Annotated in this window: 60 protein-coding genes (1 of these 60 cut by a window edge); 23 read left to right on the forward strand and 37 right to left on the reverse strand. The window is 46.7% G+C overall.

Annotation, left to right across the window (positions count from 1 at the left end; translation table 11 throughout):
* Positions 1-104 precede the first annotated feature (104 nt).
* Entirely contained in the window at positions 105-653 is a 549-nt protein-coding gene (locus tag KJB35_RS16020; RefSeq protein ID WP_005379096.1) for a gamma carbonic anhydrase family protein, read from the forward strand.
* 7 nt (positions 654-660) lie between these two features.
* Here KJB35_RS16020 and KJB35_RS16025 read toward each other — a convergent pair whose 3' ends face one another.
* The 4 genes from KJB35_RS16025 to KJB35_RS16040 form a co-directional block, all read right to left on the reverse strand.
* Positions 661-924 carry a DUF1488 domain-containing protein gene (locus KJB35_RS16025; RefSeq protein ID WP_005379090.1) on the reverse strand — a complete coding sequence of 88 codons (264 nt, stop codon included), beginning with the start codon at positions 922-924 and terminating at the stop codon, positions 661-663.
* Positions 925-927: 3 nt separating this feature from the next.
* The gene (aroE, locus tag KJB35_RS16030) at positions 928-1,761 is read right to left on the reverse strand and encodes a shikimate dehydrogenase (protein ID WP_017635616.1); all 834 of its coding nucleotides are present in this window, start codon (positions 1,759-1,761) and stop codon (positions 928-930) included.
* 101 nt (positions 1,762-1,862) lie between these two features.
* Positions 1,863-2,780, reverse strand: coding sequence for an oxygen-dependent coproporphyrinogen oxidase (gene hemF, locus KJB35_RS16035; protein ID WP_158157066.1), 918 nt, complete (start codon positions 2,778-2,780; stop codon positions 1,863-1,865).
* 47 nt (positions 2,781-2,827) lie between these two features.
* Positions 2,828-3,385 carry an L-threonylcarbamoyladenylate synthase gene (locus KJB35_RS16040; RefSeq protein ID WP_033906571.1) on the reverse strand — a complete coding sequence of 186 codons (558 nt, stop codon included), beginning with the start codon at positions 3,383-3,385 and terminating at the stop codon, positions 2,828-2,830.
* A gap of 199 nt (positions 3,386-3,584) precedes the next feature.
* On the opposite strand from KJB35_RS16040, the gene purE reads away from it, so the two are divergent.
* Positions 3,585-4,070 carry a 5-(carboxyamino)imidazole ribonucleotide mutase gene (gene purE, locus KJB35_RS16045; RefSeq protein ID WP_005379082.1) on the forward strand — a complete coding sequence of 162 codons (486 nt, stop codon included), beginning with the start codon at positions 3,585-3,587 and terminating at the stop codon, positions 4,068-4,070.
* Positions 4,071-4,074: 4 nt separating this feature from the next.
* Positions 4,075-5,208, forward strand: a complete 1,134-nt coding sequence (locus KJB35_RS16050; protein ID WP_170890927.1) for a 5-(carboxyamino)imidazole ribonucleotide synthase — start codon at positions 4,075-4,077, stop codon at positions 5,206-5,208.
* 65 nt (positions 5,209-5,273) lie between these two features.
* Here the strand turns inward: KJB35_RS16050 and KJB35_RS16055 are convergent, their stop codons facing one another.
* From KJB35_RS16055 to KJB35_RS16070, 4 genes are all read right to left on the reverse strand, one after another.
* Positions 5,274-5,843, reverse strand: a complete 570-nt coding sequence (locus KJB35_RS16055) for a type I DNA topoisomerase (protein ID WP_170890926.1) — start codon at positions 5,841-5,843, stop codon at positions 5,274-5,276.
* Between the two features lie 75 nt (positions 5,844-5,918).
* Positions 5,919-6,398: a DUF494 family protein gene (locus KJB35_RS16060; protein WP_005379074.1), complete on the reverse strand. Its 480-nt coding sequence runs from the start codon at positions 6,396-6,398 to the stop codon at positions 5,919-5,921.
* Between the two features lie 2 nt (positions 6,399-6,400).
* Entirely contained in the window at positions 6,401-7,510 is a 1,110-nt protein-coding gene (gene dprA, locus KJB35_RS16065) for a DNA-processing protein DprA (protein ID WP_053350676.1), read from the reverse strand.
* Positions 7,494-8,588 carry a LysM peptidoglycan-binding domain-containing protein gene (locus KJB35_RS16070; protein WP_017635610.1) on the reverse strand — a complete coding sequence of 365 codons (1,095 nt, stop codon included), beginning with the start codon at positions 8,586-8,588 and terminating at the stop codon, positions 7,494-7,496. Before KJB35_RS16070 ends, dprA begins: the two co-directional genes overlap by 17 nt.
* Positions 8,589-8,726: 138 nt before the next feature.
* Here KJB35_RS16070 and def point away from each other — a divergent pair, with 138 nt between their 5' ends.
* The 6 genes from def to KJB35_RS16100 all read left to right on the forward strand — a co-directional run bounded on the left by def (position 8,727) and on the right by KJB35_RS16100 (position 15,096).
* Entirely contained in the window at positions 8,727-9,245 is a 519-nt protein-coding gene (def, locus tag KJB35_RS16075; protein WP_005379068.1) for a peptide deformylase, read from the forward strand.
* 33 nt (positions 9,246-9,278) lie between these two features.
* On the forward strand, positions 9,279-10,226 hold the full coding sequence (fmt, locus tag KJB35_RS16080; RefSeq protein WP_054579447.1) for a methionyl-tRNA formyltransferase: 948 nt from the start codon (positions 9,279-9,281) through the stop codon (positions 10,224-10,226).
* Positions 10,227-10,306: 80 nt separating this feature from the next.
* A complete protein-coding gene (gene rsmB / locus KJB35_RS16085; RefSeq protein WP_206949716.1) occupies positions 10,307-11,590 on the forward strand; it encodes a 16S rRNA (cytosine(967)-C(5))-methyltransferase RsmB in 1,284 nt (427 codons plus the stop codon).
* Between the two features lie 63 nt (positions 11,591-11,653).
* Positions 11,654-13,030: a Trk system potassium transporter TrkA gene (gene trkA / locus KJB35_RS16090; protein ID WP_005379062.1), complete on the forward strand. Its 1,377-nt coding sequence runs from the start codon at positions 11,654-11,656 to the stop codon at positions 13,028-13,030.
* A gap of 9 nt (positions 13,031-13,039) precedes the next feature.
* A complete protein-coding gene (locus tag KJB35_RS16095; protein ID WP_017821575.1) occupies positions 13,040-14,485 on the forward strand; it encodes a TrkH family potassium uptake protein in 1,446 nt (481 codons plus the stop codon).
* Between the two features lie 26 nt (positions 14,486-14,511).
* Positions 14,512-15,096, forward strand: coding sequence for a DUF3157 family protein (locus tag KJB35_RS16100; RefSeq protein WP_132937259.1), 585 nt, complete (start codon positions 14,512-14,514; stop codon positions 15,094-15,096).
* Positions 15,097-15,129: 33 nt separating this feature from the next.
* On the opposite strand, the gene KJB35_RS16105 is transcribed toward KJB35_RS16100, so the two are convergent.
* Both KJB35_RS16105 and KJB35_RS16110 read right to left on the reverse strand, forming a co-directional pair.
* The gene (locus KJB35_RS16105) at positions 15,130-15,783 is read right to left on the reverse strand and encodes a hemolysin III family protein (RefSeq protein ID WP_005379047.1); all 654 of its coding nucleotides are present in this window, start codon (positions 15,781-15,783) and stop codon (positions 15,130-15,132) included.
* Between the two features lie 70 nt (positions 15,784-15,853).
* Positions 15,854-16,660, reverse strand: coding sequence for a sporulation protein (locus tag KJB35_RS16110; protein WP_005379045.1), 807 nt, complete (start codon positions 16,658-16,660; stop codon positions 15,854-15,856).
* A 296-nt stretch (positions 16,661-16,956) separates the two neighbouring features.
* Here KJB35_RS16110 and KJB35_RS16115 point away from each other — a divergent pair, with 296 nt between their 5' ends.
* From KJB35_RS16115 to KJB35_RS16135, 5 genes are all read left to right on the forward strand, one after another.
* Positions 16,957-17,124, forward strand: coding sequence for a hypothetical protein (locus tag KJB35_RS16115; protein WP_005379043.1), 168 nt, complete (start codon positions 16,957-16,959; stop codon positions 17,122-17,124).
* 166 nt (positions 17,125-17,290) lie between these two features.
* Entirely contained in the window at positions 17,291-17,557 is a 267-nt protein-coding gene (locus KJB35_RS16120) for a YihD family protein (RefSeq protein ID WP_033906580.1), read from the forward strand.
* Between the two features lie 308 nt (positions 17,558-17,865).
* A complete protein-coding gene (ccoG, locus tag KJB35_RS16125) occupies positions 17,866-19,287 on the forward strand; it encodes a cytochrome c oxidase accessory protein CcoG (RefSeq protein ID WP_033906581.1) in 1,422 nt (473 codons plus the stop codon).
* A 53-nt stretch (positions 19,288-19,340) separates the two neighbouring features.
* Positions 19,341-20,327 (forward strand): serine/threonine protein kinase, encoded by a 987-nt coding sequence (locus KJB35_RS16130; RefSeq protein WP_005379037.1) that lies wholly within the window; start codon positions 19,341-19,343, stop codon positions 20,325-20,327.
* 34 nt (positions 20,328-20,361) lie between these two features.
* Positions 20,362-20,964 (forward strand): thiol:disulfide interchange protein DsbA/DsbL, encoded by a 603-nt coding sequence (locus KJB35_RS16135; protein WP_005379036.1) that lies wholly within the window; start codon positions 20,362-20,364, stop codon positions 20,962-20,964.
* Between the two features lie 46 nt (positions 20,965-21,010).
* On the opposite strand, the gene KJB35_RS16140 is transcribed toward KJB35_RS16135, so the two are convergent.
* The gene (locus KJB35_RS16140; RefSeq protein WP_017821568.1) at positions 21,011-21,889 is read right to left on the reverse strand and encodes an acyltransferase; all 879 of its coding nucleotides are present in this window, start codon (positions 21,887-21,889) and stop codon (positions 21,011-21,013) included.
* Positions 21,890-22,038: 149 nt separating this feature from the next.
* Here KJB35_RS16140 and KJB35_RS16145 point away from each other — a divergent pair, with 149 nt between their 5' ends.
* The gene (locus KJB35_RS16145; protein WP_005379034.1) at positions 22,039-22,995 is read left to right on the forward strand and encodes a DUF2860 domain-containing protein; all 957 of its coding nucleotides are present in this window, start codon (positions 22,039-22,041) and stop codon (positions 22,993-22,995) included.
* Between the two features lie 55 nt (positions 22,996-23,050).
* On the opposite strand, the gene KJB35_RS16150 is transcribed toward KJB35_RS16145, so the two are convergent.
* On the reverse strand, positions 23,051-24,574 hold the full coding sequence (locus KJB35_RS16150) for a YifB family Mg chelatase-like AAA ATPase (RefSeq protein ID WP_005383862.1): 1,524 nt from the start codon (positions 24,572-24,574) through the stop codon (positions 23,051-23,053).
* A gap of 465 nt (positions 24,575-25,039) precedes the next feature.
* On the opposite strand from KJB35_RS16150, the gene ilvG reads away from it, so the two are divergent.
* Genes ilvG through ilvA form a run of 5 tightly spaced genes read left to right on the forward strand, consistent with a single transcriptional unit; the run spans position 25,040 to position 31,338 of the window.
* The gene (ilvG, locus tag KJB35_RS16155; RefSeq protein ID WP_005378960.1) at positions 25,040-26,686 is read left to right on the forward strand and encodes an acetolactate synthase 2 catalytic subunit; all 1,647 of its coding nucleotides are present in this window, start codon (positions 25,040-25,042) and stop codon (positions 26,684-26,686) included.
* Positions 26,687-26,697: 11 nt separating this feature from the next.
* Positions 26,698-26,982 carry an acetolactate synthase 2 small subunit gene (gene ilvM / locus KJB35_RS16160; protein ID WP_005378958.1) on the forward strand — a complete coding sequence of 95 codons (285 nt, stop codon included), beginning with the start codon at positions 26,698-26,700 and terminating at the stop codon, positions 26,980-26,982.
* A gap of 12 nt (positions 26,983-26,994) precedes the next feature.
* Positions 26,995-27,933 (forward strand): branched-chain-amino-acid transaminase, encoded by a 939-nt coding sequence (ilvE, locus tag KJB35_RS16165; protein WP_005378953.1) that lies wholly within the window; start codon positions 26,995-26,997, stop codon positions 27,931-27,933.
* Between the two features lie 13 nt (positions 27,934-27,946).
* On the forward strand, positions 27,947-29,788 hold the full coding sequence (gene ilvD / locus KJB35_RS16170; RefSeq protein ID WP_005383859.1) for a dihydroxy-acid dehydratase: 1,842 nt from the start codon (positions 27,947-27,949) through the stop codon (positions 29,786-29,788).
* Positions 29,789-29,790: 2 nt separating this feature from the next.
* A complete protein-coding gene (ilvA, locus tag KJB35_RS16175; protein WP_017635600.1) occupies positions 29,791-31,338 on the forward strand; it encodes a threonine ammonia-lyase, biosynthetic in 1,548 nt (515 codons plus the stop codon).
* 54 nt (positions 31,339-31,392) lie between these two features.
* On the opposite strand, the gene punR is transcribed toward ilvA, so the two are convergent.
* Positions 31,393-32,295, reverse strand: a complete 903-nt coding sequence (punR, locus tag KJB35_RS16180) for a DNA-binding transcriptional activator PunR (protein WP_017821565.1) — start codon at positions 32,293-32,295, stop codon at positions 31,393-31,395.
* Between the two features lie 152 nt (positions 32,296-32,447).
* Here punR and punC point away from each other — a divergent pair, with 152 nt between their 5' ends.
* Complete coding sequence (punC, locus tag KJB35_RS16185; protein WP_213908231.1) at positions 32,448-33,653, forward strand: purine nucleoside transporter PunC; 1,206 nt, start codon at positions 32,448-32,450, stop codon at positions 33,651-33,653.
* 44 nt (positions 33,654-33,697) lie between these two features.
* Here punC and KJB35_RS16190 read toward each other — a convergent pair whose 3' ends face one another.
* Positions 33,698-34,474, reverse strand: a complete 777-nt coding sequence (locus KJB35_RS16190; protein ID WP_005378944.1) for a transporter substrate-binding domain-containing protein — start codon at positions 34,472-34,474, stop codon at positions 33,698-33,700.
* 115 nt (positions 34,475-34,589) lie between these two features.
* Between KJB35_RS16190 and KJB35_RS16195 the strand changes: the two genes are divergently transcribed.
* Entirely contained in the window at positions 34,590-35,330 is a 741-nt protein-coding gene (locus tag KJB35_RS16195; RefSeq protein WP_005383852.1) for an amino acid ABC transporter permease, read from the forward strand.
* Positions 35,331-35,410: 80 nt separating this feature from the next.
* Here KJB35_RS16195 and glmU read toward each other — a convergent pair whose 3' ends face one another.
* The 23 genes from glmU to KJB35_RS16310 all read right to left on the reverse strand — a co-directional run bounded on the left by glmU (position 35,411) and on the right by KJB35_RS16310 (position 55,659).
* Positions 35,411-36,772 carry a bifunctional UDP-N-acetylglucosamine diphosphorylase/glucosamine-1-phosphate N-acetyltransferase GlmU gene (glmU, locus tag KJB35_RS16200; protein ID WP_047102566.1) on the reverse strand — a complete coding sequence of 454 codons (1,362 nt, stop codon included), beginning with the start codon at positions 36,770-36,772 and terminating at the stop codon, positions 35,411-35,413.
* Between the two features lie 149 nt (positions 36,773-36,921).
* Positions 36,922-37,344: a F0F1 ATP synthase subunit epsilon gene (locus KJB35_RS16205; RefSeq protein WP_005378937.1), complete on the reverse strand. Its 423-nt coding sequence runs from the start codon at positions 37,342-37,344 to the stop codon at positions 36,922-36,924.
* An 18-nt stretch (positions 37,345-37,362) separates the two neighbouring features.
* The gene (gene atpD, locus KJB35_RS16210) at positions 37,363-38,766 is read right to left on the reverse strand and encodes a F0F1 ATP synthase subunit beta (protein WP_005378933.1); all 1,404 of its coding nucleotides are present in this window, start codon (positions 38,764-38,766) and stop codon (positions 37,363-37,365) included.
* A gap of 35 nt (positions 38,767-38,801) precedes the next feature.
* Positions 38,802-39,668 (reverse strand): F0F1 ATP synthase subunit gamma, encoded by an 867-nt coding sequence (gene atpG / locus KJB35_RS16215; protein WP_005378932.1) that lies wholly within the window; start codon positions 39,666-39,668, stop codon positions 38,802-38,804.
* 44 nt (positions 39,669-39,712) lie between these two features.
* Positions 39,713-41,254, reverse strand: a complete 1,542-nt coding sequence (atpA, locus tag KJB35_RS16220) for a F0F1 ATP synthase subunit alpha (RefSeq protein ID WP_005378931.1) — start codon at positions 41,252-41,254, stop codon at positions 39,713-39,715.
* 13 nt (positions 41,255-41,267) lie between these two features.
* Positions 41,268-41,801: a F0F1 ATP synthase subunit delta gene (atpH, locus tag KJB35_RS16225; RefSeq protein ID WP_017635596.1), complete on the reverse strand. Its 534-nt coding sequence runs from the start codon at positions 41,799-41,801 to the stop codon at positions 41,268-41,270.
* 14 nt (positions 41,802-41,815) lie between these two features.
* Positions 41,816-42,286, reverse strand: a complete 471-nt coding sequence (gene atpF / locus KJB35_RS16230) for a F0F1 ATP synthase subunit B (RefSeq protein ID WP_005378929.1) — start codon at positions 42,284-42,286, stop codon at positions 41,816-41,818.
* Between the two features lie 74 nt (positions 42,287-42,360).
* On the reverse strand, positions 42,361-42,615 hold the full coding sequence (gene atpE / locus KJB35_RS16235; protein WP_002540812.1) for a F0F1 ATP synthase subunit C: 255 nt from the start codon (positions 42,613-42,615) through the stop codon (positions 42,361-42,363).
* Between the two features lie 56 nt (positions 42,616-42,671).
* Entirely contained in the window at positions 42,672-43,484 is an 813-nt protein-coding gene (gene atpB, locus KJB35_RS16240) for a F0F1 ATP synthase subunit A (RefSeq protein WP_005378922.1), read from the reverse strand.
* An 8-nt stretch (positions 43,485-43,492) separates the two neighbouring features.
* Positions 43,493-43,882: a F0F1 ATP synthase subunit I gene (locus tag KJB35_RS16245; protein ID WP_005378921.1), complete on the reverse strand. Its 390-nt coding sequence runs from the start codon at positions 43,880-43,882 to the stop codon at positions 43,493-43,495.
* A gap of 189 nt (positions 43,883-44,071) precedes the next feature.
* Entirely contained in the window at positions 44,072-44,953 is an 882-nt protein-coding gene (locus tag KJB35_RS16250; protein ID WP_005383840.1) for a ParB/RepB/Spo0J family partition protein, read from the reverse strand.
* A gap of 24 nt (positions 44,954-44,977) precedes the next feature.
* Positions 44,978-45,751, reverse strand: coding sequence for a ParA family protein (locus KJB35_RS16255; RefSeq protein ID WP_005383838.1), 774 nt, complete (start codon positions 45,749-45,751; stop codon positions 44,978-44,980).
* A gap of 10 nt (positions 45,752-45,761) precedes the next feature.
* Positions 45,762-46,397, reverse strand: a complete 636-nt coding sequence (rsmG, locus tag KJB35_RS16260) for a 16S rRNA (guanine(527)-N(7))-methyltransferase RsmG (protein WP_130546159.1) — start codon at positions 46,395-46,397, stop codon at positions 45,762-45,764.
* Positions 46,397-48,292, reverse strand: a complete 1,896-nt coding sequence (gene mnmG, locus KJB35_RS16265) for a tRNA uridine-5-carboxymethylaminomethyl(34) synthesis enzyme MnmG (protein WP_005378901.1) — start codon at positions 48,290-48,292, stop codon at positions 46,397-46,399. The genes rsmG and mnmG overlap by 1 nt, the downstream gene beginning before the upstream one ends.
* A gap of 477 nt (positions 48,293-48,769) precedes the next feature.
* Complete coding sequence (gene mioC / locus KJB35_RS16270; protein ID WP_005378900.1) at positions 48,770-49,204, reverse strand: FMN-binding protein MioC; 435 nt, start codon at positions 49,202-49,204, stop codon at positions 48,770-48,772.
* Positions 49,205-49,304: 100 nt separating this feature from the next.
* The gene (gene mnmE, locus KJB35_RS16275) at positions 49,305-50,666 is read right to left on the reverse strand and encodes a tRNA uridine-5-carboxymethylaminomethyl(34) synthesis GTPase MnmE (RefSeq protein ID WP_005383836.1); all 1,362 of its coding nucleotides are present in this window, start codon (positions 50,664-50,666) and stop codon (positions 49,305-49,307) included.
* Positions 50,667-50,796: 130 nt separating this feature from the next.
* Entirely contained in the window at positions 50,797-52,419 is a 1,623-nt protein-coding gene (gene yidC, locus KJB35_RS16280; RefSeq protein WP_053350669.1) for a membrane protein insertase YidC, read from the reverse strand.
* A gap of 2 nt (positions 52,420-52,421) precedes the next feature.
* The gene (gene yidD / locus KJB35_RS16285; protein WP_005378822.1) at positions 52,422-52,679 is read right to left on the reverse strand and encodes a membrane protein insertion efficiency factor YidD; all 258 of its coding nucleotides are present in this window, start codon (positions 52,677-52,679) and stop codon (positions 52,422-52,424) included.
* On the reverse strand, positions 52,646-52,969 hold the full coding sequence (gene rnpA / locus KJB35_RS16290) for a ribonuclease P protein component (protein WP_005394102.1): 324 nt from the start codon (positions 52,967-52,969) through the stop codon (positions 52,646-52,648). The genes yidD and rnpA overlap by 34 nt, the downstream gene beginning before the upstream one ends.
* Before the next feature lie 46 nt (positions 52,970-53,015).
* Positions 53,016-53,150 carry a 50S ribosomal protein L34 gene (gene rpmH / locus KJB35_RS16295; RefSeq protein WP_005378825.1) on the reverse strand — a complete coding sequence of 45 codons (135 nt, stop codon included), beginning with the start codon at positions 53,148-53,150 and terminating at the stop codon, positions 53,016-53,018.
* Between the two features lie 242 nt (positions 53,151-53,392).
* Entirely contained in the window at positions 53,393-54,130 is a 738-nt protein-coding gene (locus KJB35_RS16300; RefSeq protein WP_053350668.1) for an amino acid ABC transporter ATP-binding protein, read from the reverse strand.
* On the reverse strand, positions 54,127-54,798 hold the full coding sequence (locus KJB35_RS16305; protein WP_005378829.1) for an amino acid ABC transporter permease: 672 nt from the start codon (positions 54,796-54,798) through the stop codon (positions 54,127-54,129). Before KJB35_RS16305 ends, KJB35_RS16300 begins: the two co-directional genes overlap by 4 nt.
* A 114-nt stretch (positions 54,799-54,912) precedes the next feature.
* Positions 54,913-55,659 carry an amino acid ABC transporter substrate-binding protein gene (locus KJB35_RS16310; RefSeq protein ID WP_005378831.1) on the reverse strand — a complete coding sequence of 249 codons (747 nt, stop codon included), beginning with the start codon at positions 55,657-55,659 and terminating at the stop codon, positions 54,913-54,915.
* 412 nt (positions 55,660-56,071) lie between these two features.
* Here KJB35_RS16310 and dnaA point away from each other — a divergent pair, with 412 nt between their 5' ends.
* Positions 56,072-57,208: the 5' portion of a chromosomal replication initiator protein DnaA gene (gene dnaA / locus KJB35_RS16315; RefSeq protein ID WP_005378835.1), read on the forward strand. It continues 270 nt past the right edge of the window; 1,137 of the gene's 1,407 nt are visible here — the first part of the coding sequence; the start codon lies at positions 56,072-56,074; the stop codon falls past the right edge of the window.

The following is a 57,208-nucleotide window of genomic DNA, read 5'->3' on the forward strand; positions in this document are numbered from 1 at the left end:
TTTTTGATTTTTTTATCGTTTGGGTGTTTTTTATTCTAAAAGGCGAGTTTTCACTACTATTCTACCTCCATACACCCTGTAATCGCCCTGAATAAGGAAAAAAGATGAGCTCAATGAGAAGCTACAAAGGTATAAAGCCTGAACTTGGTGAGCGTGTTTACGTTGACCCAACCTCTGTTTTAGTCGGTGATATCCGAATTGGCGATGATTCTAGCATTTGGCCACTGGTAGCAGCGCGAGGTGATGTAAACCACATTCACATTGGTGATCGAACGAATATTCAAGATGGCAGTGTTTTGCATGTCACCCATAAGAACGCCGAAAACCCAAACGGCTACCCATTGATTATTGGTAATGACGTTACGATTGGCCACAAAGTGATGCTGCACGGTTGTGAGATCCACGATCGTGTTTTGGTTGGTATGGGAGCTATTGTTTTAGATGCTGTTGTAATTGAGTCAGAGGTGATGATCGGAGCAGGCAGTTTAGTGCCACCTGGGAAAGTATTAGAAAGTGGCTACTTATATGTTGGAAGCCCAGTAAAACAAGCTCGCCCTCTATCAGAAAAAGAACGAGCTTTCTTGCAAAAGTCTGCCAACAACTATGTGCAGAACAAAAACGACTACTTAAATGAAGTAAAAGACTTGAACTAAAACCCTGTTAACCGATGATGATATGGCCTTCTTCGTTGAAGGCTTCATCTTCTATTAGCTCTTCAGCCATTTCTTCTAGGTCGAATCGGTAATCAGTAAACACTTTAATTGCCGCTTGCTCAGTTTCAATCAGTGAACCACTGAGCTTTTCTAACTTTTGTTTCGTCACAAAGCACTCTATTAGTGCGCCTGATTGTTGCGCCGAAAAGTTTACCGATTGTGATACTTCATCCCATGATTGAATATCTGGGAATAAGATGGATTGATTCATCGCTTATTGACCTTCAAGGTTCTTTCTTAGTTCTCTGAGAATTTGTTTGGCACCAGGACGTAAGCCACGCCAGAGCATAAAGCTTTCCGCAGCCTGCCCAACTAACATTCCAAGACCGTCATACGCATGAGCGGCACCATTCTCTTTTGCCCATAAGTTAAAGCTCGTCACCCCTTTGCCATAAATCATGTCATAGCTTGTACTGTTAGCGGCAAAGATGGAGGATGAAATAGTCGGCAGTTCACCACTAAGAGAAGCGGATGTGGAGTTAATGATGACATCATACTCTTCATCAATACTTGCCATCTCTTTGGCGCGGATAGGACCGTGAGAGACAAACAGCTCTGCAAGCTCCTGTGCTTTACTAAAGGTACGGTTGGTAATGGTTAAAGAGGTCGGCTTTTGATCGAGTAGTGGCTTAATAACACCACGAGCTGCACCACCAGCGCCAATAATTAGGATTCGCGCGCCTTCCAATACAACCTGATGCTGAAGCAAATCTTGCACTAAACCTGCACCATCAGTGTTGTCACCGATGATTTCACCATCGTCTAACTTCTTGAGGGTATTTACCGCGCCTGCTAACTGAGCCCGTTCTGTCAATCGACTAGCAAATTGATAAGCATCTTCTTTAAATGGCATAGTGATGTTGCACCCCTTGCCACCTTCAGCAAAAAACACCTTCGCCGCGTCAATAAAACCATCAACAGGTGCACTTTCTGCGGTATACACCAAAGATTGATTAGTTTGACGAGCAAACAAAGTGTGAATGAATGGCGACTTACTGTGTCCGATAGGATTACCAAACACGGCATAGCGATCGATTTGCTGGGTCATTTCCTTACCTTTGTTCCTTACTTAGATATAGAGAAAACAGGGCCACCTGATTACAGATGACCCTATCACTATCTATCTATATAGAAAAGGAGATTCCGTGCTTACCACTCTCGTGGCGTTAGGTATCGCTCGTAAAGTTCAGCTTCTGGCGATCCCGCTTCTGGCTCGTAGCAGTACTCCCAGCGAGCGAGCGGCGGCATTGACATCAGAATCGACTCAGTACGCCCACCACTTTGTAAACCAAATAAGGTGCCACGGTCATACACTAAGTTGAACTCTACGTAACGGCCGCGACGATATAGTTGGAATTCACGCTCACGCTCACCATACTCGATCTCTTTACGACGAGAAACGATCGGCAAATAAGCCTGGCAATAGCCTTCACCGACTGCTTTGATGTAAGCAAAACACTTATCAAATTCCCACTGGTTTAGATCATCAAAGAACAAACCGCCAACACCGCGAGTTTCATTACGATGTGGTAGGAAGAAGTATTTGTCACACCATGCTTTATGCTCTTGGTAAACATCGTCACCAAATGGTGCACAAAGCTGTTTTGCAGTGTCGTGCCATGATTGGCAATCTTCTTCAAATGGATAGAACGGCGTTAGGTCAAAACCACCACCAAACCACCAAATTGGGTCTTCGCCATCTTTTTCTGCAATAAAGAAGCGGACATTGGCGTGTGAAGTCGGTACATAAGGGTTTTTAGGGTGAATAACCAAAGAAACACCCATCGCTTCAAAACGACGACCCGCTAGCTCTGGACGATGCGCTGTCGCAGATGCTGGCATTTCTTTCCCTTCCACATGCGAGAAGTTCACGCCTCCCTGCTCGAAAACAAGGCCATCACGCATAACACGTGAGCGCCCACCGCCACCAAGACGTTCGCCCGGTTCACGATGCCATGCATCCTCGACAAAGACGGCCTTTCCATCTTCTTGTTCTAACTGCTGACAAATGGAGTCCTGAAGTGACATCAAGAACTGCTTTACGGCGTGCTTATCGATCGCTGACATACGTTATTACCTATTACGTGAAACCTAATGATGGCTGGCTAGCAGGGTTAACCCTGTCTTAATATTTGTGAAGTTTTGGCGTCACGAATCTCGCTGGGTTTATCACGACCGCTGGTCTCGCCACGAAGAATGGCGACCAGCTTATCACCCAACTGCTCTTCGACTTCTTCCGTGGTCATACACGGTGGTAAGCTGGAGAGATTCGCGCTGGTAGAGGTTAACGGCTTTCCGAATGCATTACACATTTTTTGCACCAAAGGATGATCAGTCACACGAACCGCAATTGAATCAAACTGCCCTGAAACCCAGTTGGATACTTTATCGCTCGCTGGCATGATCCAAGTGTATGGGCCTGGCCAAGTGGCATGAACAGTCTGTAATTGTTCTTCAGTCAACTGAGATTCATCAATATAAGGCAAAAGCTGATCATAACTTGCCGCGATTAGAATCAGCCCTTTTTCTACCGGACGCTGCTTGAGCTCTAATAGCTTTTGAATTGCTTCTGGGTTATCTGGATCACATCCGACACCAAAAACCCCTTCTGTTGGATAGGCAATCACTTCGCCTTGCTTGAGTGCGTTGAGCACTTGTTCAAAGTTATCCACCGATTACTTCCTATTTGTTTGACTGTGTTGTTTTCACTAAGTGTACAAATATTCATTCTCAGACACTAAAGCAATTTTTTTATAAAATGTATCAATAGCGCCAACAACAAGACGCAAACGTTTGCTTGAGATAAAAATCCCCGTATAATGCGCACAAATTTATAGCTCACCTAATTTTTGCAGCTTAAAGGAGTTTGAGATGAAAGTCGGTATCATCATGGGTTCTAAATCCGATTGGCCAACCATGAAACTAGCAGCGGACATGCTAGATCAATTTGGCGTGCCTTACGAAACAAAAGTAGTGTCAGCACACCGAACTCCTCAATTACTGGCTGACTACGCCAGTGGCGCAAAAGAACGCGGCATCAAAGTTATCATCGCAGGCGCAGGTGGTGCAGCCCACCTACCAGGTATGGCGGCGGCGTTTACTAGTTTGCCTGTGCTTGGGGTTCCCGTTCAGTCTCGTGCACTGAAAGGTATGGATTCACTGCTTTCTATTGTACAGATGCCAAAGGGAATTGCGGTTGGTACATTGGCGATTGGCGAAGCGGGCGCAGCAAACGCCGGTATCCTAGCAGCGCAAATCCTAGGCACTCATGATGAAAACATCATGGCGAAGGTAGAAGCATTCCGTAATGAGCAAACGGAAACAGTTCTCGCAAATCCAAACCCTGCAGAGGATTAATCAGATGCATGTACTGGTTCTTGGTGCGGGTCAGTTGGCTCGTATGATGTCTCTGGCTGGTGCGCCACTGAATATTCAAATTTCAGCTTACGATGTCAGCAGCGGTGATGTCGTTCACCCTTTAACTCAACAGGTACTTGGCCATGGCTTGGAAAATGCGATTACGCAAGTTGATGTGATTACTGCCGAGTTCGAGCATATTCCACATGACGTGCTCAAAGTTTGCGAAGCGAGCGGCAAGTTCCTACCAAGTACGCAAGCCATCAAAGCAGGTGGTGATCGCCGTATTGAAAAAGCACTGCTTGATGATGCCGGCGTGCGCAACGCGAAATACTACGTCATTGAAACTCGTGAAGACTTTGACCGCGCAATTGAACACGTTGGTATGCCAATGGTTCTGAAAAGTGCATTAGGTGGTTACGATGGTAAAGGCCAATGGCGCTTAAAAGAAGCTTCTCAAGTCGACGACATTTGGACTGAGATGGCAGAGTGCATCGCGGCAACACCAACTCAAGCGATTGTTGCTGAAGAGTTTGTTCCTTTTAACCGCGAAGTATCACTGGTTGGTGCTCGAAGCAAAGATGGCAGTGTGGAAGTGTACCCTCTGGCAGAGAATGTTCACACCAACGGTGTATTGAGTCTTTCTACTGCGATTGATGCGCCAGGGTTACAGGAACAAGCAAAGCAAATGTTCACGGCAGTCGCAGATAGCCTAGATTACGTTGGCGTATTGGCGCTTGAGTTCTTTGATGTCGATGGGGCACTTTTAGTGAATGAGATTGCTCCACGCGTGCACAACTCTGGTCACTGGACACAGCAAGGTGCAGAAACGTGTCAGTTTGAAAACCATCTGCGCGCAGTGTGCGGCTTACCATTAGGCAGTACGAAATTGGTTCGTGAAACCTCAATGATCAATATTCTTGGTGAAGACACACTACCAGAAGCATTGTTATCAATGGATGGTTGCCACATTCATTGGTATGGCAAAGACAAACGTGCAGGTCGCAAGATGGGACACATTAACGTGTGTGGCGACTACCCAGGAGAATTGCACCGTAGGTTGTGCGCTCTGGCAGACATCTTAGACCCAATAGCTTTCCCAGCCGTGCAAGCGTTCGCTAAACAGCCTCAACACTAACGTTTGGCAGCAAAAAAACAAAAAAGGGTCGCACGATGCGACCCTTTTCAATTCCTTTAATTCATTTACCCTTGCTGGGTGTGCTGACACTTACGATTAGCACATTGCAATTTCACACCACTGGCGAGTTTCTTCTCCACCAACAAAGTAAAACCACATTCTTCGCATCGCCCCTTGACCGGAGCAAGGTTCACAGCAAATTTGCATTTAGGGTAGTTATCACACGCGTAGAATGTTTTGCCAAATCGGGTTTTACGCTCAACCAAATGTCCTTTGCTACATTCAGGGCAAGCGTGTTGCTCTTGTGACTGCGCCTCTGGCTCTGGTTGATTAATCGACTCAATATGATGACAAGCCGGGTAATGGCTACAACCAACGAACATACCGTAGCGCCCTTGGCGGAGTACCAACTCATTGCCACACTCAGGACAAGGCACACCCAACTCTTTCACGATGTGACCATCATTGCTGTGTAGCGGTTTAATGTAATCACAGCTTGGATAATGGTTACAGCCGAGAAATGGGCCATGTTTTCCGTGCTTGAGAGTCAGCTCACCACCACATTTTGGACACGGCTCGTGTTCCAAAGCGTGTTCATGGGCAGAGAAAAGGGTGTTGTCGATTTTACTACTCATACTTACCGTTTCGTGAAAACACACAAAAAGACAAGCTCGCGTTTATTCTAGCTAAACTCGAACTTGCCCAGATGGTTAGTGAAGAATCCCTTGTTCCTTGGTGTACAACAGCTCTTCCATTAGCGTGTAAGCGTTTTCGTTGCCAGGCACATTAAACAGCACCATCAGAATGATCCATTTGAGGTCTTCAAGCTCAAACTCACTCGTTTCTAATCCCATCACTCGGTCAATCACCATTTCGCGAGTTTCTGTGGTTAACACATTGATTTGCTCGAGAAACAATAGAAACCCTCGGCATTCCAAATCTAAACGCTGCATCTCTTTCGCTGTGTAGATACGAGTTGATGACGAAGCCATGCAAGTCGAGATTGCAGAAGAGGTGTCACTTTGCTGCAATGCGGCAAGCTCTTCTAACCAGACAAGGGCTTTGTAGATATCTTTTTGTTGGAAGCCTGCACGGAGCAATTCTTCTTCCAACTCGTCTTGTTCGACCTGTAACTCTGCATCGCTATGGATGTAGGTTTCGAATAGATACATCAGTATATCCATCATCATAGCTAGCCCCTCCCCTTTCGAATATAGCCACCTGAAACCGCAACGACATGCCCAGAGAGTTCTAACTCTAAGAGCTGCATCATGACTTCTTGGACAGGTATATTGGTCCTGTTTGCAAGAATATCAACCGGTGTAGCTTCACTTCCTACGTTAGCTAACAGCTGAGGAAATGGCAATTCTTCTTCATCATTTAACGTAGAAAATAAATCGGTACTCTGATTAATAGACCAATCAAGCAAGGACTGTATTTCATCTAAGACATCTTTCGTCTTTTCTACGAGGCAAGCGCCATGACGTATCAACTGGTTTCCACCGCAGGCATTGGGGGCATTGATTGACGCTGGCAGCGCAAATACTTCTCGACCTTGCTCAAGCGCGTAACGAGCTGTAATTAACGAGCCGCTCTTTTTCGCCGCCTCGACGACCAGTACACCAAGCGATAATCCACTAATAATACGATTACGACGCGGGAAGTTTTCTGGACGCGGCTTGGCATTAGGCCGAAACTCAGACACCAAGGCCCCATGTTCAATAACACGTTGCGCTAAACCACGATGACGTGCCGGATAAATATTTTCTAAGCCAGATCCTAGCACCGCAATCGTCTTACCACCCGCTTGCAACGCACCATCATGCGCATGACCATCAATGCCTAAAGCGAGACCACTGGTGACAATAAAATCGTGCTGAACAAACTCTGCAGCAAACTGACGTGCATGCTGTAATCCATCAATACTCGCATTTCGACTGCCAACCATCGCGATTTGTGGCTGAGAGAGACAAGTAGGGTTTCCTTGAACAAAAAGTAGAGGTGGCGGTGCAACGATTTGTTTGAGTTGAGGTGGATAACGCGGGTCAGTCAGTGTCAGGATATGATGATTTGTAGAAGCCTCAAGCCAGCTTAAACAAGCATCGACTTCTTTATCTGTTGAAGCCCAAGCTTGAATTTGCTTAGTTGTTAACCCAAGTTGTTGTAGCTGTTCAGGAGAGAAGTTTACGATGTTACGTGGCGTGTCTCTTGCCAGTAGCTTATTCATTTTGACGCCGCCAATGCCTGGTAAACAACTCAGTTTTAACCAGGCAGCGAGATCATCGTTATTTCGTCGATTCATCGATGGTTAATTCGTCCGCCAACGGTGACACCACCGAAATATCTTGGTTAATGGGTTTAGTACTGTTAGTGATCAGTGCCAAGCTAAAGTACTCATAAGGACGAATGACCAGCAACTCACCAACTTTGCTTTGAGGCAAAGTAATTTTCTTATCAAGCACGCCAAACTCTTTCTTGAACTCATCGCCGTCTTTGTAAACTGGGTGCGCGTCTTCTTTTAAATCAAACACACTGCCTTGCTTCAGATTGTCTGACGTGCCTTTATCAATCACCACGACTTGGTTAGTTGAACTAAAGCGAATACCTTCGATATTACCTAGCAACTTTGCCGAACTGCCTTGTGGCGACGGCAGCGGGTAGAACGTAGTCGTGAAGTCAGTATTCTCAACCGATTGATTTGGCAACGCGATATCGTTACGTAGAATTTCTTGCATCTGCGATGTAAGCTTCAAACCTGAATAATCACTCGAAGCTTCAACGAGCTCGCCTTTGGCAATCAAACGCAGCGCGGTAATCTCTTCGGACACATCGTCACGCGAAAAGGTAGCTACTGGTCGGTAAATAGCCCAACCTGTCGCGGTCTGATTACCATTGATATACAGCACATCTTCTGCAGTCAGATACTTACTGCCTTTGCTGCTACCCATCACTTTTGCTGCACTGTTCAACGCATCTTGATCCAGCAACCGATCCGATTTGAGGTAAGGCATCACCAAACCTTCCGCGACCGTTGGTACCGCTTTCTTTTCCGTGATACGTGCTTTCGGGCTCAGCTTCTTAACCGGTTTTAGGCTCAATACGGGCTGACCGTTAATCCACACCAAAGACAGCTTGTCACCGGGATAAATTAAATGAGGGTTGTCGATTTCCGGGTTTACTTGCCATAAACGAGGCCACAACCACGGGCTATCCAAGTACATGGCCGAAATATCCCATAGCGTATCGCCCTTCACGACTACATATGTTTGTGGCGCATCATCTTTAACAGTCAGTGGGTTTGCATCCACATTTGCTACAGCGTTGAAAGAGAAAAGTAACGGCAACGTAACACTGGCAACGTTGCGGAAAATTCGATTCATGACCCTCGTCCTTGGTCTATTAAGCAGGAACCAGAATGGAAATTGGTGCAAGGATGCTGTCATTTAGGCTATAAAATGTCTAGAATTGAGCCAACAAGGTTTGTGCTGTTTCGGCACAGTTCAATATTTCGAGTGAATATGTCTGTATTACAAGTATTAACATTCCCGGATGATCGCCTGCGCACAGTCGCAAAGCCTGTTGAAGCGGTGACACCTGAGATTCAAAAAATCGTCGATGACATGATTGAAACCATGTACGACGAAGAAGGTATTGGCCTTGCTGCAACGCAGGTTGATATCCACAAACGTATCGTAGTGATTGATATTTCAGAAACTCGCGATGAGCCGATGGTGCTAATCAACCCTGAGATTCTGGAAAAGCGTGGCGAAGATGGCATCGAAGAAGGCTGTCTGTCGGTACCAGGTGCACGCGCACTTGTGCCTCGCGCTGCAGAAGTTACCGTTAAAGCACTGGATCGTGATGGCAAAGAGTTCACCTTTGAAGCCGACGACCTGCTAGCGATTTGTGTTCAACACGAGCTTGATCACCTACAAGGTAAGCTGTTCGTGGATTACCTATCGCCACTGAAACGCAAACGCATTCAGGACAAGCTAGCAAAAATCAAACGCTTTAACGAGAAGCAGCAAAACGCTTAATCTCGAACCATACCAATTAGAAGGAAGTCTACCTTGAGTCAGTCTTTACGAATTGTCTTTGCAGGTACTCCGGATTTCGCCGCCCGTCACTTGGCGGCGTTGTTGTCTTCGGAGCATGAAGTCATCGCGGTTTACACAAACCCAGATCGTCCAGCGGGTCGTGGCAAAAAAATGGCTGCGCCACCGGTAAAACAACTGGCGCTAGAACACAATATCCCGGTTTACCAACCTGAAAGCTTTAAGTCCGACGAAGCCAAACAAGAACTTGCCGATCTGAACGCCGACCTCATGGTTGTCGTGGCGTACGGTATGCTGCTGCCACAAGCGGTTCTTGATACCCCTAAACTGGGTTGTATCAACGTACATGGTTCTATCCTACCTCGTTGGCGTGGTGCGGCTCCAATCCAACGCTCTATTTGGGCGGGCGATGCAGAAACTGGCGTGACCATCATGCAGATGGACATCGGTCTCGACACTGGTGATATGCTGAAGATTGCAACTCTGCCAATCGAAGCGACAGATACCAGCGCTTCAATGTACGAAAAATTGGCTGAGCTTGGCCCAGAAGCCCTGATTGACTGCCTAGCAGACATTGCTGCGGGTAAAGCAGTGCCAGTGAAGCAAGACGATGAGCTCGCGAACTACGCGAAAAAGCTCAGCAAAGAAGAAGCACGCATCAACTGGAACGACGATGCGGCGCACATTGAGCGCTGCGTTCGTGCATTTAACCCATGGCCAATGAGCCACTTTGAGGCGGCAGAAAACAGCATCAAAGTATGGCAAAGCCGTGTGGCAGAGCAAACCAGTGACAAGCCAGCCGGCACCATCGTACAAGCAGATAAAACCGGTATTTATGTTGCGACAGGCAACGGCGTACTGGTGCTAGAGCAACTGCAAGTTCCTGGCAAAAAAGCCATGTCAGTTCAGGATATTCTGAATTCGCGTGCGGCTTGGTTTGAAGTTGGCACTCTGCTGGTTTAAGCCATACTAGGGGTTATTATCCCCAATTATACGAACTTTTAGAGGGCAGAGATGCCCTCCTTTACTTTAAGGTACTCATCATGAATGTTCGCGCTGCGGCTGCTAACGTCCTGTATCTTGTCGTCGACAAGGGCCACTCACTTTCAAGCGCTCTTCCAGCGGCTCAACAAACGGTACGACCTCGTGACCACGCTCTGTTACAAGAGATCTGTTACGGTGCGCTACGTTACCTACCTCGCCTAGAAATGATCGCAAACCAATTGATGGATAAGCCGCTAAAAGGCAAACAACGTGTATTCCATCACCTAATTCTGGTTGGTATTTACCAACTGAGCTTCATGCGCATTCCTGCGCACGCAGCTGTCGGTGAAACGGTTGAAGGCACTAAAGAGCTGAAAGGTCCTCGTCTGCGTGGTTTGATTAACGCTGTATTGCGTAACTACCAGCGCAACCAAGAAGAACTCGACCAAATGGCCGTCAGCAACAACGCTGGCAAGTACGGTCACCCAAGCTGGTTACTAAAACTGCTGCAAGAGGCCTACCCACAGCAATGGGAAAGCATAGTTGAAGCGAACAACCAAAAAGCACCAATGTGGCTCCGTGTAAATCACCAACACCACACTCGAAATGAATACCTTGCGCTGCTCAAAAATGAAAACATTGATAGCACGCCACACACAGAAGCAATGGACGCCATAAAATTGGCCGCGCCATGTGACGTGATGAAGCTACCTGGTTTTGAAAAAGGTTGGGTTTCGGTCCAAGATGCGGCGGCGCAGCTCTCGATCAACTACCTAAAACCACAAGACGGCGAACTGATTTTAGATTGCTGTGCAGCGCCAGGTGGCAAGACGGCGCACATTCTAGAGCGCACGTCAGGCAGTGAAGTGGTCGCGATTGACTGCGACGACACACGCTTGAAACGTGTGCATGAAAACCTGAAGCGTCTCAACCTTCAGGCAAAAGTGGTTTGCGGTGATGCGCGTAATCCACAAGAATGGTGGCAAGGCGAGCAATTTGATCGCATTTTGCTGGATGCCCCATGTTCTGCGACTGGCGTGATTCGTCGTCACCCAGACATCAAATGGCTACGTCGTGCAGACGACATCGCCGCATTAGCAGAGCTGCAAAGTGAAATTTTTGATGCCATGTGGACGCAACTGAAGCCCGGCGGCACAATGGTTTACGCGACTTGTTCAATCACACCGCAAGAAAACGTGGAGCAAGTAAAAGCGTTTTTAGCACGTACCGCGGATGCGCAACTGCTGGATTCTGATCCCGACCAGCCTGGTCGTCAAATTCTACCAGGCGAAGAAGATATGGATGGTTTCTACTACGCAGTGCTAACTAAAACACACGCGTAACAGCATGCTAAATAGGGCGATTGAAGCGATTTCAATCGCCTTTTTCAGATACGAGAAAAGAGTATGAAGATCATTATTCTTGGTGCAGGTCAGGTTGGCGGCACACTGGCAGAAAACCTAGTGGGTGAAAACAACGACATCACCATCGTCGACAATAATGCCGACCGACTGCGTGAATTGCAGGACAAATACGACCTACGTGTGGTCAATGGCCATGCGAGCCATCCAGACGTGCTACACGAAGCTGGCGCGCAAGACGCCGATATGCTCGTCGCAGTAACCAACACTGATGAAACCAACATGGCCGCCTGTCAGGTCGCGTTCACTCTATTCAATACCCCAAACCGCGTTGCGCGTATTCGCTCTCCAGAATACTTGGCAGAAAAAGAAGCCCTGTTTAAATCTGGCGCCATTCCTGTTGATCACCTTATCGCACCAGAAGAACTCGTCACGAGCTACATCGAACGTCTGATCCAATACCCAGGCGCGCTGCAAGTGGTGAGCTTTGCTGAACAGAAAGTCAGCCTAGTGGCGGTGAAAGCCTACTATGGTGGCCCGCTGGTGGGTAATGCGTTGTCTGCTTTGCGTGAGCACATGCCGCACATTGATACCCGTGTGGCGGCGATTTTCCGTCAAGGCCGTCCGATTCGCCCACAAGGTACCACCATCATTGAAGCCGACGATGAAGTGTTCTTCGTCGCCGCAAGCAACCACATTCGCTCAGTGATGAGTGAGCTTCAGCGCCTAGAAAAACCGTACCGCCGCATCATGATTGTTGGCGGGGGTAACATCGGCGCAAGCTTGGCAAAACGCCTAGAGCAAACTTACAGCGTGAAGCTGATTGAGCGTAACTACCAGCGTGCAGAAAAGCTCTCTGAGCAACTAGAAAACACCATCGTGTTCTGCGGTGATGCGGCAGACCAAGAGCTTCTCTCGGAAGAGAACATCGACCAAGTCGACGTCTTCATCGCGCTGACCAACGAAGATGAAACCAACATCATGTCTGCAATGTTGGCAAAACGCATGGGCGCTAAAAAAGTGATGGTGCTGATCCAACGTGGCGCTTATGTAGACCTGGTACAAGGCGGCGTAATTGATGTAGCAATCTCACCTCAGCAAGCCACTATTTCAGCCTTGCTAACGCACGTTCGTCGCGCTGATATCGTAAACGTGTCCTCACTTCGCCGCGGCGCTGCGGAAGCGATTGAAGCCGTCGCTCACGGTGATGAAAGTACATCTAAAGTGGTTGGACGTGCGATTGGAGATATAAAGCTTCCACCTGGGACCACCATTGGTGCTATCGTTCGTGGCGAAGAAGTTCTTATTGCCCACGACCGTACGGTCATCGAACAGGATGACCATGTGGTGATGTTCCTGGTCAACAAAAAATACGTATCAGACGTCGAAGCGCTATTCCAGCCGAGTCCATTCTTCCTCTAGGATTTTCCTATGGTCAACTTACGTCCCGTACTGTTTGTTATCGGGCTAGTTTTATCCAAACTGGCCCTGTTTATGTACGTGCCGACTTTGGTCGCTTTCTTTACCGGTACGGGGGGATTCCTCGATTTCGCCCAAGCCGTTGTGATCACGCACCTTGCCGCCTTCATCTGCCTAACGATAGGTCGAACCGCCAAGTTCAAACTCAGCGTACGCGATATGTTCCTCATCACCAGTTTGGTTTGGACCATCGCGAGTGCGTTTGCCGCCTTGCCATTTGTGTTTATCAACCACATCAGCTTCACCGACGCCTACTTCGAAACGATGTCGGGTATCACCACGACGGGCTCAACGGTGCTCAGTGGCCTAGACAACATGGCGCCGAGCATCTTGCTGTGGCGCTCTATTTTACAATGGCTTGGTGGCATTGGTTTTATCGTGATGGCGGTAGCAGTGTTACCTATGCTGAATGTCGGTGGTATGAAGCTATTCCAAACCGAATCATCAGATTGGTCGGATAAAAGTAGTCCAAGAGCGAAAACGGTCGCCAAAAACATCGTAGCGGTATATTTAATGCTAACGGGCCTATGTATTTTGGGCTACTTGATCACCGGCATGAACCTGTTCGAAGCAATCAACCATGCCTTTACTACGCTATCGACGGGTGGATACTCTACATCTGATGGGTCAATGAACCACTTCTCTAATGGCGCACATTGGGTGGCCACTACCTTTATGTTCTTAGGTGGTTTGCCGTTTTTGCTCTTTATCGCCGCGTTACGTAAACGCCGTATTGATGTGTTGGTTAACGACGCTCAAGTTAGAGGATTTGCGTACCTGTTCGTATTCTCAAGCTTAGTGATTTCAGCTTGGTTAGTGATTCGAGATGGGTACACCATTTTGGATGCCCTGCGAGTGTCGATGTTTAATATTGTCTCTGTCGTCACCACAACTGGCTTTGGCTTAGAAGACTTCACCGCATGGGGCGCATTACCCACCACTCTTTTCGCATTCTTAATGATGGCGGGGGCATGCTCAGGATCAACGTCTGGCGGGATCAAAATCTTCCGCTTCCAAATTGCGATGACGCTGCTAAACAAACAAATGATGAAGTTGATTCACCCTTCAGGGGTGTTTGTACAGCGTTATAACCAGCGACCGGTGAATGATGATATTGTTCGCTCAGTGGTGGCATTTGGCTTGATGTTTTTTATCACCATTATCTTTATCGCAGGTTGTTTAAGTGCTCTTGGCCTCGACCCTGTGACCAGTATTTCTGGCTCAATCACCGCCGTTGCCAATGTTGGCCCTGGTATGGGCAGTGTGATTGGCCCGACAGGCAACTTCGCGCCTCTGCCCGATACTGCCAAATGGCTCTTAAGCTTTGGGATGTTAATGGGCCGCTTGGAAATTCTGACTATTCTTGTACTGTTCTTTCCTGCGTTTTGGCGCCGCTAAGCAGACTCTAATTAAAAGGTATAACAATGAAAACATGGATTACTCTGGCGACCCTACTTGCCGCCTCATCCACATACGCCGCCGAGGTCATCACTTTAGCCGATGGTCGAGAAGTGAAGTTGAACGATGACTTTACCTGGGAATACGTCATGAAAAAACCGGCGCAGCAAGCGACGGAGACACAAACAACAGCAAGCGTAGTTGAAACAATCGCAGCTCCTGCGATTGCGACAATCCCAGTGATAACGAAAACCGTTGGCACGACCGTGGTGGTAAACGCCAAAAAGCCAACCATGCAGCTATCAGATTCAGGTGTGGATGTATTGATTGGTTCAGCAAGCTATCAAAGCGGTGAGCTTATTTTGCCTACATCAATCACTAACCAAAGCTCTCAATCTGTCATTCAAGTGGAAGTTGAGGTGCAAGTGTTTGATATGTCTGGTCAGCAACTGGCAAAAGAAAACGTGACTGTTTGGCAATCCATCAAGCGCATGGCGGATACCTACCTGAGACCTCAGCAAGCGGAGCAAGGTAAGAGCATAAAACTGGCTGTACCGCAATCACAGCAATACCAGTTTTCTGCCAAAGTGCTAGAGGTAAAAACTCGCTAATACGTGTTTAATATTCTTTGTTGAGCCTATCGGCTAGATAGGCTCAACAAAGTAATAAATAGCAAAGAAATGGCACACGCAGCCAGCCAAAACAAAGCCGTGCCAAATCGCATGGTTAAAGGGAATGCGCTTCGCAACGTAGAAAATCACGCCCAGTGAATACACAATTCCACCAGCGGCAAGCAGTGTAAGTCCGCCGACATCCAAGTTGATCGCCAACTGATAAATCACAATCAACGATAACCATCCCATCACCAAATACGTCATCAAAGAAAGCTTTTTAAATCGATAGACGAACGCAACTTTCATGATGATGCCGATCAACGCAATGCTCCAAATAACGATCATCAACCCAAATGCTAGAGGTGTTCTTAAGCTGACTAACAAGAAAGGGGTATAGCTGCCTGCTATCAAAAGATAAATAGCACAGTGGTCGAAGGTTTTTAGCCAACGTTTCGCTTTGGGATGAGGGATCGCATGATAGAGCGTCGAGGCCAAAAATAGCACGATAATACTCGCACCATAAATCGCCATACTGGTAAGCGTTAAAGTGTCAGCTTGATGGTCTATGGCTTTAACTAACAGCAGTATCAAGCCAACAATACCAAAAATCATCCCTATACCGTGGGTGATGGTATTGGCCAGTTCTTCACGTTGACTGTATTGAGGTTTCTGCAGCTCGGACATCAATGCGCCTATACTAGAGTTTGAAATTTGCTCTAGTATGGCACATTAGGCTTACACGTGTAAGCTTAAATTAAGACTCATGAACGGCAGTAGTTTGATCGAGATAATTGAGTACCAGTTCGCCAACTTGATCTGGCTTAGTCGTGGCAGGGATGGTCAGCTCTCGCTTGAGTTTGCCACTACCCAGTAAGCTCGCGAGCATGCCACCTTGCCCCTTGCGTGTGCGGTCAACTTCAAACCACAACTTGAGCTCTTGCTCACTGCGGTGGGCAACAAATTCTAATTCGCGCCACACGCCGTGGTAAGGTCCGTCGGTTGGCACCAGTTCAAACTCTTGCACAAATGGTAGATCGAATCCTTTCACTTCCTCGCATTCCACCTGGCGAATTCGTAAACCTTGCGCTTCAAATGCAGATAGTACCGCATCCATCAGTGGATCAGGTCGGACGGTGAGGATGTCTTTATCAGTCGGATCCAAAGCAGCAGCAACGTCTAAGCCAGTTTCTAACCATACTTTGGCATCACCAATGGTGACAGGCGTGTTCCAAGGCACATCGAGCTTAACATCGAAGGTACGCTCTTCGCCGGAATGGATGGTAAATGCGTAAGGGAGACTCCACTTAGCAAGCACATGAGTTTGAGGTACTCGGCGCATGCTGTGTCCTTCTCGCGCACCACGGTCATCAGGGGCTTCTGCGATGTAGCGGCAACAGAGTTTTAAATCAATGTTGTCGATCGCTTGTTCAGTCGCACCACCATATACATGGATCGACACATCCACACTTTGACCTGGGTATAGCACGTCTTGGTTTAAGATTGAGTCGACCTTCGCGCTCCCAATCCCAAAACTGGCAAGTGTCTTCTTCAAAAATGACATAGGCACCTCCTTCATCGAGATCTCATACTACTACTGCTGATCGTGGGATCAAACAAAAATTGCCTCGAACATCGCGACAAAATGACAAAATCTAAACAATTCAATTGCTCAACTATCGACCAATTATTACAAGGATGCTAATCTTACACTTGATATGCATGCATATCGGTATTCCTGACTCATTAACTGGATTGGCGAGAGCCAGAAGAGTGATTCTTCAATCTTGTTGGAGCCTAGCTCATAATGATTCAGGCCATTACATCGGCAATGGATATGCCTGACAGTTAGGTAAATTAATGCGCCCAACAACAGTCAGGTTCGCACACACTAATACTAGTGCAATGCGCCGCCGCAGTGGCTTTACTACTGCACCAAAGGCAAAGCAAGTTGCGCCAGCAATGACATTGGTTGAGAAGACAGCAATGATGTCGAGTGTTCCGGCCAAAGTTATCAAAGCAGCTTAATCAAAAGCGCGGCGCCAGCTGCGCTTTTTTCTTTGCACGCGACTCATAAAGCTTCAAAGACTTAGAACAAACTACAGTGAAAGAGATAGTTTTTCCTATTTGGTCTTCGCAAAGCAATTTGGTACCTTTACTGCTAATTACACCTATAAATTCTGTGGAGAAAGAAATGAAGTGTCATCGCATTGAAGAGCTGCTTGAGCTACTAGAGCCTGAATGGCATAAAGAGCAAGAGCTGAACCTATTGCAGTTCATCGTTAAGCTGGCAAAAGAAGCAGGCTATGAAGGAAAGCTAGAAGATCTGACCGACGATGTACTGATCTACCACCTTAAAATGCGTAATAGCAGCAAAGATGAAATGATCCCTGGACTCAAAAAAGACCAAGAGGACGATTTTAAAACGGCGATCCTACGCGCTCGTGGCATCATCAAATAACCAGCTCAACAGCCAGTATTCTTTAAGCGACTCTCTCTGTGAGTCGCTTTTTTATAACCAAAGTTTTTAGTCCCACAATTGGTTATAACTGTTCAGCCAATTATCAGGTTAACTGTACTGATTTTTGTTGTTAAACATTGACTGCGTTAAAGAAACGGAATTGTTATTGATTGTATAATCGCCGTTCATCAGTATTTACTAAAATAATTATGTTCGGTCATCTTTATGACGGAACGAGCAGCAATGTCATCGAGCGACATCAATAGAAATGACGCCGTACATTATAAAAGCCTAAGAAGGATGAGTGCATGAGTCAGGACAAGATCGATATCAAAGATGTGACTCCTAAAACCTATAATCCCAAAACCCACAAAGGAAACGGGGATCGGTTTAACCCAAGTAATCGCATCTATGTACGCGAAAGTAAAGGAACTTACCAGAAACTACGTCGTTACGGTGGTTGGTTCTTACTACTTCTCTTCGCTTTGATACCGTGGATTCCTTACGGTGAACGTCAAGCGATCTTGCTCGATATTGGCAACCAGCAGTTCAACTTTTTCGGTACCACCCTGTACCCACAAGATCTTACCCTACTCGCCTTGCTGTTTGTGATCGCGGCGTTTGGGTTGTTCTTTATTACCACCTTCTTAGGTCGGGTTTGGTGTGGCTATCTCTGCCCACAAACCGTCTGGACCTTCATGTATATCTGGTTTGAAGAGAAGCTCGAAGGTAGTGCCAATAAACGCCGTAAACAAGACTCCAATAAGCTGACGGCGAATTTAGCGATGCGTAAAACCGTCAAACATATAGCTTGGTTTGCCATTGCACTCGCCACTGGTTTTACTTTTGTTGGCTACTTCGTACCAATGAAGCAATTGGTTATCGACTTTTTCACCTTTAACGCCAACTTCTGGCCCGTCTTTTGGGTAATGTTCTTTGCCATTTGTACTTATGGTAATGCTGGTTGGATGCGTTCCATCATGTGTATTCACATGTGTCCTTACGCGCGCTTCCAATCTGCCATGTTTGATAAAGACACCTTCATCGTTGGCTACGATGCAAAACGTGGGGAAAAACGTGGCCCACGTCCGCGTAAAGCCGATCCAAAGCAGCTTGGTTTGGGTGATTGTATTGATTGTGATTTGTGTGTGCAGGTGTGCCCAACAGGTATCGATATTCGTGACGGCTTGCAGTATGAATGTATCAACTGTGGCGCCTGTATTGATGCGTGTGACAACACCATGGATCGCATGGGCTACGAGAAAGGCCTAATTAGTTACACCACCGAACATCGCTTATCGGGTAAGAGTACCAAAGTCATGCGTCCGAAGCTGCTAGGCTATGGTGCCGTACTACTCGTCATGGTCGGTCTTTTCTTTGCCCAAATTGCAGCGGTAGACCCAGCCGGCATGAGTGTTATTCGCGACCGTAACCAACTGTTCCGCGTTAATAGCTCGGGAGAAGTAGAAAACACCTACACCCTCAAAGTGATCAACAAAACTCAGCAAGTGCAAGAGTACTCGTTGGATGTTGAAGGGCTATCCGATGTAAGCTGGTATGGTAAGCAGACAATTCAGGTCCAGCCAGGTGAGGTATTAAACCTGCCAATGAGTCTTGGTGCCGATCCTGACAAGCTAAACTCTGCGATTACGACAATTCAGTTTATACTCACCGATAAGAGCAACGAATTCACCATTGAAGTAGAAAGCCGTTTTATTAAAAAACTATAGTGCTACTTCAGTGACTAACGGAAAAAGGCTCAGTAATGAGCCTTTTTGTTTATATGTCCCAAAGTATGTTTAACTTTGACGCCCTTACCCCAGACTTTATGTGGTACGCGTTAGAAAGCATCGGCGTTCGCGCAGAATCAGGCTTTCTTCCCCTCAATAGCTACGAAAACCGTGTTTATCAATTTACTGACGAAGAGCGTCGTCGTTATGTCGTCAAGTTTTACCGTCCTGAACGTTGGAGCAATGAACAGATCCAAGAGGAGCACGACTTTACTTTAGAGCTGATTGGCAATGAGATACCCGTCGCACCACCTGTGCGCATCAACGGTGAAACCCTGCATCACTATCAAGGCTATGCTTTTGCGCTGTTTGATAGCGTGGGTGGTCGCCAATACGAGGTTGACAATTTAGATCAGCTCGAAGGTGTAGGGCGTTTCCTTGGCCGCATCCATAAAGTCGGCAGCCGCCAAGCGTTCCAACATCGCCCTACGATCGGCTTACAAGAATACCTGTATCAACCAAGAGAGATTCTGCAAAACGCCAATATGATTCCAATGCACTTGGAGAACAGCTTCTTCAATGACTTGGATATGCTGATCAAATCAATTGAAAGCCACTGGCAAGAAGGCTTCAATATGATTCGTTTGCATGGCGATTGCCACCCAGGCAATATTTTGTGGCGAGATGGCCCTATGTTTGTTGATTTGGATGACGCTCGTAACGGCCCTGCAGTACAAGACTTATGGATGCTATTGAACGGTGAACGCCAAGACAAACTGATGCAGTTGGATATTGTTTTAGAGGCTTACCAAGAGTTTTGCGACTTTAATCCTGCAGAATTGAAACTAATCGAGCCACTTCGCGGTCTACGAATGGTGCACTATATGGCATGGCTAGCAAAACGTTGGCATGACCCTGCATTTCCTCTCGCTTTTCCATGGTTTAATGAGCCAAAATACTGGGAAGGTCAGGTCCTTGCATTTAAAGAGCAGATCGCCGCTTTAGAAGAAGCACCGCTGTCTTTAATGCCTCAGTGGTAAGTCAGGCCAAAAATTCAAAAATGGAGATATTTCGATGAAAAAACTGTTCGCACTGTTTTCTATGCTGATGTTAAGCCTGTCGGCACATGCAGCGCAATTCAAAGAAGGTGAACATTACAAAGTATTGGATCTTGAGGCATCAAAAAAACCTCTTGTGACGGAGTTTTTCTCTTTCTACTGCCCGCACTGTAATAGCTTTGAACCGGTTATCCAGCAACTGAAAAAGCAGTTACCAGAAGGTACTAAGCTATTAAAAAACCACGTTTCTTTCATGGGTGGCAACATGGGCCCATCAATGAGCAAAGCCTACGCAACGATGGTTGCATTAAAAGTGGAAGACAAAATGGTGCCAGTGATGTTTAACCGCATCCACAATCTAAAGAAAGCACCACGTAATGATGAAGAACTTCGTCAAATCTTCCTTGATGAAGGTGTAGATGCGAAAAAATTCGATTCTGCATTCAAAGGCTTCGCGGTTGATTCAATGGTTCGCCGTATGGACAAGCAATTTGAAAACAGCGGTCTAACCGGCGTTCCTGCGGTTATCGTTAACAACAAATACCTAGTTCAAGCACAAAGCATCAAAACGATGGATGAGTACTTCTCTCTGGTGAACTACTTGCTGACACTAAAATAAGCACATCGATATCAATCAAAAGGGGAGCACGTCGCTCCCCTTTTGTTTACTTGTAAATCTCTTGTAGTAACCGATCTTTTTCTTGCCACACATCACTCAGCCATTGTTGAAATTGCCGCTTATAGGGCTTATCGTTGAAGTAATCACCAAGCACTCTTTCATCAACGGGTAACACATTTACACGCACAACCACCTTGCTCATGCGGCCCATCAATAAATCCTTGAACGGTTTATGCGTATTTTCTGGGTACGCCAACGTAACGTCGATAATGCTCTCGAACTGTTCCCCCATCGCCGCTAACGTGTACGCAATCCCGCCCGATTTTGGTTGCAGCAAATATTGATAGTTTGCTTTACTCTTACGCTGCTTTTCTTCGGTAAATCGGGTTCCTTCGACATAGTTAACCACTGTGGTTGGAGTGTGTTTGAATTTAGCGCACGAGCGACGTGTCGTTTCTAAATCTTGACCTCGCTTATGAGGATTGCGGATCAGATACTCTCGCGAATAGCGACGCATAAATGGCATGTCGAGCGCCCAACACGCCATCCCGATGAAAGGCACATACAGCAGTTGTTGCTTGAGGAAAAACTTCGGCATGGGAATACGGTCTTTAAACACGCAGCAAAGCACAACAATATCTGTCCAACTGAGATGATTACTGATCAGCAGATACCACCCGTCTTTTTTAAGCGCTTCACCGCCCTGAACATCCCACTCAACACGGTTAGATACCGCCAGAATGCACGCATTAACGGTAGCCCATAACCACATCACCTTATTGGCACAAACGGTCGCTATCGCTTTTAGCTTTACGCCAGGAAGCAATATTTTAAATACAGCGATAACACAAATTGCGAGTGAACAAACCGCAGAATTGAGAATCACAAAAGAAGCGTTAAAAAAAAATAACAAATATGCCAACATGATAGTCAAACAACAGTGATAATGTGTGAAGAATAAAACAGCGTGTAATTATACTGCGCCTTTGCCACATTGGAACATGCGTGGAAATGGTCAGATTTGTTACCGCAACCAATATGTGCACCACTCATTCGACAACAAGGAGATAACGAATGAAACCAAGGCTACTTCTCTTGCCTTTGGCCTTTGTCGTCAGTTCTGCTCAGGCTCAACTCGCTGAAACCGCAGGTTTTGGCGGTGAAATTTCGCTGAATGCCGGATTCATATCATCAGAATCCAATTTCAATACAGAAAATAGTAACACCATCGATTCTCTCGATAAGCGTGCCGATAGTGACAGTTCCGTTATCGCTGCACCGCTAGGGAGTGTGACATACACCTTTGGTAGCCGACTCAACCACCAAGTTTACGCCGGTACCACACGCTCAGATGTCGCGGTAGGTACACTCGCTTTTCAGTTGGGCTATCAACACGAGCTACAATCTGGCACCGTGCTCGATGTTTCCTATCTGCCGACGGTACTCAAAGGCGAAACTTGGCGCAACCCTTATCAAGTAGGAACCGCACGTAAAGAGACGGATGTTGACGGCAATGCGTATCGCTTTCAGATCAAAGGGTTAATTGATAAAAACTTCAACCTTGATCTTGCTTATGCTGATAAAGACATCGAGCAGGAGGAAGTGACAGACCGCTCACTTGCTCGCGATGCTAACCTTTACTATGTCAAAGGCGACTATCGCATTCCACTCAACCAAACGTCTATGTTGCAACCCGCTTTCACCTACATCAATCAAGATGCCGACGGTAAAGCGGAGTCATTTGATTCGTACGGATTTGACATTAGCTGGTTTAAATTTATCAACCGCCATCGATTGGCCCTCACAGCGGGTTATGCATGGAAAGACTATCAAGCCGCTAGCCAAACTTTTGCTAAAACACGAAATGACGACACCATCAGCCTATTTGCGGCCTACGAATATCAAAACGTATTTGACTGGCAAGACTGGTCGTTCATTTCTTTAGCCGGCTATAGCCAAACTGACTCGAATATCACGTTTTATGAGGAGAAAGAGTACCTATTGTCGCTTGGTCTCAACTACACCTTCTAACGTCCTTCATCGCAACAAGGTGCTTACAAAACTTGTTGCGATGACACTTTGCTGTCTATACCGCTTGCGCCGTAAGCTGTTTCAGTAAACGGTCCATCGCTCGATACCCAAGTGCCTCGGCCAAGTGCGTTCGTTCAATTTGCTCCGCCCCATCCAGATCGGCGATTGTTCGCGCCACTTTGATAATACGATGATACGCACGAATCGAGAGTCCTAAACGGTGCAAAGCGGTTTCAAGAAACTCAGCATCACTCTTGTGCAAGGGACAAAACGCCTCAATTTCTCGACTACCTAGCAGTGCATTGACCTTACCACTGCGGTTTAGCATATTGTTACGCGCATGGCTCACACGCGCTTTTACGATAGCAGTCGGCTCACCGCGATCACCACCTTCTGCTAATGTCCCTTTGGGCAAAGCTGGGATTTCTAAAGACATATCAAAGCGATCTAACAGTGGTCCAGATAATCGACCAAGGTAGCGCAAAATAGCTTGTGGATTGGTGCGCGCTTGATTGCCTTCGTAATATCCTGTCGGGCTTGGGTTCAAGGCTCCAACTAATTGGAAGCGAGCCGGAAAGCGTGTTTTACCTTGCGCTCGAGAGATAATGATCTCGCCAGATTCGAGCGGTTCGCGTAACGAGTCTAGAACTTTACGATCAAATTCGGGCATTTCATCGAGAAACAATAACCCGTTGTGGGCTAAAGAGATCTCCCCTGGTCTGGGTACCGAGCCACCGCCGACTAATGCCGCCATTGAACTTGAATGATGCGGAGAACGAAACGGACGCGACTTCCAGTTATGCTCATTAATTTCACTCTGAGTCAACGATGCCACCGAAGCGGTTTCCATTGCTTCTTCGTCACTCATTTCCGGTAATAAGTCACACAAACGCGAAGCCAACATCGTTTTTCCAGTACCTGGCGGGCCAAGGAAAAGTAAGTTGTGGTTTCCAGCGGCAGCAATCTCCAGTGCTCGCTTACCTTGTTGTTGGCCAATAATATCTTGTAAGTCTCGACCATGTTTTTCGATCGTTTTTCGCTTAGGCGTTTGAAAAAGATTCAGTCGATGTTGACCACAAAGCTCGGCACATACTTCCAGTAATGATTGGGCCGATTTATGTTGTTCCTTCCCCACCAGCGCCGCCTGATCGCCATTCACATGTGGGACGACCAAATGACGTTGAATCTTACTGGCTTCCAGCGCAGCAGGCAGCACACCTTTTACAGGTCTCAGACCACCAGATAACGCTAACTCACCAACAAATTCGTAGTTTTTGAGCTTATCTGTCGCGATTTGCTCCGAAGCGGCCAAAATTCCCAATGCAATAGGAAGATCAAAACGCCCTCCCTCCTTGGGTAGATCTGCCGGAGCCAAGTTCACGGTGATCCGCTTAGCAGGAAATTGAAAGTTAGAATTAATGATCGCACTGCGTACGCGATCTTTGGACTCTTTTACCGTTGTCTCTGGCAAGCCTACTAAGGTAAACCCTGGCATGCCGTTGCTGATATGAACTTCTACACTAACCGATGGCGCTTGCACCCCGACGCTTGCTCGACTATGAATGATTGCCAGCCCCATACGTTCCTCAATTTTTTTGAACACTCTGTAAACAAATGTTTTATCTAGTTGGTTATGTTATATACCGCGTCCCAATTGAGAGTTAATGTGAAAAAAGAATGACTTTTTGCTTGTCATGCAGCGGAATTGTGTGATACCACTAATGACGCAAACAATTTCGTAGAACATTACACAACATTTTTTAACGAAAAAAGAACGACAGACAGATGAACCTTTTCGCTCATATCAACGCACTGCTAGCCCTGATTATCGTGGTCATTATTGGCACCGCGCGGGGTATTGTGGGCGAAAGGTAACCACAAATTACAAAAAACCCCCGCACTGAAAAGTCCGGGGGTTTTTTTACAACTACAAGTTGTCATCTGTCTAACCCTCGGACAGTTTAACGGGAAGAATGGGAGTGCACATGAAGTGCAATAAATATGGCAATCGCTACGAGCCACAACGTAGCAAAGGAGGTTTACGATGACTGGTGCACAACTTGTCGTAGCCGCTTTAAGACAGCAAGGCATCGAAACCGTTTTTGGCTACCCCGGCGGGGCCATCATGCCAATCTATGATGCTTTGTATGACGGTGGGGTGGAACACATCCTATGCCGTCACGAGCAAGGGGCCGCTATGGCAGCTATCGGGATGGCTCGTTCCACTCAAGACGTTGCTGTGTGCATGGCAACTTCTGGCCCAGGAGCCACTAACCTTGTTACCGGCCTTGCCGACGCTTTCCTTGACTCCGTACCTCTAGTTGCCATCACAGGCCAGGTTGCTAGCTCTCATATCGGTACCGATGCATTCCAAGAAATGGATGTGATCGGAATGTCCCTAGCCTGTACTAAGCACAGCTATCTCGTGACCGAAATTGAAGATCTAGCTCCGACACTTGCCGAAGCCTTTGAGGTCGCAAAAACCGGTCGTCCGGGTCCTGTCATTGTCGATATCGCCAAAGACGTTCAACTCGCTCAAGCACCTACAGACCTTCTTCCTCCATACATAGCACCAGCAATCGAAGATGTCAGCGCTGAAGATATCAAACGTGCGCAAGATGTGCTGGCAGCATCTACTCGCCCAGTGTTGTATGTTGGTGGTGGCGTGCAACTTGCGAAAGCAACCGATGCAGTACGCGAATTTCTTCGCTTAAACCCAATGCCTGCAGTTAGCACATTAAAAGGCCTCGGTACCATTGAACGCCATGATCCTCACTATCTTGGTATGTTGGGTATGCATGGCACCAAAGCCGCCAACCTAGTGGTTCAAGAAGCCGATCTATTGATCGTGGTTGGCGCGCGTTTTGATGACCGTGTGACGGGTAAGCTCGATACGTTTGCACCAAATGCGAAAGTGATTCACATCGACATTGATGCTGCGGAGATTCATAAACTGCGCCACGCCAACGCACCATTACGTGGCGACATCAACACCATTCTTCCTCAGCTAGAGCTGACTCAAGATATCTCACCGTGGGTTCATCACAGTGAAAGTCTGCGCAGCGGCTTTAAGTGGCGTTACGACCACCCAGGCGAGTTAATCTACGCACCGCTATTGCTTAAACAACTGTCTGACATGATGCCAGATAGCTCAATTGTCTCGACCGACGTCGGTCAGCATCAGATGTGGGCAGCGCAACATATCCAGCCACGCGAACCACAAAATTTTATCACTTCTGCTGGCCTTGGCACCATGGGCTTTGGCTTGCCAGCAGCGATGGGCGCTGCAGTCGCACGTCCTGATGATCAGTCTATCCTTATTACAGGTGACGGTTCATTTATGATGAACGTTCAGGAATTGGGCACGCTGAAGCGTCGACAGATTCCAGTGAAGATTGTCCTTCTTAATAACCAACGTCTTGGCATGGTTCGCCAATGGCAGTCATTGTTCTTTGACGGTCGCCACAGTGAAACCATTCTTGATGACAACCCAGATTTCGTGATGTTAGCAAAAGCGTTCGATATCCCGGGCAAAACCATCACCAAGAAAGAAGAAGTCGAACCTGCTCTCAAAGAGATGCTAGCGAGTGAAACTTCTTACATGCTTCACGTTTTGATTGATGAAGAAGAAAACGTGTGGCCATTGGTGCCACCTGGCGCATCAAACAGTGATATGTTGGAAAATACATAGGAGACAATCGCATGGACAGATATTTACTCGACATCAAAGCCGATGACAAACCGGTACTGTTGGAGCGCGTTCTACGTGTGATTCGTCACCGAGGCTTCGTGATCAAACAAGTCGCTGCTACGCAAAACCACGAAAGCAAAGTAGCCAGCGTCGAGATCATCGTCGACAGCGATCGACCAATCTCGTTTTTGATCAATCAAATAGAGAAGTTGTGGGACGTTCGTAAGGTTGAGGTGCTAAAAATCCGCAACGATGAACTGCCAAATCACAACTTACAACAACACGTAAGTGCATAAGGAAGGCAACAAATGGCAACGAAAACTGCAGATTTCATTTGGTTTAATGGTGAGATGGTTCCATGGGCAGAGGCGAACGTTCACGTTCTGACTCACGCAATGCACTATGGTACATCCGTGTTTGAAGGCGTGCGCTGTTACAACACACCAAAAGGCCCAATTGTCTTCCGTCACCGTGAGCATGCACAACGTCTAAAAGATTCTGCCAAGATTTACCGCTTTCCGATCCCTTTCTCTGTAGAAGAAATCATGGAAGCGACCCGCGAAACGCTGCGCCAAAACAAACTCGACAGCGCTTACATTCGTCCATTGGGTTTTGTCGGTAATGTTGGCTTAGGCGTATGTCCACCAGTTGGCACTGAGATGGATCTAATCATTGCAGCATTTCCTTGGGGCTCTTACTTAGGCGAAGAAGCGCTAGAAAAAGGTGTCGACGCGATGATTTCAAGCTGGAACCGCGCTGCGCCAAACACCATCCCAACTGCGGCTAAAGCAGGCGGTAACTACCTATCTTCACTACTGGTTGGTGGTGAAGCCCGTCGTCACGGTTACGACGAAGGTATTGCGCTAAGCGTAGATGGTTACCTATCGGAAGGGGCTGGTGAAAACATCTTCGTTATCAAAGATGGCGTAATCACCACACCACCAGCAACTAGCGCGATTCTACCGGGCATCACTCGTGACTCGATCATGACAATTGCACGCGATAAAGGCTACGAAGTACGTGAAGCGAACATTGCTCGTGAAGCCCTTTACCTTGCCGATGAAGTCTTCATGACAGGTACTGCGGCTGAGATTGTACCAGTGGCAACCATCGACAAAATTGAAGTAGGTACAGGTAAACGCGGCCCAATCACTAAAGAACTACAAGCAGCCTACTTTGGCCTATTTGACGGCACCACGGAAGATAAGTGGGGCTGGTTAGACTATGTGTACCCAGAACAGAAGTAAGAAGGATTAGGAAATGCCAAAATATAGATCAGCTACCACCACACATGGTCGTAACATGGCGGGTGCACGAGCACTGTGGCGTGCAACGGGTGTGAAAGAAGAAGACTTCGGTAAACCAATCATCGCCGTTGTAAACTCGTTTACTCAATTTGTTCCGGGTCACGTACACCTGAAAGACATGGGCCAGCTTGTAGCGCGTGAAATCGAAAAAGCCGGCGGCATCGCAAAAGAATTCAACACCATCGCGGTTGATGATGGTATCGCAATGGGTCACGGCGGCATGCTGTACTCACTGCCTTCACGCGAACTGATCGCAGACTCTGTGGAGTACATGGTCAACGCGCACTGTGCCGATGCCATGGTATGTATCTCTAACTGTGACAAAATCACTCCGGGAATGTTGATGGCATCTATGCGTCTCAACATCCCGGTTATCTTTGTTTCTGGTGGTCCAATGGAAGCGGGTAAAACCAAGCTTTCTGATCAGATCATCAAACTAGACCTTGTAGATGCGATGATCCAAGGCGCGGATCCAAAAGTGTCTGATGAGCAAAGCGAGCAGATCGAACGCAGCGCATGTCCAACGTGTGGATCGTGTTCAGGCATGTTCACTGCAAACTCAATGAACTGTCTAACGGAAGCACTGGGTCTTTCTCAACCAGGTAACGGTTCTATGCTGGCAACGCACGCTGACCGTGAACAACTGTTCCTTAATGCAGGTCGTCGCATCGTTGAACTGACTCGTCGTTACTACGAGCAAGATGACGAATCAGCACTGCCACGCAACATCGCTACGTTTGATGCGTTCGAAAATGCGATGGCACTGGATATTGCAATGGGTGGCTCAACCAACACTATTTTGCACCTGTTGGCTGCAGCGCAAGAAGGTGAAGTGGATTTCGATATGGAAGATATCGATCGCCTATCACGCCAAGTACCACACCTATGTAAAGTGGCACCATCTACCCAGAAATATCACATGGAAGACGTACACCGCGCTGGTGGCGTCATGGCAATTCTTGGTGAGTTAGATCGTGCAGGTCTTCTACACAATGATGCGCGCACCGTGCTTGGCCTTTCGATGAAAGAGCAGCTGGCGAAATACGACATCATCCAAACTGAAGACGAAGAAGTACTTAAGTTCTACCGCGCAGGTCCTGCGGGAATTCGTACTACTCAAGCGTTCTCACAAGATTGCCGCTGGGATCGCCTTGATGACGACCGTGCGGAAGGCTGTATTCGTACTATCGATCATGCCTTTAGCCAAGAAGGTGGCCTAGCCGTTCTATCAGGCAACATCGCATTAGATGGTTGTATCGTTAAGACTGCTGGTGTGGATGAGAGCATTCATAAATTCACTGGCCCAGCCGTAGTTTTCGAAAGCCAAGAAGACGCCGTAGAAGGCATCTTAGGCGGCAAAGTAAAAGCTGGCGACGTGGTTGTTATCCGTTACGAAGGCCCTAAAGGTGGTCCGGGCATGCAAGAAATGCTTTACCCAACCACTTATCTAAAATCGATGGGCCTTGGCAAAGAGTGTGCACTTCTGACTGACGGCCGTTTCTCTGGCGGCACATCAGGTCTTTCTATCGGCCACGCCTCTCCTGAAGCAGCAAACGGCGGTGCAATTGGCCTGGTAAAAGAAGGCGATATGATCGCAATTGATATTCCAAACCGTTCAATTTCACTCCAAGTGTCTGAACAAGAACTTGCTGAGCGCCGTGCAAAACAAGACGAACTAGGCTGGAAACCAGTTGACCGCCAACGTGAAGTTTCCTTTGCACTCAAAGCGTACGCGAGTATGGCAACCAGTGCTGACAAGGGTGCAGTACGAGACAAGTCGAAGCTAGAGGGCTAGCAATGATGGAAGCTCAACCCGAAAAACAAGTGAACCAAACTGGCGCAGATTATCTGCGCCAAATCCTTCGCGCACCTGTTTATGAAGTAGCAACAGTGACGCCACTGCAAGAAATGCCTCGTTTATCTGCACGTATCGGGAATAACGTGCAGATCAAGCGTGAAGATCGCCAACCCGTACACTCGTTCAAATTGCGCGGTGCATACAACATGGTGGCGAGTTTATCTGAAGCACAAAAAGCCGCTGGTGTCATTGCAGCATCGGCAGGTAACCACGCTCAAGGCATGGCGCTCTCTGGTACTAAGCTAGGCATCAAAACCACCATCGTGATGCCTAAAACCACACCAGACATCAAAGTCGATGCGGTACGTGGCTTCGGTGGCAATGTAGTGCTGCACGGCAGCAACTTTGATGAGGCAAAAGCGGAAGCGGAACGCCTTTCTGATCTGCATGGGTACACATTTGTCCCTCCTTTCGATCACCCACTGGTGATTGCAGGTCAAGGCACCATCGGCATGGAAATGCTGCAGCAAAATGGTCACCTTGATTACATTTTCGTCCCTGTCGGTGGTGGCGGTTTGGCTGCCGGTGTTGCGGTACTTGTGAAGCAGCTCATGCCAGAAATCAAAGTGATTGCAGTTGAGCCAGAAGATTCTTCATGCCTCAAAGCGGCATTGGATGCAGGTGAACCAGTAGTACTAGACCAAGTCAGCATGTTTGCCGATGGCGTCGCTGTAAAACGCATTGGCGAAGAGACTTTCCGTCTATGCCAAAAGTACATTGATGGCCATATTGCCGTCTCTAGCGATGAAATCTGCGCAGCAGTAAAAGACATCTTTGAAGACACCCGTGCGATTGCAGAGCCTTCTGGCGCGCTTGCTCTGGCGGGTTTGAAGAAGTTTGCTGAGCAAAACAAACTGCAAGGTAAGAATTTAGGTACTGTGCTGTCTGGTGCCAACACTAACTTCCATGGCTTACGTTATGTTTCTGAGCGTTGCGAGCTTGGTGAGAAACGTGAAGGTTTGCTTGCCGTCACCATTCCTGAGCGTCAAGGTGCCTTCTTTGAGTTCTGTAACCTCATTGGCGGCCGCGCCGTAACGGAATTTAACTACCGCTACAACGATGACGCATTGGCAAATATCTTTGTCGGTGTGCGTTTGCAAGGCGGTCAGGAAGAGCTAGAACATATCATTCACGACTTACGTGATGGTGGCTACCCAGTGGTTGATTTGTCTGATGATGAAATGGCGAAGCTGCACGTGCGCTACATGATTGGTGGTAAGCCGTCTAAGCCGCTTAAAGAGCGCCTCTACAGCTTTGAATTCCCAGAGTATCCTGGGGCGCTACTTAAGTTCTTAAGCACACTCGGCACACACTGGAATATCAGTTTGTTCAACTACCGTAACCACGGCGCTGACTACGGACGTGTTTTATGTGGTTTCGAGTTAGATGAAAGCGATTTAGCTCAGTTTTCTGCACATTTACGTGAACTTGGCTATCAATGCAAAGACGAGACAGACAACCCATCGTATAAGTTTTTCTTGTCATAAAACGCCACATTTCAAACATATCAATGAAAACACCTCGCTAACGCGAGGTGTTTTTTATGACTGTAACCAATCTTTATGTAGCTGATTAGGCGACCCAAGATAGTCCACCATCCACTGGATCAATTTATGATTATCATCTTTGCGCCATACTAAGCAGCAGTGACTGAGCGGTTTATCATCCGGCATGACCTTCTCCACCAGCACACCATCATTGATTAAGGGTGTTGCAATATGACGTGGCATGTAACCCACGCCCACCCCATTTTTTAAACATTCAATCGCACTATACCAATTGGGCAATAATAATCGGCGCTGTTGCGGATAATGGCCAGTATGGCGTTTTGGCAGCACGTTCGAAGTATCATCAAGACAGATCGCCGGAAATTGACTCACAAACTCTTCAGTAAGCACTTGTTGTCGAACGCAAGGATGAGCGGGTGACATTACAAATGCCCAATCTAATACGCCCATATCTTTGACTTCAAAATCTCCCCCAACGGGAACCGCAGATGTCGCGCCAACGACAATGTCGGCTCGACCTTGTGCTATGGCTTCCCAAGAACCATTGAAGACCTCCATATTGATCTGCAATTCAGCAAATTCAAACTCGCGATAGAAATCTTCCACCAAAGGTTTGAGTTTTTCTAACTTCACCACGTTATCTAAGGTCAGCTTTAACGTGCTTTTCCATCCTTGAGCCGCTCGCCGCGTTTGTGCTTTCACCTCTTCCATTTGACGCAGCAAAGAGCGCGCCTCAGCCATAAAAAGTTCACCCGCTGGAGTTAGCTCGACTTTCCTTGGTAAACGTCGAAACAGCACCACATCTAGATCTTGCTCGACCTGCCTTACTCCATAGCTGATGGCTGAGGGGACTTTATGCAATACCTCAGCCGCAGCGGTGAAACTGCCTAAACGGGCAACCGTATCCAGCATTTCCAAAGACGCTTTAGAGAACATGATTTAACCTTTCAAAAAATTTGATTGATAACCAACAATTTTAGCGTTTTATTTTCTCAAAATCGAAAAATAGAATAATAAGGTAAATAAATCAGGGTTGGCGCCAACTGATGTTGATTAAAGAATGATTAAATAATTTGACTGGTTGAATCATGAAAATCTCAAAACTACAGCTCATTTATCTGGCAGCATTATCGATGCTTGGCTTCGTTGCTACCGATATGTATCTGCCAGCATTCAAAGCGATGGAAATCGACTTTGCAACAGGCCCTGAGCAAATTGCGCTCTCTTTAACGGTATTCCTCGTTGGTATGGCGATTGGCCAACTAATGTGGGGATTGGCATCCGATAAATTTGGCCATCGTAATACACTCGCAGCCGGGTTGGTGTTATTTACTATCGCGTCATTCGGTTTGGCTTTCTGTGATCAAGTATGGCAACTACTCACACTGCGCTTTATCCAAGCTATCGGTGTGTGTGCACCATCCGTGATCTGGCAGGCTATGGTCATTAAGCGCTACTCAAGCAGTAGCCAACAAATTTTTGCGACAATCATGCCACTCGTCGCGCTATCACCAGCACTAGCACCTCAATTAGGGGTTGTGTTGGCAGATAACTTCGGCTGGCACAGTATCTTTATTACGCTAACACTGGTTGGTGTCTTCTTGGTCTTTGCGACCATGGCACAAAAAGACGAGAAAGCAGAAATCAAACAAACCAGTATGTCTGCCGACATCAAAGCGCTGCTGAGTTCTAAAAAATACCTTGGCAACGTGTTTATGTTTGCGACGGCTTCAGCTGCATTCTTTGCTTACCTAACTGGGATGCCAGAAATCATGGCGCAACTGGGCTACGAAGCAAAAGATATTGGTTTGAGCTTTATCCCACAAACTATCGCGTTTATGGCTGGTGGCTACTTAGGTAAAGTAGGCGTTCGAAAATTTGGTGATGAAAAGGTTCTGCGCCAACTGATTGGCCTATTTAGTGTCGCGGCATTAATGATTTTCATTGCTTCACAGTGGGAGCTGTCATCGATTTGGCCTATTCTTGCGCCATTCTGTTTGATTGCCGTCGCTAACGGCGCGCTGTACCCAATCGTGGTAAACCGTGCACTGGCCAGCGCACAACAGAGCCCTGCAACAGCAGCAGGTCTGCAAAACAGCCTGCAAATCTGTGTAAGTAGCTTCTCAAGTGCATTGGTAGCCGCAATGGCAAGCCAAGCTCAGATGGTTACTGGCATCGCAATCATCATCTGTATGGGTGGGCTGTGGATGGGATACATTCTGTCGAATCGCGAATTATCCAAGCACTTTACGACTCCTGACAACGCCCGAGTCGTGAGTGAAGACGAACTTTAATCGTTCAAATAATAAAAAGAGCCGCGCAATGCGGCTCTTTCTGTTTATAAGCTTTTCAACCCCCACTTCTTGGCAGTCTGCTTAAAAAAGCCTTGAGTCTTTTTCAACTCAACCCAGTGATTGATGTAATTAATCCATACTTGATCGTCTTGCGGCAACAACATAGCAATTGGGGTTGGTTTACGCGGTGCGGTCACTGGCACTATCGCCAACTGTTTAAACTTGTCCACCAACGTCGCTGCTTCCACATTGGACGTCACCGATACATCGGCCCTGCGAGCTAGTAGTTCTTGGAAGTCGCGCGCTGGCGCTTCAATAACAATATGCTGAGCAGACGGGAAGAACTCCTTAACCATTTTTTCTTGTACCGTACCTAACGTCGCCGCGACTTTTACTTCTGGTTTATTAAAATCCGCCCAATCAGAGAATTTGGCGAGATCTTTCTTTTGCACCACAGGTACAAAGGCAAGGTAGAAATATGGCTGGCTGTATCCAGCTACTTTCGCGCGCGACATGTTCAGAGATGCGCTGCCAGTAATATCGTACTTGTTGGCGGTAATGCCATTAACTAGCGTCTTCCAATCCGTGGGAACATACTCCACTTTTACACCGAGATCTTTAGCAAGTTCTGTTGTTACATCGATATCGAAGCCACGATAACTGTTTGTCGCGGGGTCTTTCATCGTCATCGGATTCCAATCTCCCGTCGTTCCAACTCGGAGTACGCCATTGTCTAAAATAGATTGAAGACGGCTTTCAGCGTGAGCGACTTGAGTCGCAGCAAGCAAACACATTCCTAGCACTAGTAAAATCTTTCTCATTTTTATTCCCTTAAAAATAATGACCTTATACGGTTTAATAATTAACCTTTATTAGAGCTCTACTGATAACATAGCAGCAACAAAGGAAGTTTTTTAGTTAATTCAGGGAGTAAATGTGACGTTTCGAACTCTATGGCTATTTTCACTACTATTACTCACTGGTTGTTCAGATTATCAATGGGGCTGGTATGTACTTGACCCTTCGACGGATCAAGGGCTCACCAATCTAAAGTTTTTAATCGCTGGGTTTAACGACACCATCCAAGTATCACTCCTTAGTATGTTATTTGCGATGAGCTTGGGCCTAATCGTTGCGTTACCCGCTCTGTCGGACTCAGCCTCTCTGAAGTGGATAAACCGTATTTATGTCGAGGTGATCCGTTCAGTGCCAGTTTTAGTCTTACTACTTTGGGTGTATTACGGCATGCCTACACTATTGGATGTCTCACTCAATCACTTTTGGGCGGGTGTTATTGCACTGACTATCGCTGAGAGTGCGTTTATGGCGGAAGTGTTTCGCGGTGGGATACAGGCTATCAGCCGTGGCCAACATGAAGCGGCTGAATCTTTGGGCTTAAGCTATTGGCAAAAGATGCGCCTGGTAATTCTTCCCCAAGCATTTCGACAAATCCTCCCTCCACTGGGCAATCAATTTGTCTACATTCTCAAGATGAGTTCTTTAGTCAGCGTGATTGGTTTAAGCGATCTCACTCGCCGTGCTAATGAGCTGGTGGTGAATGAGTACTTACCCTTAGAGATTTATACCTTCCTCGTTTTGGAGTACTTGTTACTCATCCTATTTGTATCTCAAGCCGTTCGTTGGCTCGAAAAACGTATTGCCATTCCTAGCTACTAGCGATGAAGCCTTAGCTAGAAACAACAAAGCCGCTCTTGTTGAGCGGCTTTGACAATATAGAGACAGAGTGTAGGTAATGCTTATTTCTGTTTTACAGGACGCTGCCAGCCAGTAATTTTGCGCTCTTTGACGCGAGTAATTACTAACTCACCTTCTTCAACATCTTTTGTTAGTGTCGTGCCTGCACCGATGGTTGCGCCATCAGCGATAGTGACAGGCGCCACCAGCTGGCTATCAGAACCAACAAAAACATCATTACCGATGATGGTTTTAAACTTGTTCGCACCATCGTAGTTACAAGTGATAGTACCTGCACCGATGTTAGTACGTTGACCGATCTCTGCATCACCTAAGTAAGTTAGGTGGTTCGCTTTTGAACCTTCTCCGATGCGCGCATTTTTCACTTCAACGAAGTTACCCACATGGGAATCGTTACGCATTTCAGCACCAGGACGAAGGCGAGTAAATGGACCAACCGTACATTCTTCACCAACCGTTGCACCTTCAATCACACTGTAAGGGCGAACGATGGTGTTGTCGTCGATTTCACAATCTTTCAGTACACAACCCGCACCGATAACCACGTTATCACCCAGTGAAACTTTACCTTCGACGATAACATTCACGTCGATTTCACAGTCCATACCGCACTGTAACTCACCACGCAAATCAAAGCGTGCTGGATCGCGTAGCATGACACCTTGCTCTAGTAGCTTCTGAGCTTGCATTGACTGGAAAGCACGCTCTAGACGAGCAAGCTGTGCGCGGTCGTTGACCCCTTCCACCTCAATGGCATTGACTGGGTGTACTGCCTCAACGGCACGACCTTCATCGTGTGCAGCTGCAATAACGTCAGTTAGGTAGTATTCGCCTTGTGCGTTGTTGTTGTTTAAGCCAGACAACCAACGCTTAAGATCCCCACCAGTCGCAACCATCACGCCAGTGTTGATCTCTTTAATTTGTTTTTGTTCTTCTGTTGCATCTTTTTGCTCAACGATCGCCACAACAGGACCATTCTTACGGATAATACGACCATAGCCTGTCGGGTTATCTAGAATCACTGTTAGTAGTGCAATACCGCCAGTTGGCTGTGCATCTAATAGGTTTTCAATCGTTTCAGCTGAAATCAGTGGAACATCACCGTAAAGCACCAGTACTTTTTCATCGTCTTCAAACTTCGGAGACGCTTGATCAACCGCATGACCTGTCCCTAACTGCTCCGCTTGAAGCACCCAATTTACAGGCTCTTCTGCAAGAGTGGTTTGCATTTGATCACCACCGTGACCAAAGACCAAGTGGATGTTTTGTGCGCCAAGACCTGTACATGTATCGATAACATGTTTTGCCATTGGCTTGCCTGCCAAAGTGTGTAGCACTTTAGGCATGTTCGAATGCATACGGGTACCTTTACCCGCTGCAAGAATCACAGCACTGAATTTCATTGATAACCTATTGACGTTTTATGTTAATTGGCCGTTATTTTAAACAGCTCTTTTAAAATAGTTAATGGAGTAAGGTAAATTTCCAACTAAAATTAATCAAAAAGGCGACCAATTGGCCGCCTTTTTTCATGCAACGTTGCTAATTGAGCTTAGCGACGCTTTTTTGTCAGCTCGATAACTCGTAGCTGAGCAATGGCTTTAGCCAGTTCACTGGCCGCTTGTGCGAAGTCCATGTCACCATGCTGATTCTGGATTTGCTCCTCAGCGCGGCGTTTGGCTTCTTCTGCCTTCGCTGCGTCTAGCTCTTCACCACGGATAGCTGTATCAGCTAGTACAGTCGCTGTACCAGGCTGAATCTCTACCATACCACCAGAAACATAAATAATTTCTTCGTGGCCGTGCTGTTTCACAATACGCACCATACCAGGCTTGATAGCGGTCAGCAGCGGTGTGTGACCATGGAAAATACCAAGTTCACCTTCGCTACCGGTCACCTGAAACGTTTCAACACGACCAGAGAAGATTTTCTTCTCAGCGCTTACTACGTCTAGGTGAAAGGTTATTGCTGCCATATCGCCTCCTAGTTAGCCTTATAGCTTCTTCGCATTCTCAATAGCATCGTCGATGCTACCGCAGTACATAAATGCCTGCTCAGGAATGTCGTCGTATTCACCAGCTAGTAGACCTTTAAAGCCACGTAGAGTCTCTTTTAGAGGTACGTAAATACCAGGGTCACCTGTAAATACTTCTGCTACGTGGTAAGGCTGAGTTAGGAAACGCTCAATCTTACGTGCACGAGATACAACTTGCTTATCTTCTTCAGATAGCTCGTCCATACCTAGGATAGCAATGATATCTTTCAGCTCTTTGTAGCGCTGAAGAGTCTGCTGAACACCACGAGCAACTTCGTAGTGATCTTGACCAACGACTAGTGGATCAAGCATACGAGATGTTGAATCTAGCGGGTCGATCGCAGGGTATAGACCCATTGCAGCGATGTTACGGTTAAGTACAACCGTTGCATCCAAGTGCGCGAACGTTGTTGCTGGAGACGGGTCAGTCAAGTCATCCGCTGGTACGTATACCGCCTGTACAGACGTGATAGAACCTGATTTCGTTGACGTGATACGCTCCTGAAGTACACCCATCTCTTCTGCAAGAGTTGGCTGGTAACCTACCGCAGAAGGCATACGACCTAGTAGTGCTGATACCTCTGTACCTGCAAGTGTGTAACGGTAGATGTTATCAATGAACAGTAGTACGTCACGACCTTCGTCACGGAAACGCTCTGCCATTGTTAGACCAGTCAGTGCAACACGTAGACGGTTACCTGGTGGCTCGTTCATCTGACCGTAAACCATCGCTACTTTTGATTCTTCAGGCTTCTCAACGTTTACAACGCCCGCTTCCTGCATCTCGTAGTAGAAATCGTTACCTTCACGAGTACGCTCACCAACACCAGCAAATACTGATAGACCTGAGTGCTGTAGTGCGATGTTGTTGATAAGTTCCATCATGTTAACGGTCTTACCTACACCTGCACCACCGAATAGACCGATTTTACCACCCTTAGCGAATGGACAAATTAAGTCGATTACTTTAACGCCCGTTTCTAGAAGTGCAATTTCGTTTGATTGCTCTTCGTAGCTTGGTGCACTACGGTGGATAGAGTAAACCTCTTCCGCACCCACTTCACCACGCTCGTCAATCGCGTCACCTAGGACGTTCATGATACGACCTAGAGTTTTAGTACCTACTGGTACTGAAATTGGAGCGCCAGTGTTAACCACTTCTACTCCACGACGTAAACCATCAGAGCTACCCATTACGATACAACGAACTACGCCACCGCCTAGCTGTTGTTGAACTTCAAGAACTAGACGCTCTTTTGAGTCCGTTACGTTTAGAGCGTCATATACACTAGGTACATCGCTCTGTGGGAACTCTACGTCGACTACCGCACCGATGATCTGTACGATCTTACCTGTAGCCATCGTTAATCCTCTAAACTATTTCGTTTTACCTAAGCTTAAACCGCAGCTGCACCACCAACGATTTCTGATAGTTCTTGTGTAATCGCAGCCTGACGGGCTTTGTTGTACACAAGTTCCAAATCGTCAATCAAACTGGTTGCGTTATCCGTTGCAGCCTTCATCGCAATCATTCGAGCCGCTTGCTCACAAGCAAGGTTCTCAACCACACCTTGGTATACCTGAGACTCTACGTAACGCACTAATAGCGTATCTAGTAGAGGTTTTGGTTCAGGCTCATAGATGTAGTCCCATGAATGCTCACGCTGCATCTCTTCGCTGTCCGATTTAGGCAAAGGTAGCAATTGATCGATCGTTGGTTGCTGAACCATAGTATTTACAAACTTGTTGAATACTACATATAGACGGTCCAGTTCACCTTCATCGTATTTCTTCAGCATTACGCCAACAGAGCCGATTAGGTCTTGTAGGCTTGGATTATCTCCAAGACCAGAAACCTGTGCCGCAACTTTTGCGCCACCATGTTTAAAGAAAGCTGTTGCTTTTGAGCCAACAACGGCTAGCTCAATCTCAGCACCTTTCTCTCTCCATGCTTGCATGTCTGTAACGGCTTTTTTGAACACGTTAATGTTCAAACCACCACACAGACCACGGTCTGTCGAAACGATGATGTAACCAACACGTTTAGCTTCACGCTCTTCTAGGTACGGATGACGGTACTCTAGGTTTGCGTTAGCCACATGACCGATCACTTTACGCATTGTTTCAGCGTATGGACGAGAAGCTTCCATTGCATCTTGAGAACGACGCATTTTTGAAGCTGCTACCATTTCCATCGCTTTCGTAATTTTCTGAGTGCTTTTAACACTACCGATTTTATTACGTATCTCTTTTGCGCCGGCCATCGTTACTCTCCGTTAGTTGGTGGCAGAAACTGCCACCGACCTAATTACCAAGTTTGGGTTGCTTTGAAGTCGTCAGTCAGTTTCTTCAACTGAGCTTCGATTTCATCGTTGTAAGCGCCAGACTTGTCGATCTCAGCTGCTAGTTCAGCGTATTGACCGCGAGCGTACGATAGTAGAGCCGCCTCGAAATCTAGAACTTTGTTAAGTTCTACATCATCAAGGTAACCGCGCTCTGCCGCGAAGATAGTTAGAGCTTGGTCAAATACAGACATTGGAGCGTACTGCTTCTGCTTCATTAGTTCTGTAACTTTTTGACCATGGTCTAGCTGTTTCTTCGTTGCGTCATCAAGGTCAGAAGAGAACTGAGCAAATGCCGCTAGTTCACGGTATGCAGCTAGTGCTGTACGGATACCACCTGATAGTTTCTTGATGATTTTCGTCTGAGCTGAACCACCTACACGAGATACTGAGATACCAGGGTCAACAGCAGGACGAACACCAGCGTTGAATAGCTCAGTTTGTAGGAAGATCTGACCATCGGTAATCGAGATTACGTTAGTCGGTACGAATGCTGAAACGTCACCTGCTTGAGTTTCGATGATAGGAAGAGCAGTCAAAGAACCAGTCTTACCTTTCACTTCACCGTTAGTGAAACGCTCTACGTACTCTTCGTTTACACGAGCTGCACGCTCTAGTAGACGCGAGTGTAAGTAGAATACGTCACCTGGGAATGCCTCACGGCCTGGTGGACGTTTAAGTAGTAGAGAGATCTGACGGTAAGCTACCGCTTGCTTAGATAGATCATCGTAAACAATCAGTGCGTCTTCACCGCGATCGCGGAAGTATTCACCCATCGCACAACCTGCGTAAGGCGCTAGGTATTGAAGCGCTGCAGATTCAGAAGCTGATGCAACTACAACGATAGTATTTTGTAGTGCGCCGTGCTCTTCTAGTTTGCGAACAACGTTAGCGATAGTCGATGCTTTCTGACCGATTGCTACGTAGATAGAGAAAATACCAGAGTCTTTCTGGTTGATGATCGCGTCGATCGCCAGTGCTGTTTTACCAATCTGACGGTCACCGATGATAAGCTCACGCTGACCACGACCGATTGGGATCATTGAGTCAACTGACTTATAACCAGTTTGCACAGGTTGGTCTACCGATTTACGGTCGATTACACCTGGTGCGATCACTTCTACAGGCGAAGTCATTTTCGCTTCGATTGGACCTTTACCATCGATAGGCTCACCCAGCGTGTTTACTACGCGGCCTAGTAGTTCTGGACCAACTGGCACTTCAAGAATGCGGCCAGTACCTGTAACTTTCATGCCTTCCTTAAGGTCAGCATATGGGCCCATTACAACCGCACCAACCGAGTCACGCTCAAGGTTAAGTGCCAGTGCATAACGGCCACCCGGTAATTCAATCATTTCACCTTGCATCACGTCCGCTAGGCCGTGGATGCGGATGATACCATCGCTTACCGATACGATAGTACCCTCGTTGCGAGCTTCACTAACAACTTCGAAAGATTCGATACGTTGTTTGATCAGATCGCTAATTTCCGTGGAATTAAGTTGCATGCTCCAATCCCCATTAAGACTGCAATGCATCGCTCAGGCGGTTCAAACGACCACGCGCTGAGTCATCGATGACTAGGTCTCCGGCTCGAATAATAACCCCACCAAGTAGGGTCTCATCTACACTGCAATTCAGCTTCACTTTGCGTTCAAGACGCTTTTCAAGTTTGCTGCCAATGTTTGCAAGTTGTTCATCAGAAAGCTCTGTTGCTGAAATTACTTCAACATCAATTTCTTTCTCATGTTCTTTTTTCAGAGTAAAAAACTCCGTGCAAACATCAGGAAGGGCCGCTAAACGACCATTCTCAGCCATTACCTTCAAAAGGTTTTGACCGTGCGCATCAACTTGTTCGCCGCAAACTGCAACAAAAATTTCTGCCATTTTGTCAGCAGAAACCGAACCCGTTAGTAGTTCGTTCATTTGTTCGTTTTTGGCCACTTCAGCAGCAAAAGATAACATTTGGCCCCATTGGTCCAACTGGTCTTTCTCTAAAGCAAAGTCGAAGGCTGCTTTAGCATAGGGGCGTGCGATAGTAGTCAAATCAGACATATGCGCCCCCAGACTTAAAGTTTTGCAGTAATGTTGTCGAGAATATCTTTTTGCGCATCTTTATCGATAGAACGCTCAAGGATTTTCTCAGCACCAGCTACAGCCAGAGTAGCAACTTGTTTGCGCAGCTCATCGCGTGCACGATTGCGTTCAGCTTCAAGTTCTGCTTCTGCTTGCGCTAGGATTTTCTGGCGTTCTGCCTGAGCTTCCTCGCGAGCTTCATCAAGAATTTGAGACTTACGTTTGTTCGCTTGTTCGATGATCTCAGTTGCTGTGCGCTTCGCTTCTTTCAATTGATCAGAAGCGTTGGCTTGTGCTAGATCCAAGTCTTTCGCAGCACGTTCTGCTGCTTGAAGACCATCAGCAATTTTCTTCTGACGCTCTTCGATCGCTTGCATCAATGGTGGCCATACATACTTCATGCAGAACCACACAAATAGTGCGAACGAGATTGCTTGACCTAGCAGAGTTGCGTTTATGTTCACAACAGCTACCCCTCTATTTGGACTTAGTGTTAATCAGTGACAAGCGATAATCGCCCGTCCCGAGTTAAAGGTGATTAACCTAGTTGACCAACGAATGGGTTTGCGAAAGTGAATAGTAGCGCGATTACGATACCGATCATTGGAACCGCATCAAGTAGACCCGCGATGATGAACATCTTAACTTGTAGCATAGGAGCCATTTCTGGTTGACGTGCAGCACCTTCTAGGAATTTACCACCTAGCAGTGCGAAACCAATCGCTGTACCAAGAGAAGCAAGACCGACGATAATACCTACGGCGATTGCAGAAAAGCTCAGTAAAGTTTCCATTACTATCTCCAATTTATAGTTGTTGGCTTAGTGCCCAAATAAAAAGCTTTAAAAAATTAATGATCAGGATCTTCGTGTGCCATTGACAGGTAAACAATTGTCAACATCATGAATACGAAGGCTTGAATCGTAATAACCAAGATATGGAAGATTGCCCACGGTAGTGAACCCATCCATTGTAAGTACCATGGTAGCATTGCCGCACAAAGAATGAATACAACCTCACCCGCGAACATGTTACCGAATAGACGCATACCAAGTGATAGAGGTTTCGCTAATAGCGATACCACTTCAATTAGTAGGTTAAACGGAATCATCAGTGGGTGATTGAATGGATGTAGTGCAAGTTCTTTTGCGAATCCACCTAGACCTTTTACTTTGATGCTGTAGTAAATCATCAATGCAAAAACGCCTAGAGCCATAGCCATGGTGATATTCACATCAGCAGACGGTACAACCTTAAGGTAAGGAATACCTAGCCAATGCTCTGCTGGGTATGGTAAGAAGTCGATAGGAACTAAGTCCATCACGTTCATCAAAAATACCCAACAAAAGATAGTCAGTGCTAAAGGCGCGATCAGTGGGTTGCGTCCATGGAACGTGTCTTTGACGTTATCGGCGACAAATTCAACGATCATTTCTACAGCACACTGAAGCTTACCCGGTACACCCGCTGTTGTTCTCTTTGCTACTTTGTAAAAAATTCCGAGGAAAATTAAACCAGTAAACCAAGAAAAAAACAGGCTATCGATATGTACGTTCCAGAAACTTGTCTCCGACCCTACTAAACCCAACTTGTATAGCGATAGGTTAGAAAGGTGGTGGGCAATGTAACCGGACGATGTTAGCGCTTCACCTGGCGCAGCCATAACTCATCCTATTTTTTGTTGTTAATGAATAGCACTGGTGCACAGATATTAATACCTAGTACCAGCAAATAGGTTAGTTTGAGGGGAACAAGTTCCACCTGCATATACATGTAGGCAACATAGAACAGTGCAACCGTGATGAGAATTTTCAGTACTTCACCCGTATAGAAGGAAGCAGCGATGCGCTTGGCAGCGCGAGCTCCACTAAACATGAAAGCACACAGCGCGAATACTGCATTGGCAACAACAAAAATGCCTCCGCCAATCAGCGCTGAAAATCCCCAGTCAGGATTTATGGCTACCGCCATTCCTGCTGCCACAAAAATAACCGCGCCAGACTGGATCATTAACAATTGCCTTGCGAGCTCTCGTCCTGGTCTAGCTAACGCAGCTACCATGTATTCGTACCTCTAGTAATATCCACTTCGCACTTAACTCTCTGTGCTGGGAAATTGGCGAAAATTATACGTTCAGTTCAACGTAAAGCAATTCGATTGCATCAAAAACTTACAGTTTTGTTTACAAAACGACAACTTTCGCACAAAATTCGATTAATTAGATTAATTGACCTAAATCAATTATCTCATCTAGGCCTCAAGCTTGGCAATTAGTTGGTCCAATTTGTGAGGCTCATCAAGACTTATCGTCAATTTCGCTTTTCCGTTTGCAGAACGGGTAAGAGAAACTTTTGCATCAAGCAGCTGACTCAATTTATGCGACATTTGCTCGGCTTCGGTATCCTCTTGTTGCCCTTTTTGCTCATTTTGTGGGGCTAAGCACTTTTTTACTAACTGTTCGGTTTGGCGAACAGTCATTTGCTTCTTAGCCACTTGTTGAGCTACTTCGACTTGCTGTTCGCCTTCTAACGCTAACAGAGCTCGAGCATGACCCATTTCCAATTTTTTATCTGCAACCAGACCTTTTACATCAACTTCCAACTGATTCAGACGTAATAGGTTACTCACCGTCGTTCTTGATTTACCAATCACATCGGCCACTTGCTGATGTGTCAGCGTGAATTCATCTTGTAGACGTTCAAGCGCTTGGGCTTCCTCAATCACATTCAAGTCTTCACGTTGAATGTTTTCAATCAACGCCATGGCGATGGCGGCACGATCTTCAACTTTTTTCACCAAACACGGCACGCGTTTTAAACCCGCCTGCCTTGCAGCACGCCAGCGGCGCTCACCTGCGATGATCTCAAACTGACCATTTTCGACCTGGCGAACCACGATTGGTTGAATAATGCCTTGTGATTGAATCGAAGCCGCTAGTTCTTCTAGCGCTTCAGGCGCCATATCTTTACGCGGTTGGTATACGCCCGGCTGCAATTGACCAATCGCTAAATCGGTTAACTCACCGTCTGCCGATAATTCTTGGCTATGCGATGCAATATGCTGTTTTTCACGAGCAAACGAACTGGTCGACAATAACGCATCCAGTCCTTTTCCGAGACCACGCTTAGACATGGGATTGAATTCCTTAGGTTAGAGTTAAACTGGGATTTCTTCGCGGCGGAGCATTTCGCCCGCTAGAGCAAGATACGCTTTGGCACCTGCGGAGTACTTATCGTAGTACATTGCAGGCTTACCGTGACTTGGCGCTTCAGCCAAACGAACATTACGTGGAATGACAGTACGGTAAACTTTATTCCCAAAGTGTTTTTTAAGTTGATCGGATACTTCATTCGATAAGCGGTTGCGTGGGTCGTACATGGTACGTAGTAAGCCCTCAATTTTGAGGTTCTCATTGACCACGGCCGCTAACTTGCTGATTGTATCCATAAGAGCAGTTAAACCTTCTAACGCAAAGTATTCACATTGCATCGGCACCAGCACAGAGTCAGCTGCCGCCATCGCATTGATTGTAAGAAGGTTTAGAGAAGGAGGACAATCAATAAAGATGAAATCATAGTTATCGCGAACTGACGACAATGCATTTTTTAGACGCACTTCACGAGCGAAAACTTCCATCAATTTGATTTCTGCCGCGGTCACGTCTCCGTTCGCCGCGATCAAATCATACTTCCCTGTTGTTTGGGTACAAACGACTTGATCGAACGGTGTATCTTCAACCAAAAGATCGTATGCGGTGGCGTCGACCATATACTTATCCACGCCACTGGCCATCGTAGCATTGCCTTGCGGGTCGAGATCGATCACCAAAACCTTGCGCTTTGTTGCCGCCATCGAAGCCGCTAAGTTAATGCACGTTGTTGTTTTGCCGACCCCACCTTTCTGGTTGGCGATTGCTACAATTTTACCCACGATTACCTCGCTAATTTTCCTTGCGCGATAAGATTACTAGATGACGATCACCTTCCAACTCAGGAACAGCCAAAGATATGATCTCTGTCACACTGCACCATTCAGGAAGCTGATCCATTTCATCTTTAGGGTGCTGTCCTTTCAGCGCTAGAAACACCCCGTGCTCTTGTTTCGGCAAATGGTGGCACCATTCCACCATGTCTATCATTGAAGCAAAAGCTCGACTCAAAACGCCATCAAATTTTTCTTCAGGTTGGAATTCTTCGACACGACTTTGAATTGGTGTCACGTTTTTCAGCCCTAATGTGTGCACAACTTGCTTGATAAAACGGATGCGTTTGCCAAGACTGTCGAGCAAAAAGAAGGTTTTCTCAGGGTTCATGATTGCCAAAGGGATGCCCGGTAACCCCGGACCAGTACCAACATCAATGAAGCGCTCACCGGGCAGGTGTGCGCTTACAACGATACTATCAAGAATATGTTTCACTAACATATCAAGCGGATCACGTACCGATGTTAAATTGTACGCTTTGTTCCATTTGTCGAGCAGTTCGACATAACCAACTAACTGCTCTCGTTGCTGTTCTGACACTTCCAAATCGGTTTTCGCGATCAGTGAATCCAGCTTTGTTCGCAATGCGCTCATTATTCTTCCTCACCTTTCTTCAGCAAACCATGCTTTTTCAAGTGAACAAGTAGAATAGAAATTGCAGCAGGCGTAATACCAGAAATGCGTGATGCAATACCGATGCTCTCTGGTTTGGCCTCGCTCAGTTTAGCAACGACTTCGTTTGATAAACCTTTTACATCGCGGTAATCCAAATCAGCAGGTAACTTGGTATTTTCGTGACGCAGTGATTTTTCGATCTCTTCCTGCTGACGCTTGATGTAACCATCGTATTTCACTTGAATTTCAACTTGCTCAGCCGCTTGCTGATCTTCAAGAGCAGGAGCAAACGCTTCAAGTTGCGTCAGTTGCGAATAAGTGATCTCTGGACGACGCAGAAGATCCTCACCACTCGCTTCACGGGCCATTGGGGTTTTCAGCAGCTTGTTCAACTCATCAACACCCTCTGACTTCGGATTCATCCACGTTGCTTTCAAACGCTGACGCTCCGTTTCCATATTGTTGATTTTCTCGTTAAAGCGAGCCCAACGAACATCATCAATCAAGCCTAGCTCGCGCGCTTTTTCCGTTAAACGTAAATCGGCGTTATCTTCACGAAGTAGCAGGCGGTATTCCGCACGAGAAGTGAACATGCGGTACGGCTCTTTGGTACCCATGGTCGATAAGTCATCAATCAACACGCCCATGTAAGCTTGGTCACGACGTGGGCTCCAGCCTTCTTTGTCTTGGCTAAACAAGCTTGCGTTTAGGCCCGCCATCAAGCCTTGCGCTGCGGCTTCTTCGTAGCCAGTCGTACCATTAATCTGGCCAGCAAAGAACAAACCATGGATGAACTTCGTCTCGTACGTTTGCTTCAAATCACGTGGATCGAAGAAATCGTATTCAATCGCATAACCTGGGCGAACGATGTGTGCATTTTCAAACCCTTTCATTGAGCGCACGATTTGTACTTGCACATCAAATGGCAAGCTGGTCGAGATACCATTAGGGTATAACTCGTGCGTGGTTAGGCCTTCTGGCTCAATGAAGATTTGGTGGCTGTTTTTGTCAGCGAAACGCATCACTTTGTCTTCAATAGACGGACAGTAACGAGGACCAATACCTTCAATCACACCTGCGTACATTGGACTGCGATCCAAGTTACTGCGGATCACATCGTGAGTTTGTTCATTGGTGTGGGTGATGAAACATGGAATCTGACGCGGATGCTGTTCACGTTTGCCCATGAACGAGAATACAGGCGTTGGGTTATCACCGTGCTGAGCTTCTAGCACTGAAAAATCAACAGTACGAGCATCAATGCGCGGTGGAGTACCTGTTTTTAAACGATCCACACGGAACGGCAGTTCACGCAGTCGATCCGCTAATGCGATCGATGGTGGATCCCCGGCACGACCACCAGACGAGCTTTCCATACCTATGTGGATCTTACCACCAAGGAAGGTACCCACGGTTAGCACAACGGCTTTCGCATGGAAGCGAAGTCCCATTTGAGTTACCACACCAACTGCGCGATCTTGTTCAACAATCAGATCATCAACTGATTGCTGGAACAACGTTAAGTTAGGCGCATTTTCTAATGCATTACGAACGTACGCTTTGTACAGAGCGCGATCGGCTTGAGCTCGAGTTGCTCGTACTGCAGGACCTTTGGAGGCATTTAGTGTACGAAACTGAATACCTGCATGGTCGATGGCTTCAGCCATCAAACCGCCCATAGCATCTACTTCTTTTACTAAGTGACCTTTACCAATACCACCGATCGCCGGATTACAAGACATCTGGCCTAATGTATCGATGTTATGGGTAAGGAGAAGCGTTTTTTGTCCTGTGCGTGCAGATGCGAGCGCGGCTTCCGTTCCTGCGTGTCCGCCACCGACAACAATGACGTCAAAGTTTTCGTGATAAAGCATGAACTGACCTCAGGTATTCAAAGGGATTTAATGGACAGATAAAGGAGCCGTATTTTACCTGCTTTATGCCAGAGAGAAAAACGTTTTCTCGTTTTATCCGTTTTAAGCTTCAAGATAAATATATATAAGATCTATATATATGATCTTTTATTAGATCTATTATTAGGATCGACCGTTTCTGTGGATAACCTAAAAATGATCAACAAGATCATGGATCTTCTTTGGATCATATCTTGTGATCATGATTGGATCAGATCGAGGATTACCTGGGATCAAAAGTGGTGGTTATACACAGGGGGTGAAATTGATCAAAGTTGTTATTGGGATAACTAAAGGAAAATCACTGGATCTTATTGTAGTTATCCACAGTCTGTTTGGTTGGTTTTTGAGCGGTTAAACAAAATAATTTGGTGGGAGTTATTCACATGGGAGAAAACAGAGCCGAATTTCGACTCTGTTGAAGGGAAAGTCGTGAGTTTAAAAACGTTCGATATTCTCTTTTAACCACATTTCTGCGGCGTCTTCTGGCACATCATGGCTCAGTACATCGATTTTAAAGCAATCTGCGAGAGGGGTTGCACCAATATCCTCTAATAAATCATAAGCGTGTTGACCAGCGGCACAGAACGTATCGTAGCTAGAGTCACCAATCGCAATCACCGCAAATTTTACATCAGTCATTTTTGGCGGTGTATTTTGTAATGCTGCGATAAAAGGTTGGATATTATCAGGATACTCACCAGCTCCATGTGTAGAGGTGATCACCAACCACGTACCTTGATTTTCGATATCACTGAGGGAAGGCTGGTTGTGGATCGTTGTTTCAAATCCATTCTCGTTGAGTAGATCACTCAGGTGATCCCCTACGTATTCTGCGCCACCTAACGTGCTGCCTGTAATAATGTGGATCATACTTCTTCCTTATTGAATGCGACGGCTAAAGCTCATGGATGGCTTGCCGTACAAAAAGAAACGCGGTGTGAGTTAAGCTCAGCACCGCGCGTTCGATTATTTACTTCCCGATACAGAATGAAGAGAAGATTCGTCCCAGTAAGTCGTCAGAACTGAACTCACCGGTAATCTCATTGAGATGTTGTTGGGTGATACGTAGCTCTTCAGCCAATATTTCACCTGCCATATAGCCTTCAAGCTGCTCCTGGCCTATTTGAAGGTGCTGTGCGGCACGTTCTAATGCATCGAGATGACGACGACGAGCCATAAACCCACCTTCACTGTTGCCAGAGAAGCCCATACACTCCTTGAGATGATCGCGCAGAGCTTCAACCCCTGCACCAGTCTTCGCTGACAAACGGATAAGAGTAGGGTTATTGACGTGGCAGATCCCCATATCTTCACCCGTTTGATCCGCTTTATTACGGATCACAGTTATGCCAATGTTGTCTGGTAGGCGATCCACAAAATCTGGCCAGATATCTTTCGGATCGGTGGCATCGGTTGTCGTGCCATCCACCATGAACAACACGCGGTCTGCTTGGGCTATTTCATCCCACGCGCGTTCGATACCGATTTTCTCTACTTCATCGGAAGCATCACGCAAACCTGCTGTATCAATGATGTGTAGTGGCATGCCATCAATATGGATATGCTCACGCAGTACATCACGCGTGGTTCCTGCGATGTCGGTTACGATTGCAGATTCTTTACCCGATAGCGCGTTCAGTAGGCTTGATTTGCCCGCATTTGGGCGACCCGCAATCACGACTTTCATCCCTTCACGCATAATAGCGCCTTGGTTAGCTTCTTTGCGCACCGCATCTAGGTTGTCGATGATGGCTTGTAGGTCACCAGCCACTTTACCGTCGGCCAAAAAGTCGATCTCTTCTTCAGGGAAGTCGATGGCTGCTTCAACATAGATACGCAAATGAATCAGCGACTCAACTAAGGTATTAATACGGCCTGAAAATGCGCCCTGTAAGGATTGCAGCGCCGATTTTGCTGCTTCTTCAGAGCTGGCATCAATGAGGTCTGCAATCGCTTCGGCTTGAGCTAGGTCGAGCTTATCGTTCAGAAATGCGCGTTCAGAGAACTCACCAGGGCGAGCAGCTCGAATACCATCTATACCTAGAATGCGTTTTATCAGCATATCCATCACGACAGGGCCGCCATGGCCTTGCAGCTCAAGTACGTCTTCACCGGTAAATGAGTGTGGGTTAGGGAAGTACAGTGCGATGCCCTGATCAAGCACAGTGCCATCTTCTGACTTAAACGGCAGGTACTCTGCGTAGCGGGGCTTTAGTGTTTTGCCAGTGACTTCTAACGCCACTTGGTTGGCTTTAGGGCCAGAAACTCGAATAATACCGACACCGCCACGACCAGGCGCGGTCGCTTGAGCGACAATCGTATCTGTAGTCATAATTTTGCCTTTTGAGCTGGGCTATAGGGAAGATACCTAGGGAGCCATCACAATTAATTAGCTGAATTGTAATCAGCCAAAAACAAAAAGGCGACCTTTTGGCCGCCTTTCTCAATCATTTCCTAAAAGGTTACTTGCTGTGTAAGCCTTTTTTCTCTAATCCTTTGTAGATCAGAGTTTGCTGGATAAGCGTTACGATGTTCGACACCAACCAGTACAGAACGAGACCTGATGGGAAGAACAAGAAGAAGAAGGTAAACATAACCGGCATAAAGGTCATGATCTTCTGCTGCATTGGATCCGTTACTGTTGTCGGGCTCATCTTCTGGATTAGGAACATTGACGCACCCATCAGTAGAGGCAGGATGTAGTAAGGGTCCTGCGCTGAAAGGTCATGAATCCAACCGAAGAATGGAGAGTGACGTAGCTCAACCGATTCCATTAGTGCCCAGTAAAGCGCGATGAAAATAGGCATCTGTAGTATAAGAGGTAGACAACCACCTAGTGGGTTCACTTTCTCTTTCTTGTACAGTTCCATCATTTCTTGGCTCATGCGCTGACGGTCATCACCGATACGCTCACGCATTGCTTGCAGCTTAGGCTGAAGCATACGCATTTTCGCCATAGACGTGTATTGCGCTTTTGTTAGTGGGTACATTGCACCACGAACGATGAAGGTCAGACAGATGATTGCCACACCCCAGTTACCAACAAAGCTCTGGATGAATGAAAGCAACATATGAAGAGGCTTCGCAATGAACCATAACCAGCCGTAGTCCACTACTAGGTCTAGGTTAGGTGCCACTTCTGCCATTTCATCTTGCAGTTTTGGACCAACCCAAAGTGTTGCTTCAAACTTAGCCTGATCGCCTGTTGCGATAGTTTTGTTCGGCATACGAACGCCGATGTCGCCTAGGTTGCCAATTACACGAGTGTATAGGTTAGTACCTGGTTCGTTACGTGGGATCCAAGCTGCGGCAAAGTAGTGCTGAATCATTGCTGCCCAACCTTGGCCATCGGCTAGGTTAAGAGACAGGTTGCGATCCTGCATATCATCAAAGCTGTACTTCTTGTAACGCGTATCTTCTGTTGAGTATGCGCCACCACGGTAAGTAGGCATTGTGATGCTACCACCATCGTCCATTAGGTTTTGACGTAGATGAGCGTACATACCAAATGTTGCGTTGTTGCCTGAGTTGTTCACTACATCGTATTCAACATTAAGCGCGTAGCTGCCGCGTTTAAAGATGTAAGTTTTGGTGTATTCGATGCCGTTTGCAGTGAATGTCATCGGAACGCGAAGTTCATCTTGACCGTCAGCCATTGTGAAGCTGTCTGCACTTACGTTGTAGTGAGGGCGATTTGTGCTGCTCAAGTCGATACCTTGAGGGCCCACTAGACCGCTTTGAGCGATAAATTGGTGACCTTGAGCGTCTTTAAGCAGAACAAAGGAATCTGATGAATCTAACTCAGCAGAGTATTCGTTAAGGTTGGCATGTACCACATCGCCACCAACGGTGTCGATCGACAGAGTTAAAACATCAGTCGTTACTGTGATAGTTTTTGCAGAAGCTTGCTGTTGAGCAGGAACTGGGTCAAGTTCATCAGCAAAAGATGGTGCAGGTAGAGTGCTGCTTGATTGAGCCTGTTCAACTGCTTGAGGTTCTGGATTCTTTGCAACTTGCCATTGTTGAAACAGCAAAAAAGAAACCAGGGCCAAACCGATGAGCAGGATATTACGTTGAGAATCCATCGTTAGTTATCTCTGTCTTGTTTTTGGACTGGTGGAACGGGGTCATACCCCCCTTCATTCAAAGGGTGGCATTTTAATAGACGTTTGCCTGATAACCAACATCCTTTTACAAAACCGTGAGCTCTCAAAGCTTCTAGCGCGTAAGTGGAACAGGTTGGTGTGAACCGGCAACGAGGACCAATCAAAGGGCTGATAAACCAGCGATACAGATAAACGAGCCCAATGGCTATCCACGTGAAGGGCGAGACAGGCGTTGCCATAGCTTATCAAACAACTTAAAAATTTCCTCATTGCTTAAATCTTGCGCGCTTTTCTTCGCAATCACAACAAAATCTTTGTTTGGAAGCTGATGTTGATTGTTACGAAAGCTTTCACGAGCCAAACGCTTAAATCGGTTACGACCGACAGCCGTTTTGATTTGCTTTTTGGGAACCGCTAAACCTAATCGTGGGTGAGAAAGTTTGTTATTGCGAGCAATGATGGTGAAATGAGGCGAGCCAGCTCGATGAGCTTGCTGGAAGACGTTTTGATAATGCTCGGGAGTTAACAAACGTAACTCCCGATTAAACGCGTACGTGTTCAAAATAAACTAGCGATTATTTTGATAGGCGCGCACGGCCTTTTGCACGACGTGCGTTGATAACTTTACGACCGTTCTTAGTTGCCATGCGAGCACGGAAGCCGTGAGTACGCTTGCGCTTTAGAACTGTAGGTTGAAAAGTGCGTTTCATGATAATTACCTTTACTGATCAGTAGTTTTAGGTTCTTGTTAAACCCAGCGTGGGTATTTGCTTTCTTATATAAAGAAGCTCTTTATATAGAGAAGGACAACCGACGCCTCTCAACAAAGAGGCGGAATTGTAATCACACTCACATAATGTGTCAATGACTCAATGAGTACGAAATTCCGGCCGGGCGATTATACGTAGTGTGAGTAAAATCTCAAGGATCAATCGATCCTGATGCTTGATCGTTACTCTATTCCTACTTGGTTAAGGAATTTTTTCAAACGAGGATCTTGTGGATTATCGAAGATATCCTGTGGAGAACCTTGCTCAACGATATTGCCTTCCGCCATGAAGATCACTCTATCAGCGACTTCTTTCGCGAATTGCATCTCGTGCGTCACCACCAGCATGGTTTGATGCTGATTAGCTAACTTCTTCATTAATGAGAGAACTTCACCGACCCATTCAGGATCCAGCGCAGAAGTTGGTTCGTCAAACAACAGCAGTTCTGGTTGCAGCGCCATCGCTCGGCCGATACCCACACGTTGTTGTTGGCCGCCAGACAATGCCGCTGGATAACTCTCACCTTTATCCCCAAGGCCGATGTCATCCAGAATTTGTTGCGCTCGTTTGAGAGCATCGGCTTTTTTCCAACCTCGAACGGTCACTAGACCTTCGGCAATGTTCTGGCGCGCATTCATGTGGGCAAACAGGGCATAGTTTTGGAACACAAAGCCAGTTCGACGACGCAGCGCTAATACTTCGGCTTTAGTGTGTTTTTGAGTATCAACGGAGATGTCATCTATCGTGATACGACCTTCATCTGCTTGTTCTAGAAAGTTCACCGTACGCAGCAAGGTTGATTTACCCGTACCACTTGAGCCGATAATCACGATGATCTCACCTTGCTTAATATCGAGGTCGATGCCTTTCAGCACTTCAGTCTCACCAAAACGTTTGTGAATATTTTCTAACTTAATCATCGTACGTACGCCTTATTCAGTTTTGCTTCTGCCCAGATTTGTACGCGAGTCAGAATTACCACCACGCCCCAGTAAATAAGAGCAACCGCAAGGAAAGCTTCAAAGAAACGGAAACTTGATGAGGCTTCCATCTGTGCTTTCGCCATGATTTCGGCCACACCAAGCGTGAAAGCGAGAGACGTTGACTTGATCATATCGATGAAATAGTTCATCAATGAAGGCAGTGCGACACGCGTTGCTTGAGGTAAAATCACTCGGCGCATTGCTTGGGATGTCGTCATACCGACCGATAAGCTCGCTTCCATTTGGCTGCGATCAATGCCAATAATGGCGGCACGAATACTTTCCGCCATATAAGCGGCAAAGTGCAGCGTTAAACCGATAACCGCTGCTGAAAAGGCGTCGATACCGACCATCAATGGAAAAATTTGCGGTAAGCCGTAATAAAGCAGGAAAAGCTGAACCAACAGTGGGGTGCCACGGAAGAAGCTGATGTACAGTTGGCTTAATTGATCCAGAACTGGCAGTTTAAATACGCGAATATTGGCTAAAATGACGGATAAAATCAGCGAAAACACCAATCCCCATGTCGCCATTTCCATGGTTGTGCCAAGATATTTCAGCAATATCGGCAGCAGTTCCAACATGTAATTAAAGTCAAATCCCATACGGCTTACCTAAAGGCTAGAGAAAAGAAAAGGTGGAAAACAAGTTCCACCTTTACGTAAGTTTATTTTAGTCCGAGAGTGATACCACTTTGCGGCCTAAAGTACAAAGAGTTCTTATTTCGTGATGTCAGCGCCAAACCACTTCACGGAAATTTTCTCTACTGTACCATCTGCGCGCATCTCAGCCAGTGCTTTGTTTACTTCTTCTTGCAGCTTACGACCTTTCTCGTTGTCAACGAAAGGCCATGCGTTTTGAATGGTCTCAAACGGTTCGCCTGCCAATTCCAGAGGAAGGCCAGTTTTCTTAATCAGCTCTAAGGCAGAAAGACGATCCATTACAAACGCGTCTGCACGACCGAGCGCCACGTCATGTTCGATACCTGTGTCGTACGTTTTAATGTTGATCTTGCCGTCTTTGTCGTATTGACGCAGTAGTTGCTCAAAGTTAGAGCCTAGGTTGACCGCAACGGTTTTGCCCGCAAGATCGTCAACACCTTTGATGCTGTCGTTGCCTTTACGCACGGTAATTTGTGCGCCATCTACAACGTAAGGGTCAGCAAATAGGTATTTAGCTTTACGCTCATCAGTCATGGTGATTTGGTTGGAGATCGTATCGATACGACCAGTTTCTAAAAGACCAAATAAACCAGAGAAGTTGGCTGTTACGTATTCGATTTTGTAATCGTTACGTTTACCGATTTCATCCCACATGTCGACTTCAAAGCCTTGTAGCTTGTCTTGCTTTACAAAAGTAAACGGGAAGTAGCGACCTGACATACCAACTTTGACTTCAGTAGCGGCTTGTACGGTTGCTGCCGACAGTGCAATGGCTGCAACGGCAACCTTAATCCAGTTTTTCATAATACATCTCCATAATTTTATGGTTGGAAATACTACTGTTAGTTAGCTCAATTAAATAAATAACCAAGAGCAATAACCTAGACCTGTGAGTTATTAGATAATAGAAGAAGAATGTTAAATGTGACGAAAATGCGAACTGAACCTAGCGAAATGATCGACAAAATCAGCATTGGGAATAAAATAATACACAGACTTATCACCAATCGCTCGATCTTGTGAATTTTGCCCAATTGTGGATCGTTGTGTGGGCAAATTTGGGGCAAGGTGTGTTGATCTCATCAAGTTTGCAGAAATAATTGTGAATAACTTGGATCTTATTCACTGGATCGTCGATCAATCGCTGGCGATCTTGGTTATCAACAGGTAAAATTGCCAGTCTTTTCCGATAATTCAATTACTCAGTGGGGGCACCGTGTCATCTTCGCTTTGGCTGCAATGTTTGCAGCAGCTTCAAGAAGAGCTACCAGCTACAGAATTCAGCATGTGGGTTCGTCCGCTACAAGCGGAGCTCAATGACAATACTCTCACTCTATTCGCGCCAAACCGCTTTGTGTTGGACTGGGTGCGTGATAAGTATCTGAACAATATTACTCGCTTACTGCAGGAATACTGCGGTGGCGATATTCCTAACTTACGCTTTGAAGTGGGGAGCCGACCTGTCTCTGCTCCAAAACCAGCGCCGACACGTACGCCTGCAGATGTGGCTGCCGAGTCATCTGCACCTGCACAATTACAAGCGCGTAAGCCAGTACACAAAACCTGGGATGACGACGCTCAAGCGATTGCGGCTATCAATCACCGCTCAAACATGAACCCAAAACACAAGTTCGACAACTTTGTTGAAGGTAAGTCGAACCAACTGGGTTTGGCTGCGGCGCGTCAGGTATCGGATAACCCAGGTGCAGCTTACAACCCACTATTCCTATACGGCGGCACGGGCTTGGGTAAAACGCACTTGTTGCATGCGGTGGGCAACGCGATTGTGGATAACAACCCGAACGCAAAAGTGGTCTACATGCACTCAGAACGTTTTGTGCAAGACATGGTAAAAGCGCTGCAAAACAATGCGATTGAAGAATTCAAACGCTACTACCGCAGCGTTGATGCGCTCCTTATCGATGACATCCAATTCTTTGCTAATAAAGAACGTTCACAAGAAGAATTCTTCCATACCTTCAACGCACTATTGGAAGGTAATCAGCAGATCATTCTAACGTCTGACCGTTATCCTAAAGAAATTAATGGCGTTGAAGATCGTCTTAAATCTCGCTTTGGTTGGGGGCTTACTGTTGCGATCGAGCCGCCTGAGCTTGAAACGCGTGTGGCGATCTTGATGAAAAAAGCCGAAGATCACCAAATCCACCTTGCTGATGAAGTGGCATTCTTCATTGCCAAGCGTCTGCGTTCGAACGTTCGTGAGCTCGAAGGTGCACTGAACCGTGTTATCGCGAACGCGAACTTTACTGGTCGTCCAATTACGATTGATTTTGTGCGTGAAGCGCTGCGCGATCTGCTTGCTCTACAAGAGAAGCTGGTGACGATCGATAAC

This window comes from Vibrio sp. D431a, from assembly GCF_030248655.1.
Taxonomy (GTDB): Bacteria; Pseudomonadota; Gammaproteobacteria; order Enterobacterales; family Vibrionaceae; genus Vibrio; species Vibrio alginolyticus.

Bases quoted from the DNA above. Each gene is read 5' to 3' on its own strand.
- KJB35_RS16020 (WP_005379096.1), top strand. From the start codon at position 105: ATGAGCTCAATGAGAAGCTACAAAGGTATAAAGCCTGAACTTGGTGAG.
- KJB35_RS16025 (WP_005379090.1), bottom strand. From the start codon at position 924: ATGAATCAATCCATCTTATTCCCAGATATTCAATCATGGGATGAAGTA.
- aroE (WP_017635616.1), bottom strand. From the start codon at position 1,761: ATGACCCAGCAAATCGATCGCTATGCCGTGTTTGGTAATCCTATCGGA.
- hemF (WP_158157066.1), bottom strand. From the start codon at position 2,780: ATGTCAGCGATCGATAAGCACGCCGTAAAGCAGTTCTTGATGTCACTT.
- purE (WP_005379082.1), top strand. From the start codon at position 3,585: ATGAAAGTCGGTATCATCATGGGTTCTAAATCCGATTGGCCAACCATG.
- KJB35_RS16050 (WP_170890927.1), top strand. From the start codon at position 4,075: ATGCATGTACTGGTTCTTGGTGCGGGTCAGTTGGCTCGTATGATGTCT.
- KJB35_RS16055 (WP_170890926.1), bottom strand. From the start codon at position 5,843: ATGAGTAGTAAAATCGACAACACCCTTTTCTCTGCCCATGAACACGCT.
- KJB35_RS16060 (WP_005379074.1), bottom strand. From the start codon at position 6,398: ATGATGATGGATATACTGATGTATCTATTCGAAACCTACATCCATAGC.
- dprA (WP_053350676.1), bottom strand. From the start codon at position 7,510: ATGAATCGACGAAATAACGATGATCTCGCTGCCTGGTTAAAACTGAGT.
- KJB35_RS16070 (WP_017635610.1), bottom strand. From the start codon at position 8,588: ATGAATCGAATTTTCCGCAACGTTGCCAGTGTTACGTTGCCGTTACTT.
- def (WP_005379068.1), top strand. From the start codon at position 8,727: ATGTCTGTATTACAAGTATTAACATTCCCGGATGATCGCCTGCGCACA.
- rsmB (WP_206949716.1), top strand. From the start codon at position 10,307: ATGAATGTTCGCGCTGCGGCTGCTAACGTCCTGTATCTTGTCGTCGAC.
- trkA (WP_005379062.1), top strand. From the start codon at position 11,654: ATGAAGATCATTATTCTTGGTGCAGGTCAGGTTGGCGGCACACTGGCA.
- KJB35_RS16095 (WP_017821575.1), top strand. From the start codon at position 13,040: ATGGTCAACTTACGTCCCGTACTGTTTGTTATCGGGCTAGTTTTATCC.
- KJB35_RS16100 (WP_132937259.1), top strand. From the start codon at position 14,512: ATGAAAACATGGATTACTCTGGCGACCCTACTTGCCGCCTCATCCACA.
- KJB35_RS16105 (WP_005379047.1), bottom strand. From the start codon at position 15,783: ATGTCCGAGCTGCAGAAACCTCAATACAGTCAACGTGAAGAACTGGCC.
- KJB35_RS16110 (WP_005379045.1), bottom strand. From the start codon at position 16,660: ATGTCATTTTTGAAGAAGACACTTGCCAGTTTTGGGATTGGGAGCGCG.
- KJB35_RS16115 (WP_005379043.1), top strand. From the start codon at position 16,957: ATGCGCCCAACAACAGTCAGGTTCGCACACACTAATACTAGTGCAATG.
- KJB35_RS16120 (WP_033906580.1), top strand. From the start codon at position 17,291: ATGAAGTGTCATCGCATTGAAGAGCTGCTTGAGCTACTAGAGCCTGAA.
- ccoG (WP_033906581.1), top strand. From the start codon at position 17,866: ATGAGTCAGGACAAGATCGATATCAAAGATGTGACTCCTAAAACCTAT.
- KJB35_RS16130 (WP_005379037.1), top strand. From the start codon at position 19,341: ATGTCCCAAAGTATGTTTAACTTTGACGCCCTTACCCCAGACTTTATG.
- KJB35_RS16135 (WP_005379036.1), top strand. From the start codon at position 20,362: ATGAAAAAACTGTTCGCACTGTTTTCTATGCTGATGTTAAGCCTGTCG.
- KJB35_RS16140 (WP_017821568.1), bottom strand. From the start codon at position 21,889: ATGTTGGCATATTTGTTATTTTTTTTTAACGCTTCTTTTGTGATTCTC.
- KJB35_RS16145 (WP_005379034.1), top strand. From the start codon at position 22,039: ATGAAACCAAGGCTACTTCTCTTGCCTTTGGCCTTTGTCGTCAGTTCT.
- KJB35_RS16150 (WP_005383862.1), bottom strand. From the start codon at position 24,574: ATGGGGCTGGCAATCATTCATAGTCGAGCAAGCGTCGGGGTGCAAGCG.
- ilvG (WP_005378960.1), top strand. From the start codon at position 25,040: ATGACTGGTGCACAACTTGTCGTAGCCGCTTTAAGACAGCAAGGCATC.
- ilvM (WP_005378958.1), top strand. From the start codon at position 26,698: ATGGACAGATATTTACTCGACATCAAAGCCGATGACAAACCGGTACTG.
- ilvE (WP_005378953.1), top strand. From the start codon at position 26,995: ATGGCAACGAAAACTGCAGATTTCATTTGGTTTAATGGTGAGATGGTT.
- ilvD (WP_005383859.1), top strand. From the start codon at position 27,947: ATGCCAAAATATAGATCAGCTACCACCACACATGGTCGTAACATGGCG.
- ilvA (WP_017635600.1), top strand. From the start codon at position 29,791: ATGATGGAAGCTCAACCCGAAAAACAAGTGAACCAAACTGGCGCAGAT.
- punR (WP_017821565.1), bottom strand. From the start codon at position 32,295: ATGTTCTCTAAAGCGTCTTTGGAAATGCTGGATACGGTTGCCCGTTTA.
- punC (WP_213908231.1), top strand. From the start codon at position 32,448: ATGAAAATCTCAAAACTACAGCTCATTTATCTGGCAGCATTATCGATG.
- KJB35_RS16190 (WP_005378944.1), bottom strand. From the start codon at position 34,474: ATGAGAAAGATTTTACTAGTGCTAGGAATGTGTTTGCTTGCTGCGACT.
- glmU (WP_047102566.1), bottom strand. From the start codon at position 36,772: ATGAAATTCAGTGCTGTGATTCTTGCAGCGGGTAAAGGTACCCGTATG.
- KJB35_RS16205 (WP_005378937.1), bottom strand. From the start codon at position 37,344: ATGGCAGCAATAACCTTTCACCTAGACGTAGTAAGCGCTGAGAAGAAA.
- atpD (WP_005378933.1), bottom strand. From the start codon at position 38,766: ATGGCTACAGGTAAGATCGTACAGATCATCGGTGCGGTAGTCGACGTA.
- atpG (WP_005378932.1), bottom strand. From the start codon at position 39,668: ATGGCCGGCGCAAAAGAGATACGTAATAAAATCGGTAGTGTTAAAAGC.
- atpA (WP_005378931.1), bottom strand. From the start codon at position 41,254: ATGCAACTTAATTCCACGGAAATTAGCGATCTGATCAAACAACGTATC.
- atpH (WP_017635596.1), bottom strand. From the start codon at position 41,801: ATGTCTGATTTGACTACTATCGCACGCCCCTATGCTAAAGCAGCCTTC.
- atpE (WP_002540812.1), bottom strand. From the start codon at position 42,615: ATGGAAACTTTACTGAGCTTTTCTGCAATCGCCGTAGGTATTATCGTC.
- atpB (WP_005378922.1), bottom strand. From the start codon at position 43,484: ATGGCTGCGCCAGGTGAAGCGCTAACATCGTCCGGTTACATTGCCCAC.
- KJB35_RS16245 (WP_005378921.1), bottom strand. From the start codon at position 43,882: ATGGTAGCTGCGTTAGCTAGACCAGGACGAGAGCTCGCAAGGCAATTG.
- KJB35_RS16250 (WP_005383840.1), bottom strand. From the start codon at position 44,953: ATGTCTAAGCGTGGTCTCGGAAAAGGACTGGATGCGTTATTGTCGACC.
- rsmG (WP_130546159.1), bottom strand. From the start codon at position 46,397: ATGAGCGCATTGCGAACAAAGCTGGATTCACTGATCGCGAAAACCGAT.
- mnmG (WP_005378901.1), bottom strand. From the start codon at position 48,292: ATGCTTTATCACGAAAACTTTGACGTCATTGTTGTCGGTGGCGGACAC.
- mioC (WP_005378900.1), bottom strand. From the start codon at position 49,204: ATGATCCACATTATTACAGGCAGCACGTTAGGTGGCGCAGAATACGTA.
- mnmE (WP_005383836.1), bottom strand. From the start codon at position 50,666: ATGACTACAGATACGATTGTCGCTCAAGCGACCGCGCCTGGTCGTGGC.
- yidC (WP_053350669.1), bottom strand. From the start codon at position 52,419: ATGGATTCTCAACGTAATATCCTGCTCATCGGTTTGGCCCTGGTTTCT.
- yidD (WP_005378822.1), bottom strand. From the start codon at position 52,679: ATGGCAACGCCTGTCTCGCCCTTCACGTGGATAGCCATTGGGCTCGTT.
- rpmH (WP_005378825.1), bottom strand. From the start codon at position 53,150: ATGAAACGCACTTTTCAACCTACAGTTCTAAAGCGCAAGCGTACTCAC.
- KJB35_RS16300 (WP_053350668.1), bottom strand. From the start codon at position 54,130: ATGATTAAGTTAGAAAATATTCACAAACGTTTTGGTGAGACTGAAGTG.
- KJB35_RS16305 (WP_005378829.1), bottom strand. From the start codon at position 54,798: ATGGGATTTGACTTTAATTACATGTTGGAACTGCTGCCGATATTGCTG.
- KJB35_RS16310 (WP_005378831.1), bottom strand. From the start codon at position 55,659: ATGAAAAACTGGATTAAGGTTGCCGTTGCAGCCATTGCACTGTCGGCA.